The sequence below is a fragment of the Caballeronia sp. LP006 genome (assembly GCF_031450995.1).
Lineage (GTDB): Bacteria > Pseudomonadota > Gammaproteobacteria > Burkholderiales > Burkholderiaceae > Caballeronia.
In genome coordinates, this window is the sequence record NZ_JARTVW010000005.1 from 171,209 (window position 1) to 226,972 (window position 55,764).

Sequence of the window (55,764 nt, forward strand, 5' to 3'; positions counted from 1 at the left end):
CGCGGGCATCGCCGCAAAGTTGATGTCGTTGATGCCGATCAACACGATGATCGCCCGCACGCCCGGCTGACGCAGCGCGTCGCGCTCGAAACGGCTGACGAGCGCCTCTCCATAGCACGGCGAACTGCTGAGGAGCCGATTGCCGCTGATGCCCGCGTTCACTATCGCCGCCTGACCGCCACTTTTCTGCGCGACCTGTCTGGCGAGCACATCCGGCCAGCTTCGGTTGGCATTCAGCGTCGAGCGCATGCCGTCGGTGATTGAATCGCCGATTGCCACCACCGTCTGCGCGGACGGATGTTCGACCGACACATTCGTCAGCCACGCGTATTGGGTAAAGCGCGTGCGAAACGCATCGGCGGAAGCGTCGTTTGCGTGATTGCCGGGCGACGAAACGTAATTCACCTGACTCGAGACCCGATGCCACGCCACGAGTTTCTGATCCTTACCCATGAATGTGCTCACAGCGACTGGCTGAAACGCGGTGACATCGAACGCTATGGGATCGCTGGTCGCCTGGCCGCCTGGCGGAACGGTTACCGCGTTGTGTCCACCGAACGCCACTGGCTTTGCGCTACCCGCGCGGATGGCCGGACTGCTGCCGCTGACGGCACTTGAGACGCTCATCGATTCGATGACAAGCGGCTCCGTTCCATACAGATTGCTGACGCGCAGCCGGAGTCGTTTCCCGTCGAGTTGCGGATAGATCAACTGCCGAACCGTCCGCCCGCCCACTTCAGGTGCCCGGTACAGCGGCGGCAGATTGGCTAATTGGGGAATGGACTGCAAAACCGTGCCCCAGGCGCTGACCCAATGTTCGTTGGCCGCAGCGTCGGCGGATTCGGCGGCGAGCGTCTGCGGCGCGAAGGCGAATTGCGCGGCAAGCGCGGCCGCGCACAGCGAGGCAATGATTCTGAATTTCATTCGGCGATGGCGTTCCGACGAGCGCTCGATTGTGACAAAACGTGGATTGTGCCTGATCGACCGCGCCCGATTCGCCTTCAAAACTCGAAAGGTGCGACCGGCGCGAGTGAAATGGCATCAAAATGCTGCCAGTTCACTTTGCGGCCGGCAGCCGCTGGCCCGCACATCAAAAGACAACAATGCAATCTAAAAGCACGCCTCACGCCGACACTCCGCCAATCCTGCACTGGGAAGAGGACGGCGAAGAACGCTCCGCCCGCTGGCGCTCGGAAAGCAGCAACCCGGCGCCAAAGCGCATTGTCATTGGCGACGACCAGATGACGGCCGACAACGCGTATCGTCTTGCCTGCGAAGGAACCGGCATTCTTTGGCGCGGAGATTATCAAAACGCGCGGCAGTTGCTTCAGGCGATGGCGCGCCGTATCGACAACAAGCCGCGCAAGCCGAAAAAGGCGGCGGCGGAAAGGGAAAAAGCGGCGGCTGCTTCGCCGGTCGATACCTTCAATCTGCATCGTCTGGCGCAGTCGCAACGTGCGCGAACGCTGGCGATGCTGCTTCTGCCGCTAGACGAGCAGTATGCGATTCCGCTGCGCCGCGCGCCGAATGTACAGGAAGCGTGCGAAGAAGCGTACGGCGCGGCTCGTGACGCGTCGGTGGTTTCGTTGCGGGAAGTGCTCGGGCTGGTCGGCGCGCACGAGTGGCGCAAGAAAGGCGTGGATGTCGCGGCGGTGGGCGGGAAAATTCATCCCTATTACGGCGTTTTCTCGCCTGTGCGCGGCGAATACATCAACCTCGTTGCCAATCAGCCGCTTCCGTCGACTTCGCTGGCCTTCGATATCGGTACCGGTACGGGCGTTTTGGCGGCGGTGCTTGCACGGCGCGGCGTCGAACGAATCGTCGCGACGGACCTCGATCCGCGTGCGTTGGCTTGTGCACGCGAGAACATCGGGCAGCTCGGGCTGAATCGCCAAGTGAATGTGGTCGAAGCGAATCTCTTTCCTGAAGGACGCGCGCCGCTCGTCGTGTGCAATCCGCCGTGGCTGCCCGCGCGGCCGAGTTCGGCGATCGAGCACGCGATCTACGATCCCGAAAGCCGGATGCTGCGCGGCTTTCTCGATGGCCTCGCCGCGCATCTCACGCCCGGCGGCGAAGGCTGGCTGATTCTGTCCGATTTCGCCGAGCATCTCGGGCTGCGCACGCGCGCGCAGTTGCAGGAGTGGATCGACGCGGCGAAATTGAAAGTGGATGGCCGCATCGATATTCGGCCGCAGCATCCGCGTGCATTCGATAAAACCGATCCGCTGTATGCGGCGCGCTCGAAGGAAGTGACTTCGTTGTGGCGCTTGGTGGCGGCCTGAGCGCGCTTCAGCCGCGCGACGCCAGCCAAGCGAGCGCGCCTTCCCCAGCCACGAGCCCGCTCGCAAAACACGCCGTCAATAAATAACCGCCTGTCGGCGCTTCCCAGTCGAGCATTTCGCCCGCGCAGAAGACGCCGGGAAGCGCGGTAAGCATCGAGCGCTCGTCGAGCGCTTCGAACGCCACGCCGCCCGCGCTGCTGATCGCCTCGGCGATCGGACGCGGGCGTAAAACGCGCAACGGCAGCGCCTTGATGCGTGCGGCGAGCGTTTCGGGATCGCCGAATTCCGCCTTTGTCAGACATTCCCGCAGCAAGCCCGCTTTCACGCCGGTCAGATGAAGGCGGCTTTGCAAATGACTCGACAGCGAGCGCGCGCCACGAGGATGCAGCACCTCCGCACGCACCCGCTCGGCGGAAAGCTGCGGAACGAGATCGAGCAGAATGGTCGATGCTCCGCCGTCGTTTTCGGCGAGCCGATTGCGGATTGACGCCGACAGCGCGTAAATCAGACTTCCTTCGATACCGTGGTCCGTAATCAGCGCTTCGCCGGTGCGCCAGTCGAGCCGGCCGTCCGCGCGCGCCACACCGATCGCCACCGCCTTGAGCGGTTCGCCCGCGAAGCGGCTTTGGAAATGCGGCGACCAGTCGGTATCGAAACCGCAATTGGACGGCACGAAAGGCCGCACCGGCACACCGCGCGCGGCGAGATGCGCGATTGCGCCGCCATCCGAGCCGAGTTGGGGCCAGCTCGCGCCTCCCGCTGCGAGAATCAGCGCGTCGTGACGAATGCACCTTTCCCCGTCGGGCGTCGCGAAGCGCGAGATCGAGGCGCCGTCGTCGGTGAAACCGAGCCATCGATGCCGCATGTGCAGCGTCACGCCGGACGCGCGCAGCCGATGCAGCCAGGCCCGCAGCATCGGCGCGGCCTTCATGTCGCGCGGAAAGACGCGGCCGGAACTGCCGACGAACGTTTCCACGCCAAGGCCGTGCACCCATTGGCGAAGCGCGTCGGCATCGAAGCGCGCGAGGAGCGGCGCGATTTCGGCGCTGCGCGCGCCGTAGCGGCCTAGAAACGCGTCGGCAGCTTCGGAGTGCGTCAGATTCATGCCGCCCTTGCCCGCCATCAGGAATTTGCGGCCGACCGATGGCATCGCGTCGAAGACATCCACGCGCGCGCCGCCCGCCGCAAGGGCCTCGGCGGCCATGAGCCCGGCCGGTCCGCCACCGACGACCGCGACGTTCACCGTTTCGATGTTTTCTGCTGACGCCATGCTAAATGGAAAAAGAAAAAGAGCCGCGATTGTCGCATCCGCGCCGATGAAACTTGCAGCCTGAAAAGCCCGCCGGCGCGCGTAAGTCATTAAATAACAAAAAAGAATTTGGTCGCGGCAAGCCCTGCCAGTAGCATCGCGCGATTCGCTGCATCAACACTTTTTCACTTTCCGCCCGCTTATGTCCGTCTCACTCGCGTCCGAACGCGCTTCCGCTCCGGCCGCCGCCGATGCGCGCCCCGTCATCCGCAGCGCCGCCGATGTCTCCAGCCTCGTCAATCGTGGCGCCGCCATCGGCAGCGACGCGCGCGTGGTTGTCGCCATCGCGCTCGGCGGCATTTTCCTCGATGCCTACGATCTCGGCGCGCTCGCGTTCGGCATCAAGGACATCGCCCGTGAGTTCTCGCTGAGCCCGACGGGAACCGGTTTCGTCGCATCGGCGATCACGTTCGGCGCGGTCATCGGCGCATTTCTCGGCGGCTATCTCACCGACAAGATCGGCCGATACCGCGTCTTCATGGCCGATATGTTCTTCTTTGTGATCGCGGCCATTGCTTGCGCGTTCGCGCCCAACGCGTGGGTGCTCGGCGGCGCGCGCTTCGTGATGGGGCTGGGCGTCGGCATCGATCTTCCGGTGGCAATGGCCTTTCTCGCCGAATTTTCGCGTCTGCAAGGCCGTGGCAACAAGGCCGCGCGCGTCGCCATGTGGTGTCCAACGTGGTACGCCGCGATCAGCGTGTCCTATCTGCTGGTGCTCGGTTTGTACGCGGTGCTGCCGGCGCATCACGCAGGCTTGCTGTGGCGGCTGATTCTCGGCTTCGGCGCTGTGCCGGCCATTCTCATCATCGCAATTCGCAGCCGTTACATGAGCGAGTCGCCCGTGTGGGCCGCGAATCAGGGCGATCTCAAGGGCGCCGCCGAGATTCTCAAACGTTCGTATGGCGTCGAGGTTCGCGTCGAAGCGGCTGCATCGACCGTTCCGAAGGCGCGCAAGGCGACGTGGAGCAACTACGGCGCGCTTCTGCGCGGCGTGTATTTACGCAGGACCGTGCTCGCGACCGTCATTGCGATTGCATCGTCCTTCGCCTACAACGCGGTCGCGTTCGGCTTGCCGGTGATCATTTCGAGCTTCCTCGCGCAGTCGATGCTCACCACGATTCTCGCCTCGCTCGCGCTCAATCTGCTCTTCGCGTTCACGGGCGGCCTGTTCTCCGTGCGCACCGTGCCGAAGTACGGCGCGTGGAATCTGACCGTGATCGGCTACGCGTTTCAGTTGGTGGCGCTCGTCGGGCTCGCTGTCGTCGGCAAACCGGCAACCGGTGCGCAGGTGGCGATCGCGATCGCGCTGCTCGCCGCGTTCCTGCTCGGCCAGGGCGTCGGACCGGGCTCGCACAGCATGACATTTGCGTCGCTGAGTTATCCGACGTCATTGCGCGGCGTGGGCGTCGGCTTCAATCAGACGTTGATGCGCGCTAGTTCCACCGTGTCCCTGTTCCTGTTTCCGGTGCTGTCGGCGGCGCTGGGCACGAAGGTGTTCTGGATCATCGCGGTTGCGCCGCTTCTCGGCTTGATCGCGCTGTTCGCGGTGCACTGGGAACCGTCCGGCTACGACGTCGACGCCGAGGATTTCGCCGCCAGCGGCACGCGATAAGGCGTCTTTCGGCTAGAACGGCGTGGCCTCGCGGTCGCGCCGTTCGCGCTTCTGAAATGGTTTGCCGAAGCGCGCCAGCCCACAGCCGGTCGCAAATCGATTCGCGTAGACTGATTGCTGCTCGTCCGAGCGGCAAAACGCGAGTCCTTCTGGCAAATCCACAACAATGACCACGATCCACGTCACCAATGGCGACAGCGCGGCCCTGTCTCTCACCGAAGCGCTTCGACTAGCCGACCGTCCAGACCGTGTCATCCCTCTGCGCGACGATCTCGCGGTCGGCCCGCTCAGAGACGCCGACGACACTTCGCTCACGCGCGCAGCGTTTTGGCGTCAAGTGCTCAACAGCACGAATGATTTCGAGGACGAACTCGAAGCGCAGCAGGCGCTCTTGACACGCCTCGTGCGCGGCGACGCGCAGATTGTCGTGTGGCACGGACAGAGCGCGGCCGACCAGCTCACCTTGCGGCGCGTCGCCTACCATCTGCGCAACGTGCCGCAACGTCTTAATGAGGCGAAGCTCAACTACGACGACCTGTCGATCGAAGCATCCGACGCGCATTCAGATCCGCTCCGGCGTGCCGATCGCGCGACCGCTGTCGGCATGTTTTCACCTGGACAGTTGCTAAAGAAGTTGCCGAGCGCCGCGCCGATTTCGGTTCTGCGCATTAGCCGGCTGGCGCTCGAATGGCAGGAGGCGAAGCATGCAAGCGCGGAGACACGTCGGCTGCGCGACAACATGCTGGTTTCGGGAAGCTGGTTCGACGTCGACGAAGCCCTGCTCGACCTAGCCAGCCCCGAATGGCAGCCCGCGCGGCGGATCGCCGGTGGCGCAATGGCGCGCCGCTTCGATTTCCTTCTCAGCAATTCGATCGCTTTCTGGCGATGCCGCGAACTCGTCACGGCGGGCCGGCTTAAAATACGCGGCACGCCGTCGGATATCGTGCAGGCCGAATTGCGGCGCTAAAACCGACAAGAACGCATCTTCCGACCCATGGCCCGAACCAAAGCGCCCGATCACGAGACGCAACGCGAACAGATTCTGGAGCTTGCCGCCGCGAAATTCGCGCAGACGAGTTACCCCAGCACGTCGATGGCCGACTTGGCCGCCGCGAGCGGCACGTCGAAAGCGCGCCTCTATCATTATTACGAGAGCAAGGAAGCGATTCTTTTCGATCTGCTCGACCGTTACACCAAGCGGCTGATGCTGATCATCGCGGAAGTGGAAGCCGCGAGCCAGCGACGCGGACTGGGCGAGCGCGAGGCTTTCGCCGAACTGGTGCGGGCGTTCCTTGCCGAATACGAGACCTCTCATAGCCGGCACGTCGCGCTATTGAACGACGTCAAATATCTGGAAGACGTGCAGCGCGAGATCGTTCTGGATCGCCAGCGGGATATCGTCGCTGCGTTCGCGCGGCAACTGGCGCGCGCGTACCCGAAGCGCGTAACGAGAGAAAATCAAACCGCGTTGACCATGATGGTTTTCGGCATGATCAACTGGACTTTCACGTGGCTCAAACCGGGCGGCAGGCTCGGGTATCGTGAGTTCGGCGAGCAAGTCGTCGCGATGATCGAAAACGGCCTGAACACCGAAGCCTGAGCGATATTGCGTCGCAGCATGAAGCTGTTGCACGCTGAGACATTCTATAAGACATTGATTTCTATAGATTACAAACGTTTTCCGTAGCTATTTAGAACGTCTCCTCCAGCTTTGATTAAGGGTTTTCCCGTACCCGCTTTCCTCGATTGGGCTAAAATCGTTTTTGCTGTGCAACATGCCCGCATCACCGAGGAGAATCATCGTGGAATTGAACATCGACCGCACTGCCGCGCAGATAGTCGCTAGCGATCCGCTGCCTGCATCCGCGCGTCTGCCGGTTCTGGTCCGCGAGTTGTCGTCGGCTGATCGCGAACGGCTGCAGACACACTTCCTCGCGCTCGACGAAGACGACCGGCTGCTGCGTTTCGGGCAGATCGTGCCGGATCACGTCATCGAGAATTACGTTCGCAACATCAACTTTGCTAACGACGCCGTTTTTGGCGTATTCGACAACGCGCTGCAGTTGATCGGCGTCGGTCATCTGGCCTATCTCCCGGTCGATGGTGAAAAGCGCACCGCCGAGTTCGGCGTCTCGGTTCTCGAAAGCGCGCGTGGCCGGGGCATCGGCACCAAAATGTTCGAGCGCGCCGCCATGCGCAGCCGCAATTCGAAAGTCTCGCAGCTCTACGTGCATTGTTTGTCGCGCAACAAGACCATGATGCACATCGCCCGGAAATCGGGGATGAAGATCGAATACGCATATGGCGAAGCGGACGCGTATCTCTCGCTCGCGCCCGCCGATCAAGGCAGCATCATGGCCGAGATGCTTCAGGAACAGGCCGCCGTCTTCGATTACGCGATCAAACGGCAGGCCCATCGGGCGTCGAAGGTTTTTCAGGCGTTCATGCCTGCGGCAACCGTGGCCTGAATCGCAGTCCACGTATCTCACCAAAGAAAGGGCGGCTCTGACCGCCCTTTTTCATTTCAACGCAACGGCAGCGCCGTCGTGTCCTTGATTCGTTCGAGCGAGAAACTCGAACGCACGTCGATCACCGAAGGATGGTGCAGCAGCCGTTCCTGCATGAAGCGCGAAAAGTGCTCCATGTCGCGTACCTGAACGCGCAGCAGAAAGTCCATTTCGCCAGTCATCGCGTCGCACGCGACGACTTCGTCCCACGCGCGCACCGCGTCGCGAAACAGATCGGCATGCGTTGGCGGATTCTGCGACCCGGCCGCGATTGGAACGCCGCCGCGTTTTTCCAGTCGCACGTTGATGTAGGCGAGCAGCCCAAGCCCGAGCTTTTTCGCGTCGAGCAGCGCGACGTAGCCGCGAATCACGCCAAGTTCTTCCAGGCGCCGAATGCGCCGCAAGCACGGACTCGGTGACAAACTGACTCTATCCGCGATTTCCTGATTCGAAAGCCGGCCGTTTTCCTGAAGGATCGCGAGAATCTTCCTGTCGATGGTGTCGAGTTCTATTTCGGGCACGTTCTGGCTCTTTTGAGGCGTGATACGGCAGGTTGTTGCGCAATCTTAGAAACACGCGATTTGTTTCGCAAGCTTTTGCTGCTCCAGCTTGACTAGACTGTCTCGATATCGAAACGAACATCAGGAGACACGCGCATGACCGCATCGACTTGGGAAAATCCCGTGGGCACCGACGGCTTCGAATTCATCGAATACACCGCGCCCGATCCCGTCGCGCTCGGCAAACTGTTCGAGCAAATGGGTTTCACCGCCATTGCGCGGCACCGTCACAAGGACGTGACGCTTTATCGGCAAGGCGAAATCAATTTCATTGTCAACGCGGAGCCGGATTCGTTCGCGCAGCGCTTTGCGCGCCTGCACGGCCCGTCGATTTGCGCCATCGCATTCCGCGTCGCCGATGCCGCTCAAGCCTACAAACGCGCGCTGGACTTGGGCGCGTGGGGCTTCGACAACAAGAACGGCCCGATGGAATTGAACATTCCGGCGATCAAGGGAATCGGCGATTCGCTGATCTACTTCGTCGATCGCTGGCGCGGTAAGAACGGCGCGCAGCCGGGCAGCATCGGCGACATCAGCATTTACGACGTCGATTTCGAGCCGATTCCCGGCGCTTCGCCGAATCCGGTTGGCAACGGCCTCACGTATATCGATCACCTCACGCATAACGTGCATCGCGGCCGGATGGTCGAATGGGCCGAGTTTTACGAGCGGCTTTTCAATTTCCGCGAAGCGCGTTATTTCGACATCGAAGGAAAAGTGACGGCGGTCAAGTCCAAGGCGATGAGCTCGCCCTGCGGCAAGATCCGTATTCCGATCAACGAAGAAGGTTCGGAAAATGCCGGCCAGATTCAGGAATATCTGGACGCGTATCGCGGCGAAGGCATTCAGCACATCGCGCTCGGGACGGACGACATCTACAACACGGTCGACGGCCTTCGCGCGTCGAAAATCGCGCTTCTCGATACCATTGACACTTACTATGAACTCGTGGACCGGCGCGTGCCGGACCACGGCGAATCGGTCGCGGAACTAAAGAAGCGCAAGATTTTGATCGACGGTGTGCACGACGAAATCCTGCTGCAAATCTTCACCGAGAACCAGATCGGGCCGATTTTCTTCGAGATCATTCAGCGCAAGGGCAATCAGGGCTTCGGTGAAGGCAACTTCAAGGCGCTGTTCGAATCGATCGAACTGGATCAGATGCGCCGTGGCGTGCTGAAAGACACGACCGCCAACTAGAAAACGGCGCGAGCGCCAAAAGAAAAGGGACATGACCACTCAGGTTCATGCCCCTTCTTCTTTTCCGCGGTTCGTTCCGACAGCCCCGAACCGCGAAGAATAGAGCGATTGGCTTTATGCGGCCGTGTCGTCGCTGCGTTCGGAGTCACGGCGCATGCCGGCGCCGGTTTGTGCCGACGGCACGCGGACTTGCGAAACTCGCGAAACGGGCGATGCCGCATTTTGCGGCGCATTCGCACGCGCACCGCCAATCGGTGCGTTGATAGCGAAAAAGGCCGCCGAGACCATTAAAAAGCTCTGGATGTGACGTTGCTTCATTTTTTATTGACTCCTTCTGACTGCGATTTACGGCACTTGCAACGACCGCCGCATTCCTTCCGAAATGGCGCGCATTCCCCACAAGCGCTCATTTAGACATGCGTCCGCGCATGGGTTCCGCGATTCGGTCGAACTTACACGCCGTAACAAAACTGTCCTGAATTGCCCACTTGCGGCAACGTTTTAATGCAAAGCGCGAGTAAGTGCGTATTTTTCAACGGGTTAATACCACTGTCTGAAATCCGTGAGCATCGGCAAACTGGGAAGTCCCGGCCTGAGCGTTCACAAGACGCTGCGGCCCGGAACATGCTTTGGTGATCCCAAACTCGGGTGGAGGAGTACACAGAATGAACGCCCCGCTAGACGCAGAACAAAGAGCTTCGCTAGAAGCCGCACTCAAATCCGTCACGCTAGACGACAAATACACGCTGGAACGCGGCCGCGCCTATATGAGCGGCATCCAGGCGTTGGTGCGTCTGCCGATGCTGCAGCAAGAGCGCGACAAAGCCGCTGGCCTTAACACCGCCGGATTCATTTCCGGTTATCGCGGATCGCCGCTCGGCGGACTCGACCAGTCGCTCTGGAAGGCGAAAAAGCATCTCGCCGGACATCAGGTCGTGTTTCAGCCCGGCGTCAACGAAGACCTCGCGGCCACCGCCGTTTGGGGCTCGCAACAGGTCAACCTGTACCCGAGCGCCAAATACGACGGCGTCTTCTCGATGTGGTACGGCAAGGGTCCGGGCGTCGACCGCACCGGCGATGTCTTCAAACACGGCAATTCGGCTGGTTCGGCGACGCACGGCGGCGTGCTCGTGCTCGCTGGTGACGACCACGCCGCGAAGTCATCGACGCTCGCGCATCAATCCGAACACATTTTCAAGGCGTGCGGCCTGCCGGTTTTGTTTCCTTCGAACGTGCAGGAATATCTCGACTTCGGCCTGCACGGCTGGGCGATGAGCCGCTACTCCGGCCTCTGGGTCGCGATGAAATGCGTGACCGACGTGGTGGAATCGTCGGCGTCGGTGGATATCGATCCGCATCGCACGAAGATCGTGATTCCGACCGATTTCGCCATGCCCGACGGCGGCCTGAACATTCGCTGGCCCGATCCGCCGCTCGTGCAGGAAGCGCGTCTGCTCGACTACAAGTGGTACGCCGCGCTCGCCTACGTGCGCGCGAACAAGCTGGACCGCGTGGAAATCGATTCGCCCAACGCACGCTTCGGCATCATGACGGCGGGCAAGGCGTACCTCGACGTGCGTCAGGCGTTGACCGATCTCGGTCTCGACGACGCCACCTGCGCACAGATCGGCATTCGTCTCTATAAGGTCGGCTGCGTGTGGCCGCTCGAAGCGCAAGGCGCGCACGAATTCGCGCGTGGTCTCGACGAGATTCTGGTGGTCGAGGAAAAGCGCCAGATTCTCGAATACGCGATCAAGGAGGAGTTGTACAACTGGCCCGATGCGCAACGTCCGCGCGTCTTCGGCAAGTTCGACGAGAAAGACGGTGCAGGCGGCGAATGGTCCGTGCCGATGGGCAACTGGTTGCTGCCCGCGCACTACGAACTCTCGCCGGCGATCATCGCGAAGGCCATTGCGACGCGTCTCGACAAGTTCGATCTGCCCGCCGATGTACGCGCGGGCATCGCGGCGCGCATTGCCGTGATCGAGGCGAAAGAGAAAGCGCTCGCGCGTCCGCGTGTGGAAGTGGAGCGCAAGCCGTGGTTCTGCTCGGGCTGTCCGCACAACACGTCGACGAACGTGCCTGAAGGCTCGCGCGCGATGGCGGGAATCGGCTGCCACTACATGACGGTGTGGATGGACCGCAGCACGAGCACGTTCAGTCAGATGGGCGGCGAAGGCGTCGCGTGGGTCGGCCAGGCGCCATTCACGAACGACAAGCACGTCTTCGCCAATCTCGGCGACGGCACCTACTTCCACTCCGGCCTGCTCGCCATTCGCGCGGCGATCGCGGCGAAGGTGAACATCACCTACAAGATTCTTTATAACGACGCCGTCGCGATGACCGGCGGCCAACCCGTCGACGGCGTGCTGACCGTGCCGCAGATCACGCATCAGCTCGCGGCGGAAGGCGCGGCGCGCATCGTCATCGTCACGGATCAGCCCGAGAAGTACACGCCGAGCACGGGACTCGCGCCGGGCATCGACGTGCATCATCGCGATGAACTCGACGACATTCAGCGACAACTACGCGAGATTCCCGGCACGTCCATCCTGATCTACGACCAAACCTGCGCGACCGAAAAGCGCCGCCGCAGAAAGCGCGGCGCGTTTCCCGATCCGGCGAGGCGCGTGGTGATCAACGAAGCGGTCTGCGAAGGTTGCGGCGACTGTTCGGTGAAGTCAAACTGCCTTTCGGTCGAACCGCTCGATACCGAGTACGGCACGAAGCGGCAGATCAATCAGTCGAGTTGCAACAAGGACTATTCGTGTCTGAACGGCTTTTGCCCGAGTTTCGTCACGGTCGAAGGCGGTCAGTTAAAGAAGCCGAAGGCGACGACTGTCGAAGCCGGCGGCATGCCGGCCCTGCCCGCGCCTGACCTGCCGGATATCGGCCGGCCATATGGCGTGCTGGTGACGGGCGTCGGCGGCACGGGCGTCGTGACCATCGGCGCGCTGCTTGGCATGGCGGCGCATCTGGAGCAGAAAGGCGTGACCGTGCTCGACGTCACCGGCCTCGCGCAGAAAGGCGGCGCGGTGATGAGCCACGTGCAGATCGCCAACCGTCCGGGCGATATTCACGCAACGCGCATCGCTATGGGCGAGGCGGATCTCGTCATCGGTTGCGATGCGATCGTCACCGCCAGCGACGAATGCGGCTCGCGCATGCAGCCGGATCACACGCGCGTGGTCGTGAACAGCGCGCAGACGCCGACCGCTGCGTTCATCAAGGACCCGAACTGGCGCTTTCCCGGCGCGAGCGCTGAAGCCGACATCCGTGCGGCGGCGGGCGAACATGTCGCGCTCGTCGATGCCAACCGCTTCGCCGTCGCGCTGATGGGCGACGCCATCTACACGAATCCGTTCGTGCTCGGCTACGCATGGCAAAAAGGCTGGGTGCCGTTGCGGCATGAATCGCTCGTGCGCGCGATCGAATTGAACGCCGTACAGGTCGAAAAGAATCTGGCCGCGTTCGAATGGGGCCGTCGCGCCGCGCACGATCTCGACTCGCTACGCAAGCTGACCGAAGCGCAACGCGGCAGCGCACCGGAAGGTGCGGGCAAGATCATTGCGCTGCACACGCCGAAGGCGCTCGACGCGCTCATCGACAAGCGCCTCGACTATCTTGCGAAGTATCAGAACACCGCGTATGCAACGCGTTATGGCCGACTCGTCGCGTCGGTGCGTGCCGCCGAGGCGGAACTCGGCGTCGGCGATGGCCAGTATCAATTGACCGAAACCGTCGCGAAGAATCTGCACAAGCTGATGGCGTACAAGGACGAGTACGAAGTCGCGCGTCTCTATGCGGACCCCGCTTTCCTCGACAAGGTGAAGAACAGTTTCGAAGGCGACTGGAAGATCAAGTTCCATCTCGCGCCGCCGAGCATGTCGAAGAAAGATCAGCACGGCCATCTGGTGAAAAAGCAATATGGCCCGTGGATGATGTCCGCCATGCGCGGGCTCGCAAAGCTCAAGTTTCTGCGCGGCACGGCGCTCGATCCGTTCGGCAGAACCGAGGAGCGGAAGATGGAGCGCGCGCTGATCGTGGAATACGAGGCGCTGGTGAAGGAGCTGATCGGTGGATTGACGCCGCAGAAGCTGGCGCTTGCCATCGAACTGGCGAATCTGCCGGATTCGATGCGCGGTTACGGCCACGTGAAGGACAACAACGTGAAGGCGGCGCGGATCAAGTGGAATGCGCTGCTGACGCGGTGGAGAAACAACGAGGGCGGTCAGGCGCGACAGGTAGCGTAAGGCCTGGGTTACGCGCTGTTTGAAACGAAAGGGCGATCCGCGAGGACCGCCCTTTTGTCTTTCGTGCGTCCAAAGAGGAGCGGCGACCTCTTCGAGTAGCCGCCGTTTTGCCCCTTACTTGTTATTCGCCACCTTCGCGTTCGCCGAAGCCACCGCCGTCATATTGATGATCCGTCGCACGGTCGCGGCCGGCGTCAGGATGTGCACGGGCTTTGCCGCGCCCAGCAGGAACGGTCCGACCGTCACGCCCTCGCCGCTCACCATCTTGAGCAGGTTGTACGTGATGTTCGCAGCTTCCACGTTCGGCATGATGAGCAGGTTCGCTTCGCCGGTGAGCGTCGTGCCGGGGAACGAAGCCTTGCGCACCGCTTCGGACAACGCGGCGTCGCCGTGCATTTCGCCATCGACTTCGAGGTCCGGCGCGCGTTCGGCGATCAGCTTGCGTGCTTCGGCCATCCGCTTGCTCGACGCGCTCGGCACGCTGCCGAAGTTCGAGTTCGACACCAGCGCCACCTTCGGCGAAATGCCGAAGCGCTCGATCTCGCGCGCGGCGAGAATCGTCATGTCGGCAAGCTGCTCGGGCGTTGGCGTTTCGTTGACGTAGGTATCGCTGATGAAGAGATTGCGCCCTTGCAGCATCAGCAGATTCATCGCCGCGAAGTTGTTTGCGCCTTCGGACTTGCCCAACACCTGATCGATGAACTTGAGGTGATCCTGATACGTGTCGATGAGACCGCAGATCATGCCGTCGGCGTCGCCGGTATGAACCAGGATCGCGCCGATCAGCGTGTTGAACTTGCGCAGCGCGGCCTTCGCGCTTTCGGGCGTCACGCCTTCACGCGCGGCGATTTCGTGATACGCCTGCCAGCTCTTTTGATAACGCGGATCGTCTTCCGGATTCACGATCTCGAAATCGACGCCGGGCTTGAGCTTCGAGCCCATCTTCTGCAGACGCATTTCGACGACAGCCGGCCGGCCGATGATGATCGGCTTCGCGATCTTCTCCAGCAACACGAACTGCGCGGCGCGCAGCACGCGCTCGTCTTCACCTTCTGCAAACGCGATGCGCGCGGGCGCAGCCTTCGCCGCCACGAACACCGGCCGCATCACCATGCCGGTGCGATACACCGTCGCGCCGAGCGTCTCGCGATACGCGTCCATGTCCTGAATCGGACGCGTCGCCACGCCCGAATCCATCGCGGCCTGCGCCACGGCCGGCGCAATCTTGATGATGAGTCGCGGATCGAACGGTTTCGGGATCAGATATTCCGGGCCGAATTCGAGCGAATGGCCTTCGTAGGCTTTCGCGACTTCATCGCCCTGGTCGGTTTCTTCCGCGAGTTCGGCGATCGCGCGCACGCACGCGAGCTTCATCTCTTCGGTAATGGTCGTGGCGCCCACGTCCAGCGCGCCACGGAAGATGAACGGGAAGCACAGCACGTTGTTGACCTGATTCGGATAGTCCGAACGGCCAGTCGCGATGATGCAGTCCGGCCGCACCTTCTTCGCTTCCTCCGGACGAATTTCCGGCTCGGGATTGGCAAGCGCGAGAATCAGCGGCTTGTCGGCCATCACCTTGACCATCTCGGGCTTGAGCACGCCCGCGCTCGAACAACCGAGGAAAACGTCGGCCTGATCGATGGCATCGGCGAGCGTACGCGCGTCGGTGGTCGCCTGATAGCGCTCCTTCGACACATCGAGGTTGCCGCGCCCTTCGTAGATCACGCCCTTCGAATCGACGACGAGCGTGTTCGACTTCTTCAAGCCCAGATCGACGAGCAAGTCCAGACACGCGATAGCGGCTGCGCCCGCGCCCGAACAGACGAGCTTGATTTCGTCGAGCTTCTTGCCGACCACTTTCAGGCCGTTGAGAATTGCCGCCGACGCGATGATCGCCGTGCCGTGCTGATCGTCATGGAAAACGGGAATCTTCATGCGCTCGCGCAGCTTCTTCTCGATATAGAAGCATTCCGGCGCCTTGATGTCTTCGAGGTTGATGCCACCGAGCGTCGGTTCGAGCATGGCGATTGCATCGACGAGCTTGTCGGGATCGGTCTCGTCGAGCTCGATGTCGAACACGTCGATGCCCGCGAACTTCTTGAACAGACACCCTTTGCCTTCCATCACCGGCTTGGCCGCGAGCGGACCGATGTTGCCGAGGCCGAGCACCGCCGTGCCGTTCGTCACCACGCCGACGAGATTCGCGCGCGAGGTGTATTTCTGCGCGTCGAGCGGTTCGTCGAAGATCGCCATGCATGCGGCGGCTACACCCGGCGAATACGCAAGCGATAAATCCAGCTGATTGGAAAGCGGTTTGGTCGGCGTGACGGAGATCTTGCCCGGACGCGGGTATTGGTGATACGCGAGAGCGCTTTGCTTCAGTTGTTCGTCCATGATTAGCCTGAGACGTTAGAAATATTTTGAACAGGGTTCACACCGCCGACGACCGCTCAACATTGAGTGTGGAGTGTGATTCGATGGACCAATGTCTTCAGTCGCCCGGCGCATCGGATAGACGCGGCGTGCCGCCCGTAAGGATCAAACGGGACGGCCGGAGCTTTAATTTTTGGGACGACCAGTGTACACCTCGCCTTCCAGATGGCGCGCAGCAGCATTTTCCCTAGGCCGAACGGTCAATCAGTCGAGTTCGGCGCCGCGTTTTTCGGGAATAAGAAAGAGCGTGGCAAATATATCGAGTAAATAGATCGATGCCAGCAAGGCGAGCGCAGTCGCGAACGAATACTTCGCGGCAAGCGCGCCAACCACGACCGGACCCAGTCCGCCGACCGCGCGGCCGATATTGAACAGCACGTTTTGCGCGGTGGCGCGCGCCTCGGTCGGATAGATTTCGGAGATGAGCGCGCCGTAACCGCCGATCATTCCGTTGACGAACACGCCCATGACCGCGCCGCCTACCAGCAACGCGCCGGGGCTCGTCAAGTTCGAATAGACGAAGACCACTGCCACCGCGCCGATCTGATAGAAGAGAAACGCGGGCTTGCGGCCGAAGCGGTCGGCCGCGACGCCGAAGAGCCAGATGCCGAGCGCCATGCCGAGCACGGTGACGGCCGTCCAAAGACCCGACTTCGTGAGCGAATAGCCGAAGGTCTTGGATAGATAACTGGGCAGCCAGATCATCAGCCCGTAATAGCCGAAATTCTGCACCGAGCACAGCACGATCACGCCAAGGCTCGCACGCGTCGTGCGCGCGGTGTCGAAGAGACGTCCGAGCGGCAGCTTGCGCGGCGCGTGCTTCGCGCGACGTTCCGTGAAGAGCGCGGGTTCGGCGACCTTGCGCCGCACGAAGAACGACGCGACCGCCGGCAACAAGCCGACGGCGAACATGCCGCGCCAGCCGATCATCGGCAGCAAAAGCGGCGTGAGAAGCGCGGCGGCGAGCACGCCGAGTTGCCAGCCAAGCCCGACATACGAGGACACGCGCGCCCGCAGCCGAGCCGGCCATGCCTCGGCGACGAGCGCCATGCCAATGCCGAACTCCCCGCCCAACCCAATGCCCGCGATGGTGCGATAGCCCAGCAAGTCGCCGTATCCTCTCGCAAGCGCGCACAGGCCGGTGAAGACGGCGAACAGGAGAATGGTCCAGGTCAGCATGCGCACACGGCCGAAGTAATCGGAGAGCATGCCGAAAACCACGCCGCCCGCGACCGCGCCGGCCAGCGTCCACGTGACGAGCGACCCTGCCTGCGCGGGCGTGAGGTGCAGATCCACGGCGATCGCGGGCAGCATGAAGCCGAGGATCAGGAGATCGAAGCCGTCCATCGCATAGCCGAGAATGGAAGCGATGAGCGCGTGCAGCGCGTGGCGGTGATTCGGGGTATCGACGGAAGGGGAAGCGAGAGTCATGTCGGAGCACGGCGGGCGAAGTTGCGCGAGTTTAAGTGCGACGACCACGCGGCTACAAGACGCTCAAAAAATAGGCGCTGTCCCGAGCCGCCGCTCGCCCGAACGTCTCACCTCGGGTAAAATTTCGGCCTACGCGCGCAGGAACCGCACGAACGCCGTACAAAAGCGGCTCGTTCTGCCTGTTAATGCGCCAGGGCCCCACGCGGCCGCCTCCCGCTTCGACCAAGCGCCACCATCCAAGTCCAAGGATTCGCCCATGACAGGCTTCGATCGCCAGACGATCTCCGACACCACCGCCAAGATTTTGCTCGAAGTACAGGCGGTGCACTTCAACGCGGAAAAACCGTATATCTTCACGTCCGGCTGGGCGAGCCCGGTGTATATCGACTGCCGCAAGCTGATTTCCTATCCGCGCGTGCGTCGCGGTCTGATGGAAATGGCCGAGGCGACCATTCTGCGCGACGTCGGCTACGAACAAATCGACGCGGTTGCAGGCGGCGAGACGGCGGGTATTCCTTTCGCGGCGTGGCTGGCGGATCGCCTGATGGTGCCGATGCAATACGTTCGCAAGAAGCCCAAGGGTTTTGGTCGCAACGCGCAGATCGAAGGTCTTCTGACCGAAGGCCAGCGCGTGCTGCTGGTGGAAGACCTGACCACCGACAGCCGCAGCAAGATCAACTTCATCAATGCGCTGCGCACGGCTGGCGCAATGGTGAACGACTGCTTCGTGCTCTTTCACTACAACATTTTCAAAGAGAGCGTGTCGGTGCTGAAGGATATCGACGTGAATCTGCACGCGCTCGCGACGTGGTGGGACGTGCTGCGCGTCGCCAAGGAACAAGGCTATTTCGAATCGAAGACGCTGGATGAGGTCGAGAAATTCCTGCACGCGCCTGCCGAATGGTCGGCGGCACACGGCGGAGCGACGGCTGCGCCGCAATAAGTCTTTAAAGCAATCGCTGGTTGAGAATCGAAACGAAAAAGCCGCTGACATGACATCAGCGGCTTTTTTCAATTCGTCCAGCGGTTGAATGGTGCGAACCTAATTTGAATCTGGAATGGGCACGTCTTCCACGGAACCGTCGCCCGAATATGCCGAGAGATTCATCAAGCCATTACTTTGTGCATACTGAAACAATTCGGAATCTCGCTCGATACCCAGTTTGCGCATAGCGGTGTTCTTTTGCGTGCTGATGGTTTTAATACTGCGCCGCAATTGCCCCGCTATTTCAGTGATCGTCATGCCCGAGACGAAGAGCCGCACCACTTCGAGTTCACGCTTGGAAAGAATCACGCTGCGTTGCTGACCGCTTCCGCTCATTCCCATGCTGTCGAGCGCCGCCTTGACCGATGGCCCGAGATACTCCTGACCGCGCATGACGTGCTGAATTGCCCAGCCGATATGGTTCATGTCGTCGGCTTTGTTGATGATCGACATGACACCGACTTCGCGCAGACGTTTGAGCAAGGCCGGGTTTTCCAGCATGGTCAGGACAACGAGTTTTACCCGGGGAAATTGCCTGCCGATATAGCCGAGCAGCGGCATGCCATCGCCATAAGAGCCGCCCGGCATTGCAAGATCGGTTACAAGAACGTCGCAATGCGATTTTTGCAGCAATTGAATAAGCTCGGTGGATTGCTTGGCCTGACCAATGACGTCGACCTCCGGAAACTTGTTGAGCGCCTGAGTGGCGCCGAACAAGATGACCGGATGATCGTCTGCAATGGTGACTTTTATTCGCTGGCTCATTTACTGCCCCAGAATATTGGTTCGTCTGATGCCGCGCGAATCACTGTCGGGATATTCATTTTCTCTTTGATAGCTGCCGAAGTCGCCGCCGTCAAGGCGTCATCTCGTTTTTAATTTCAGACACATTTGAACTGCGCCATAGGTTTAGTCTCAAGGTGCAAGCTTTTAATGCTTTGTTGCAATGTTAAACTGCAACTTGGCATGAAGCGCATCACTGAGACAAAAAACATCGTTGCAGCCATCGAAACGCTGATATAAGGCGCAACGGCACTGACAGGAGTCAGCTACATGCGCCTCGCATGTCGAACCGAGAGTCCGGCCGGTCTTACGTTATTCGCACTCTCGACGTGGATATTGACGGTGATTTTCATGCCACAAGACGCCGTGGCTGAACCGGCATTCACCGTTTCAAGCGTCGATCTAGTTCCGGGAAAGCCGGTTTCGCGCGATCTTCTTTTCAATGAATCCGACTGCAAGGGCGGCAATCGCTCACCGCAGCTTTCATGGCGCGGCGCGCCCACCGATACGCGCAGTTTTGCGATCACCGTATTCGATCCCGACGCCCCCGGCCGCGGCTGGTGGCATTGGGCCGTCGCCGGCATTCCGGCGGGTGTGACGCATATACCGGCCAATGCGAGCGCCGCCGGCGCGCTGCGCAAAATGAGCGCGGTGGAAGCCCGCAACGACTGGGATACCGACGGTTACGGCGGTCCGTGCCCTCCGCCTGGCAAGGCGCACCGCTATATCGTGACGGTGTATGCGCTGCGCAGCGACGATCTGCGGCTGCGGCAGGGTACGCCCGCGCTGATGTTCGAACACGAAATCCGCACGGTAAGCATCGCTTCGGCGCAGTTGACGTTCACTTACGGCCGGTAATGAACGGGCGGCGAGCGTAACGCTCGCCGCATCCATGTCCGCAGAACGAAATTTGTCTTTGCTAGACTGGTTCCGCTCGCCCGCCGCCTTCGTCGAGTGATGGCTTCCATGCCGTCGTCGCGAAGAGCAAACCCACACGCGTGCAGTCGAGACGCACCGCGAATTCATCGCGGCTAAAGGAAACCATGTCGAACATCATCATCGTTTATCACAGCGGCTACGGCCACACGAAGAAAGCCGCCGAAGCCGTGCTGGCCGGCGCCACGGACGCAGGCGCCAACGCCAAACTGATCGCAGTCGGCGATCTCGACGACGCCGCCTGGGCCGAACTGGATGCCGCCGACGCCATCGTCTTCGGCTCGCCGACGTACATGGGCGGCCCGTCCGCCGACTTCAAGAAATTCGCCGACGCCAGCTCCAAACCCTGGTTCGCGCAAAAATGGAAAGACAAGATCGCGGCTGGCTTCACCAATTCCGCGACCATGAACGGCGACAAGTTCCTGACGATTTCCTACTTCGTCACGCTCGCCATGCAGCACGGCATGATCTGGGCGGGCACCGGCATGATGCCGTCGAACACGAAGGCCGCTACCCGCAACGACCTGAACTTCGTCGGCGGCTCGACCGGGTTGCTGACGCAATCGCCCGCGGATGCATCGCCGGACGAAGCGCCGCCGTCCGGCGATCTCGAAAGCGCCCGCGTATTTGGCGCGCGAATCGCTGCCGTGACTGCTCGCTGGACCGGCAAGTAAGGCGCGCGCGCCGCTTGGGCGGCGCGTTTGACAGCCTGCACGCGCTCGTTGCGGACAACGGACATCAACGCGTCTCGGAAACGCCTTAAAATGTCCGTTTTTGCGGCGAGCGCGTTGGCGTTGCAACCATTTGCGTCGTCGCGCCGAACCAGTGAGATCGAGATGACCACGAAAGTATTTGTCGACGGACAGGAAGGCACCACCGGCCTTAAGATTTTCGAATATCTGTCGGGACGCCGTGACATCGAGGTGCTGCGTATCGATGACACGAAGCGCAAGGACGTCGAGGAACGCCGCCGCCTCATCAACGCATCCGACGTGACCTTTCTATGCCTGCCGGATGTCGCCTCGCGCGAATCGGTTTCGCTCGTCGACAAGGACAACGCTCGCACCGTCATGATCGACGCCAGCACCGCGTTTCGCACGCAGGACGACTGGGCGTACGGTCTGCCCGAACTGTCGCGCGCGCAGCGGGAACGTCTGCGTACTGCGAAGCGCATCGCCGTACCGGGCTGCCATGCATCGGCGTTCGTACTGTCGGTGCAACCGCTCGTCGCGGGCGGTCTCGTATCCGCCGATTTCGACGCGCACGCCTATTCGATCACCGGCTACAGCGGTGGCGGCAAGAAGATGATCGCCGAATACGAAGCCGGCGGCGACGCGCGTCTGGCGAGTCCGCGTCCGTACGCACTCGGCCTCACGCACAAGCATCTGCCGGAAATGTCGGTGCGCACGGGTTTGAAGCGCGCGCCGATTTTTACGCCAATAGTCGGCCCGTTCCTGAAGGGTCTGGCGGTGACGACATATTTCTCGCCCGACCAGCTCGCGCGCAAGGCGAAACCGCAAGACGTGCGCGATATGCTCGCCGAGTACTACAACAACGAGCCGTTCGTGCGCGTGCTTCCGTTCGATGCCGAAAGCAATCTCGACAACGGTTTCTTCGACGTGCAAGCGTGCAACGACACGAACCGTGTCGAGATTTTCGTGTTCGGCAACGAAGAGCGTTTCGTGACCGTGGCGCGGCTCGACAATCTTGGCAAGGGCGCATCCGGCGCGGCGATTCAGTGCATGAATCTGGCCATCGGTGCCGACGAGGAAGCCGGGCTCACGCGCTGATCGTTATCCCTCGGAAAGCAGAAAAGCCGGTTCGCTTTGTCAGCGGATCGGCTTTTTTATTGGCTGCATCGTTTGCTGCGGACGAAAAAAAGCCCGCCTAGTTTGGCGGGCTGAATCCATATCAGTGGAGACATGGAGGAGACAAGAGTAACTATATCGTTAAATTTGATGCGATGCAACATCTCCGTTGCATGCGATCAACACGGAATATTTCACGGCTGCGTCATCGAGAGAATGAACTGCAGTTGATCCGATGAAATTGGCTTCACAAGATGTACGTCGAAGCCCGCATCCATCGTTAGTTCGCGGTGTTGCGGCTGACCCCAGCCCGTGAGCGCAACGAGCATCATCGCGTGACCTGTGGGCGTGCGGCGCAAATCACGCGCGGCGACGAGCCCATCCAAAAGCGGCGCGCCGATATCCAGAATCACGACATCCGGCGAAAACTGCGCGGCCACGTGCACGGCTTGCGCGCCATTGGCGGCGAGCGCCACTTCGTGCCCCATTCCATTCAGGAGATTGGCGAGACCGCTCAGGGCGTCGTCGTCGGCGTCGGCTATGAGGATGCGCTTCGTCACGATAGCCTCACCGGTTGCCGTAGATTTCGAGCTTCAGCTTGTTCTCGCCCGCCTGCGATGCCGTGATCTCCGTGCGCGCGCCGCGTGCGCCAAGATAAAAGTGCTGGCGCGCGGGCGAATTCTGGTCGTGGGTGGCGTCCGGCAGACAGGAAGCGATGTCCGCCGCGACGCTTTGCAGCGCATCGGCGCTTGCTCCGCCGTGCGGCGTCCAGGTGCATCGATAGTTGCTTTGCGACGCCGCGCAGCTCGCGCCGTCGCCGTATGCCAACGCGACGGGCCGTCCATCGATTGCGGAGAGTGACGAGAAATTCGGCGCCGCCGCCACGATGCGCTTCAGCGCATCGCACGGGCTCGGGGTGTCATCGGCGTGAGCGGGCGCGCTCGACAAGGCGCCCCAGCAAAGCGCGGCGAAGGCGATGCGGTTCGATGGCATGACGTCTCCCAGCTATTTTTAATTACGTTCGATGCATAGCCATCCCAGCAAATCACGAACCCGTTAGAACAGACGTTTCTTTTCAACGATCATCGTCCCGCGCGGCGCGCCGCCACTTGCCCGAGCACCGCGAAGTCCTTTTCGCCGTCGCCGTGGGCAAGCGCGTCGACGAGGTTGTCGCGCACCACGCTCGCGACTGGCAGCGGCACGTTGACCGCGTCGCCCGCGGCTATCGCGAGGCGCACGTCCTTCAGACCGAGCCGCGCCTTGAAGAGCGCGGGCTCGTAACGACGCTCCGCGATCATCTTGCCGTAGCCCTGATAAACCGGCCCCGGAAACAGCGAATTCGTGATGACGTCGAGCAACGTCTGCGCCTCGATACCGTGTCCGCTCACGAGCGCGGCCGCTTCGCCAAAACTTTCTATCGCCGACGCCAGCATGAAATTCGCCGCCAGCTTGAGCACGTTGGCGTGCTGCGGCTCGTGGCCCACGCGCCAGGTTTTTTGACCGAGCGCGTCGAAGACGGGTTGCACGCGCGCGATGTCGGCATCGGCGCCGGCCGCGAGAATGTTGAGCTTGCCCGCCGCCGCGACATCCGGCCGGCCAAGCACGGGCGCGGCCACGTAAGCGACGCCATGCTGCGCGTGCAATTGCGCGAGTTCGACGGCGAGCGCCGCCGAAATGGTCGCCATGTTCACGTGCACGAGGCCTTTCGGCGCGTGCTTGAGCAAGCCGCCATCGATCAGCACGGAGCGCAGCGCTTGATCGTCCGCGAGCATCGAAAAGGCGGCGTCGCCGGCAAATGCCTGCTCGGGGGTATCGACCACGGATGCGCCCTGGTCCGCGAGCGAACGCGTCTTGTCGCGCGAGCGGTTCCAGACGCGCACCGTGTGGCCCGCTTTCAGCGCGTTGACGGCCATGGCCGCGCCCATTTCACCCAGACCGATGAATCCGATATCCATGCTTACGCTCCATTCGTTGATTGCCGACCGAGCGCCAGTAGAGCACATCGACTGGCAGCACGCCGAATCCGCCGATGCGATACTGACTGCATGGTCACGGCGCGCTTTCACTTCCATCGCGAACTGAACGACTTTCTGGCGCGGCCCCAACGCGGGCAGGCATTCGCTTGCGCCTGTCCGCCGTCTTCGTCGGCCAAGCACATGATCGAAGCGCTGGGCGTGCCGCACACGGAAGTGGCGCTGATCGTGCGCAACGGGCATCCGGCCGGCTTCGACGCGCCGATCGAAGAGAACGATGTCATCGAGATCTATCCCGCGCGGCGCGTGCCGCCCGGCATGGCCGACGGCGCACGGCTTTTGCGGCCGGCGCTCGTCGCGGAAAATCTGCGCTTTATCGCCGATGCGCATCTCGGCGGCCTCGCGCAACTGTTGCGGCTCGCGGGTTTCGACACGCATTACGACAACAACTTCGCTGACGATGAAATCGAGCGCCTTGCGCACGATGAAGCACGCATCGTCCTTACGCGCGACCGCGAATTGCTCAAGCGAAAAAATGTGCTGCACGGCTGCTACGTGCGCGCACTGCATGCCGACGAGCAATGGCGTGAAGTGGCGGAACGTCTCGATCTCGCGCCGCATGTGCGCGCGTTTCGCCTCTGCCTCATGTGCAACGCGCCGCTGCGTCGCGCGGCAGCGAGCGAGATCGACGACCGCGTGCCCGAAGGCGTGCGCGAACGGCACACGCGTTTCGTGACTTGCGATGTCTGCCGCCGCGTCTTCTGGGAAGGCTCGCACTGGAAGCGCATGCGCGAGCGCATCGACGGTCTCGCGGATGCAAGCCGCGTGTGAACCTCCACGTACAATACGGCCCCTGCCTATCAAAACGCCGCAACGGAGCATCGCGTGAACAAATTTCAACTGGAACAAACCAAGGCGTTCAAGCTCGCCAACGACCTGAAGCAAGGCGGCAAGCCGCGCGTGGGCGCAGCGGAAGCCCCGAAGCTGGATCGCCGCGAGCAGCGCAAGCTGGATCAGGCCAAGGGCCTCGTGCCGTTTGCCTGCAAGCTGGACGAGAAGCTCGTGACGCAATTGAAGGAACGCGCCGCGAACCACGAAGGCGGTCTCTCCGAAGTCCTGGCGGAATTGCTCGTCGCAGCGGGTCTGGAGCGTTGAAGCGTCGCGCAGGCGCTCGACCGCCTAGCGGATGCCGTCACGCGCCTCGTCGACATCGACGTGACGCGTCGCCGGAATGCAGGCCACGGCGATGATCGAAAGCACGAGTCCCGCCATCACGTAGAAGGTCGGCGCGAGTTGCGAGCCCGTCGTCTTGATGAGCCACGTCACGATGAACTGCCCGAAGCCGCCGAACAGCATCACGGCGATGTTGTACGCGAGCGCAAGCCCGGTCGAGCGGATATGCGCGGGAAACAGCTCCGCGATCAGCGCGCCGAACGGCCCGTAGTAACCGGACAGCGTGATCGACAAGAGCGCCTGCACGACCACGAGCCGCGCCACGCTCGGTTCGGCGGCGAGCCACGCGAAGAGCGGATAGATGATCACGAGCGTGATGAGAAGCGACCACAAGGTCAGGCCCTTGCGTCCGATTCGATCCGACCACGCGCCCGCCACCGGCGAAAGCACGGTCAAGATGAGATTGCCGACGATCAGCGCCGTGAACGACTGCCCGAGCGGCAGCTTGAGTTGCTTGACCGCGAAGGTCGGCAGATAGGCGATCAGCACATAGACCGTCACCGTCAGCGCGATCACCGAACCGAGCCCGCACAGCACTTCGCGGCTGTGATTGCGGAAGACTTCACCAAGCGTCGCGCGGCGCGCGGTCTTCTTCGCGTGCAGGAACGCTTCGGTATCGGCCATGTTGCGCCGAATGTACAGGCCGATCGGCCCGATGATCAAACCGAGAACGAACGGCACGCGCCAGCCCCATGAATCGAGCGCTTCGGGCGACAGTCCACGCGTGATCGCCGCGCCGACGAGCGCGCCGAGCAAGAGCGCCGCCGCCTGACTCGCCATCTGGAAACTGCCGTAGAAACCGCGTCGGGAAAACGGCGCTGCTTCGATCAAGAGCGCAGTCGCCGTTCCGAACTCGCCGCCGGCGGAGAAGCCCTGCAACAGCCGCGCGAACACGATCACGAGCGGCGCGCCGATCCCGATTGCCGAGTATGGCGGCGCTATCGCGAGCAGCAGAATGCCGATGGTCATCATCGCGATGACCAACGTGAGCGCCGCCTTGCGCCCCGCGCGATCCGCATAAAGACCCAGCACGATGCCGCCGACCGGCCGCATCACGAACGCGACGCCGAAGGTCGCGGTGGTCAGCAAAATGGATGAGTAGTCGCTATAGCTCGGAAAGAACAAGCGGGCGATGACGACAGTCATGAAACCGAACACGGTGAAGTCGTACCACTCCAGCGCATTGCCGATGACCGCGGCCGCGACGGCGCGCGCATTCAATGGTCTGCCTGCCATGCGAATCCCTTTGGTTTGTCGATCATTGGGTTTCGTGCCATCGGACGGACCCCCGTTGGCCGCGTCGTGCGCGTATCGCCCGGCGCATCGAATGCATTTGCTCAGGCGAGGCGTAAGGCTGAATTTGCCTTGGCGAGTGTAAAGACCATGCGTTTGCTTATCAAGCGGCTACAACGCAAAACGCGCCGGGCAATGCCGCCAGGCGCGTTCGTCGTCCAACGAGGGAAGCTCAGGCCTTCTTTACATACGCGCCGCACCAGCCCTTCGAGGCGACCTGCTTGTTCGCGAACATCGGACACGGCGCGTAGGCATCGGCGGCCTTGCCTTGATAGAACTGGCAGTTGCCGCAGTCTTCGCCGGCGGCGTACTTGGCGAACTTGGCCTTATCGACCTTGGTCGCGTCTTCCTTGTAGCCGAGCGCCTTGGCGGTGGGATCGTTTTCGTCGACCTTCGGTGCGTCGGCGAAAGCGGCTTTCGAGCCGAGCGCGAACGTCGATGCAACGCCCACGCTGGTGATGAGAAACGTACGACGAGATGCCTTCATGGTGACTCGCTCCATGTTGTATTGGGGGAAAACGCCGTTCTGACGACGGCGATGCCCGAGCATAACAATCCGGAAGCGAATCGATGAAGCCAAATGTTATAGATAAGAACCCGGGGGAATCGCGGCTAACGCATCATGTCCGCCACGCGCTCGGCGATGGCGAGTGAAGCCGTCAGTCCGGGCGATTCGATACCGAACAGATTCACGAGCCCCGGCACGCCATGCGCGGACTTGCCTTGAATCATGAAGTCGGCGGCTGCCTGCCCCGGACCCGAGAGCTTCGGCCTGATGCCCGCGTAGGCTGGCTGCAGCGCGTCGTCAGGCAGACCCGGCCAATACGCACGAATCGCGGCGTAGAAGGAATCGGCGCGGCGCGGATCGACATCGTAATTGAGCGACTGCACCCATTCGACATCAGGACCGAACTTGGCTTGGCCGCCCATGTCGACGGTCAGATGCACGCCGAGTCCCGCTTCATTGGGCATCGGATAGATGAGCCGTTCGAACGGTGCGCGCCCGCTCACGCTGAAGTAGTTGCCCTTCGCGAAGTAGAGCGGCGGCACGTGACGATCGTCGAGACCGCGAATCTTGCTGGCGATCCTGTTCGCGTGAAGCCCCGCGCTGTTGATCAGAAACGACGCCCGAAAGCGCGCCGGGGCATCGCCGCCGGTCTCTACGATAAAGCAGCCCTCGCGCGCGTCGATGGCGGCCACCGGCGTATGAAACACGATGTTCGCGCCGTGATTCTCGGCATCTCCTTGTAGCGCCAGCATGTACTGGTGACTGTCGACAATTCCCGTACTCGGCGACCACACCGCCTCGACGCACGTCAGTTGCGGCTCCATCTCCGCCGCCTGTGCGCCGCTGATCCGCACGAGACCTTCCACGCGATTTTCCAGGCCCTTCTGTTCGATGCCCGCAAGCTGCGGAATCTGATTGCGCGCCGTGGCAACGAGCAGCTTGCCGCATTGCCGATGCGGCACGCCATGCTCGCGGCAGTATTCGTACAGCATTTCGCGCCCACGCACGCACAGCTCGGCTTTCTGCGATCCACGCGGATAGTAGATGCCCGCGTGAATCACTTCGCTGTTCCGCGAACTGGTGCCAATGCCGATCGCCTCGCCCGCTTCCAGCACGATCACTTCGCGCCCGCGCATCGCCAGTTGCCGCGCAATCGCAAGCCCAACCACGCCCGCGCCGATTACCATGCACTCGATCCGATCCATGTCCGTTCCGTCGCAAGATAGCTCGCAACCATTCTACGTTCTTGACTATTGCGAGTTGCACAACAAACGCATGGCAATTGAACCGAATTACGGAGCAATGCAGAAAAAGGCATGAAACTGGCCGTCCGATGACAAAAAAGCCATGTTTCCATGGCTTTTTTGGCAATTCCAAAAATTCGTGCGCTTTAAAAACCGATCGCTTTCTTGCGCGAATTACGGTCGAGCTGGATATCGCGCGCCTCGACGTGATGCCGTCCGTCGATACGCGCGTTGCCAAACGCGTTGAGCATCGCGCGCCGCATGCCGCGTGGCGAGGCTTGCGTGAGCGCATCGAGCGGGGCATCGCCGAGCGTTTCGGGAAAGCGCCGGCCCCACGCGTGCGTCGTGCGGATGTCGTCGTAAATCGCCTGCGCGATACGACGCGCGCCGTCGCGATCCGGCGCGGGAATCTCGTAGACGTTCATGCGGTTCATGATCGGCTCGGGAATGGCGCGCGCGTCGTTGGCCGTTGCAATCCACACGACGTTGCCCGCGTTGATCGGCACTTCCGCGAATTCGTCGATAAAAGTCTGCGCCGTGTCGTGTTCGAGCAACGCGTAAAGCGCGCCGAGCGGATCGTATTGCGCGTCGCCGGTGGCCTTGTCGATTTCATCGACGGTAATGACGGGGTTCGCAAAGCTGCCGTTCACAAGGGCGTCGAACACCTTGCCTGGCTTGGCGTTGCGCCATTGCGACGACGCGCCCGAGAGAATCCATCCGGCGGTGAGCGAACTCATCGCCACGTAATGCGACGTGGTCCCGAGCATTCGCGCAAGCTGCTTCGCAAAATGCGTCTTGCCGATGCCGGGTTCGCCGAGCAACAGCATTGGCATGAGTTCGAGGCGGTCCTCGGTTTCGAGGCACAGCGCGATCTGCTTGCGAATGTCGTCGAGCGGCTCCTCGAAGTTCGGCAGGGAAGCCGCAAGGTCGTCGATGCACGGCATGCGATTCGGCTTCACGCAGAAGCGCAGATTGCCGACCTTGAGCATCTTCTCGTAAGTAGCGCGCAGGGCGTCGCTTGCGCCTTCGGACAAGTCGTTGAGCGCGGTTTCCACGTCGTCGAGACTGTAGACCTTGCTGAACGATGCCACCGCCAGTTCCTGTTTCACCACGGCTGTCGTCATGTCACACCCCGTCATTGTTTTGGTCGACAAAGCCAGTGTAGCGACGACAAAACACCACGCAAGCGAGCAGTCTCGCGGGTCTGCTGCCAATTCCGCCGCGTAGCGCAGGCGCGAGTATCATCGTTCGTCCCACGTGTGAGCGTGCCGCGAGCGGGTTCGAAACGTGCTGTTTTTCTGCGGCGTTTTTCCAACCTGGCTGCGAAGTGTTTTGTGCGGCCTCATATGTCGGGTTTTGGTAAGGATTCTGGCTGAACCGTAGCCGTGCAGCCCGGTCAGAATCAAGTCGCCGAGGAAACGCCGATCCAGCGGCTTTTCGCCCAAGCAGATCACGCGCAAAAGCGAAACGCCGCCATCCGAACCGCCCGTGCGCCGGAGAAGCCTTCAATGCAAAGAACAACACGAACCGTCTTGCCGTTCCCCTTTCGATTTGCGCTTGCTGCGAGCGCGTGCCTCGTGGTGGTATCGGCGGGACCTGCCTGGGCGCAGTCCAGCACGCCGCAGCCTGTCGACTGGGAGTTGCAGGTCGTGCGCGACGGTCAGCAAATCGATTCGTTTTCCGCCACGACGAATGTCGGCCAGGCGCGCACCGATACGCATCACAACATCACGCAGAATCAGGTCGGCTGTGCGAATCAGCCAGCGGGCGACATCGATCTCACGCGCACCATCACCGTTTCGCCGACGCACGCGAGCGCCGACGACATCACGCTCGCCATCGACGCTCAGGAAACGCTTCAGGATGATTCCTCGCGGAGCACGGCGGCCGGCTGCAAATTGCCGCCGGTGCCGCGTCAGGTGAGCGGATCGCATCCGGGGCTCGTGCTGAAGCCCGGCGAATGGGGCGAATGGAAGATCGTCGACAGCAATCCGACGCTGCTGTATCGAGTGCGCGCGAGCATGGCTTCGGCACCAGCAACGCAATGACGGCCTTCGTGACATAAAGTAGAGAGGCCGCGTCACCACACAACGAACGCATGCGAAACCCAGAACATCTTCCGCCAGGTCCATCCACGCACAACGGCACGCCGGACTTCACCGCCGTAAGCTGGAATCTCCACAAGGGCCGCTCACCGCTCGGACTGCGCGCCTGGAACGCCATGCAGCGGTGGGTTCAGACCACCAACGCCGACGTCTATTTTCTCCAGGAAGCGATGGCGCGGCGCATGCCGCAGCCCGTGCTCGCAAGCGGCTTCGGCAACCCGCTTGCAGCGCCGCTCGACGATGTCTGGCATTGCCAGGCCACCGAAATCGCCACCGCGCTCGAATTGCAGATCGCCCTCGGGCCGAACGTGTTCAAGCCGTCGTGGCGGCACGGCAACGCCATCTTGTCGCCGCATCCGCTGGATCTGTCCGGGCGCTGGGACATCTCGGCGCATCGCTTCGAAAAGCGTGGCTTGCTGGTCGCGCGCGCCACTTTCGCCGGCAAGGCCATCACGCTCTTGTGCGCGCATCTGGCGCTCACGCGTTCCGCGCGTCTGCGTCAGATGAACTGGATCGCGCACTGGATTGCGAAGGAAGCGCCGGAAGGCCCGCTCGTGCTGGCAGGCGATTTCAACGACTGGCGCAACGATTCCGTGCCGCTCTTTCGCGAACTCGGCATGAGCGAGGTCGCGACGATGCTCGGCGAATCCGGCCGCACCTTTCCGGCGTTCTCGCCCGCGCTCGCGCTCGACAAGATGTTCGTGCGCGGTCTTAAGCCTGTCGAATGGCTCGTGCCGACGCAGGACACCGCATGGCTGTCCGATCACTTGCCGTATATGGCGAGACTGCGCGTCGAGGAATGAGGCGGCGTTAGCCGAGCAGCGCTTCCAGAGCGTCGATGGAAACTGGCTTGGTGAGGTGATGATCGAAGCCGGCATCGATCGAATTCTGGCGATCCGCGTCGCTGCCGTAACCGGTCAGCGCGAGCAGCAAGGCGTCGCGCGTGACGGGGCGCTTGCGCATCTCGCGCGCCACGTCGAAGCCGTTCATGCCCGGCAGACCGATATCGAGCAGCACCACGTCGGGTTTGAAATCGTCGATGGACTGCAACGCGCGCGGACCGTCGTGCTCCGTGCGCACTTCGTGGCCCAATGCTTCGAGCAGCATCGACATGGCAAGCGCGGCGTCCTCGCTGTCGTCGACAATCAGAATGCGCCGGCTCGACGCCGCGCCGCCGGTCGCTTCGGCGGTGGTGTTCATGCGTGTCCTCGTACATTTTCAAGATGGCGAGGCGACTGTAGCACAACGCCCGAGCCTGATGAAATGAGGGCGCAAGGCAGCATGCGACAGCTCTGCTATCGTGGACTTTTTCCGCGCACGCCGGCGTTCCCATGTTCGATCTCTTCGACGACATTCCCAAACCCGATATCGTGTGGCACCCGGACTGGATCGACTCCGACGCCGGTTCCGATCTCATGGGCGAGCTGATCGCGGAAGTAAGCTGGCAGCAGGACACGATGAACACGCCCCGCGGCCGTTTGCCGCTGCCGCGCCTGACCGCGTGGCAAGGCGAGCCGGATGCCGTCTATGTCTACTCGGGCATCCGCAACGTGCCGCAGCCGTGGACGCCCGCCGTCGCCCGGTTGCGCGATGCCGCTCAGGACGTGTGCGCCGCGCGTTTCAACAGCGTGCTCCTCAACCGTTATCGCACGGGGCTCGACAGCATGGGCTGGCACGCCGACAAGGAACGCGAGCTCGGGCCCGAGCCGGTGATCGCGTCGGTGAGTCTTGGCGCCACGCGTGCATTCGAATTCCGCCACGCGCGCACGCATGCCACGCACGCGCTCGCGCTGACGCACGGCAGCCTGCTCGTGATGCGCGGACGCACGCAGCTCGAATGGGTGCATCGCGTGCCGAAGGAGCCGGGCGCGCGCGGCGAACGCATCAACTTGACGTTTCGCTGGGTCGACGCATCGAAGCGGCGTTGAACTTCAGGGTCGCCGCGCGACGAAATCGATCTCGACGAGCGCATCGCGCGCAAGGCCCGTCACGCCGATGCACGTGCGCGCCGGCAGCGGCTTCGGCAGAAAGTAGGAGCGGTACACGGCGTTCATCGCGTCGTAGTCGCGCTTGAACTCGGTGAGGAAGATGCGCGCGCTCACCACGCTGTCGAGCGTGAGGCCGAGTCCCGTCAGCACCAGGATCAGGTTATCCATCACGCGGCGCGTCTGCGCGGCGACGCCCTCGGGCAGCGGGGCGTTGTCGTCGTTGGGGTCGGTCGGCATTTGGCCGGTGAGGAAAACCCAGCCGTCGGCTTCTGCCGCGTGGGAGAACGGGCCGACAGGCGTCGGCGCGGCATCGATCATCGAGAATTTGGGACGGTGGTTCACGTTGTCTCCTTGCAAGCAACCGGCACGTTAGCCCGCCAAAATATCCCGCGCGCGTCCGGACCTTTGATGCGAAGATGCAGCGTCCCTTCCAGTCCTGTTTCTTCGCGATGCTTCCTCAACCCATTCTCATCGATGCCGTCGTCCGCATGCTCGTCGCGGTGGCGATCGGCTGCATCATCGGCGTCGATCGCGATCTGCACGGCAAACCGACCGGCATGAAGACGCTCGGGCTCGTGTCGCTAGGTGCATGCATCGCGACCATGTGTGCGCTCGGATTTGCCACCGAGCCGCTCGCGCACAACACCGAAGTCTCGCGGGTGGTGCAAGGCATCGTGACGGGCATCGGCTTTCTGGGCGCGGGCGTGATCATTCAGAATCCGCGCGAGAACCGCATTCGCGGGCTGACCACGGCGGCTTCCATCTGGGTGACGGCGGCCGTGGGCATTCTGTGTGGGCTCGGCGTATGGAGTCTCGCGCTGATCGCCACGGTGATCCTCATCGTGCTGCTGACGGTTGGGCGGATCATCGAGAAAGGCTTGCTGAAGCGCTGGATGCGCAAGCCGCCGAGTCAACGTCCGGCGGGTATTGGCGAGGAAGAGTGACTGGCGGAGTTGCCTGTGCGCGTCGGCGCACTCTCGCATCATTGAAAAAGCAACGCGGCGCAACCTTGCGGCCCGCCGCGTTTCCAGGCGCAGAAAGTCGATGCGCTTACCAGCCGTGATGTTCGCGCCAGCGTTGTTCGCGATGCATCTCATGCCGCCAATGACGCTCGCGCTCGTGGCGTCGCCATTCATGTTCGCGCCAGCGTTCATCGCCGTAGCCGTATCCGTATGCGGGCTGCACGTAGACCGGCTGGGCCTGCGCATAAACCGGCACGCCGACGCCTACCGCGACATCGACATGCGCCGATGCAGCCGTCGATACCGCCAAACCCCCGAGTCCTGCCAACGCGATTGCCACAGTTGCAAGCTGCTTCTTCATGTCGCCTTCTCCTTGCCCCGATTGCGTGATGTCGAGTGCAGTCTAGAAGGCGATTCCTGACACAGGTGCAACAGACCCGCGAGAAAGGTAACGTCAGGTAACGGTCAAGTCAGAGCAAGCGTTTGCCTGCTTCGTCGATAACCACTTCGCCGTCTTCCTTTGCAAAAGGTCCTTTTTGCGGCTCCGGCAAAAGATCGATCACGAGTTCGGATGGACGGCACAGTCGCGCGCCTTTCGGGGTATCGACGAAGGGACGATTGATGAGGATTGGATGCGCGAGCATGGCGTCGATGAGTTGCTCGTCGGTGAGACTCGTGTCGCCCAAGCCGAGCTCGGCGTAGGGCGTGCCCTTTTCGCGCAGCGCTTCGCGCACGGAAAGCCCGGCGCGCGCGATGAGCGAAGTGAGCGTCGCGCGATCCGGCGGCGCGGTCAGATACTCGACGACTTTCGGCTCGATGCCCGCATTGCGGATCAGCGCGAGTGTGTTGCGCGAGGTGCCGCACTTCGGGTTGTGATAGATGATGACAGTCATGTCGGCGATGTCCTTGATGATCACATTCGGCATTCTAGGCCGACCTCACGATGACGCGCACGCCCGGCTTGCGTCAGGCCACCGACCGGATTGCCAGCGATGCAGCAAATACCCTGTTCAATCGCGGCTGCGCGGCCTATAACGAAGTGTGCAATGCGGCATGTCCTGGGTGGATCATCCGCCAGCGGTCTTACTGGCGTTCGTCCCTGTCTGCTTCGCAGTCGCCTTCGAATTGCATATCTACAAGTCCGGCAAGTGGTCGCATGGCAGAAGCCGACCGGAACCGGCCCTGACGCCTCTTCGCGCACTGCCATCGAGTAGAACGCACCGTGGCACGTCGTGTGCGAACGACGGTTCGCTACAACGAATAGCGCGACCCGGCCATTGTCGGTTCGTGCATCTCATTCAAGGAGTCGATATGAAAACACGTCTCGTCGCGACGGCGCTTGCCGCCTCGCTACTGGTGGCTGCTGGCAGCGCCTCGGCGCAGGAAACGTATTACCGCACGGCGCAGGTGCCGGGACAAACCACGGCGGATACCTCGTCGCAACCGGCGATGCAAGGCAGCACGCAAGGCCAAACGGGCGATATGTCGTATGGCGGCGCGCCCGCCTCTCGTGGCGCCACTGGCGCAATCGGCACGACCGGAACCAACGCGGGCATCTCCAAGCCGTGCGTGCGCGGGCCGCCCTGCGACATATTCTTCGGCAACTGAAGCAGCAAGCGCGGCCTGAAAGTTGCGCTAGCATCCGGTGCATGATCCCGTGCGCTCGCATTCTCGTATGCGGGCGCGCTTTCCTTTTCCCTTTGGAACGATCGCCATGCACCGAGACGAATTCCTCGCCCTTCTTCCCGAGGAGGGCTTTCAAGAAGTCGTGACCGTCACGCGCGAGCCGAACGGCGTAATGGATATTCACGCGCATCCCTTCGAAGCCAAGGCGCTAATTGTCGAAGGCGAGATCGCCATCCGCGTTGGCGATGACGAGCGGCTGTATCGCGTCGGCGAGATCTTCCAGCTGTCCGCGAATCTCGAGCATGAAGAACGCTACGGACCGCAAGGCGTGACCTATCTGGTTGGACGCAAGTAAGCCGCATCGGCGAACACACGACATCGAGGACGACATATGGCCACGCGAAAGACGGCGCGGATTCGCGTCGGTATTGGCGGATGGACGTTCGAGCCCTGGCGCGGCACGTTCTATCCGAAGGGACTCGCGCAGAAGCAGGAGCTCGAATACGCGAGCCGCGCGCTCACGACCATCGAGGTGAACGGCACGTTCTATGGCTCGCAAAAGCCCGAGACCTTCGCCAAATGGCGCGATGAAGCCCCGGACGACTTCGTGTTCTCACTGAAGGCGCCGCGTTACGCGACCAATCGCCGAGTACTCGCCGATGCGGGCGAAACCATCGAGCGTTTCTTCAAGAGCGGCTTGCTGGAACTACAGAACAAGCTCGGCCCGATCAACTGGCAATTTGCAGCGACCAAGAAGTTCGATGCCGATGACTTCGGCGCTTTCCTCAAGCTGCTGCCCGCGAAAGTGGAAGGCCGCGCAATTCGTCATGCCGTCGAAGTGCGACACGAGAGTTTCAGCGATCCGGCATTCGTGGCGCTGGCGCGAAAGCATCGCGTGGCGATTGTCGTCGCGGGAGACTCGAAGTATCCGCAAATCGCGGATACGACCGCACCATTCGTCTATGCACGCATCATGGGAACGACAGAGAAGCAGAAGCAAGGTTACTCGAAGGCGGCGCTCGATGGCTGGGCGAGCCGCGCGAAAGAATGGGCGGCGGGTGGCGTGCCTGAGGATATGGCGAGGGCATCGACAAGCGCGGGTGCGAAGGTCGGTTCGCGGGATGTGTTTCTTTACGTCATCAGTGGTTATAAGGAGCGCAATCCCGCTGCGGCAATTGCACTGACCGAACGAATCAATGGGACGACGTAATTTGACTGAGGCGAACGTTCCTCGGGTAGCGACCGGTGACGGTGTCTTTGCCGCTTCGTAGGTAAAGAGCCGTCACCGGATTTATGTCAGTTCCCTTTCACAGGCGGTAGCAGGGTGTTGTAACCAAATGCCGTTCGGCCGATAAGGATCAGTGCAATTCCCAATGTCGCAGCGACGGCGAAGATTACGCCGAAGATTCCAGACGCTTCTTCCCTCGCGACAAAAATGCCCCGCCCCCAAACGAAGCATTTTCGCCGCAGTCCCTTAGATCACTGCCCGCTCATCGCACCATGCAAGGCCTCTTGTTATCGAACTTCCAGTTCGGAATCAGACACTGCATGGCGACGCCATCATCGCGCGCGCCGAGTCCGTGTTGCAGATACAGCGCGTGCGCCTTCTCCACTTCATCCATATCGAGTTCTACGCCTAAACCCGGCTGCTCCGGCACCTTCACCTTTCCGCCCACGATTTGCAGCGGATCTCGCGTCAGACGCTGGCCGTCCTGCCAGATCCAGTGCGTATCGATTGCGGTGATCTTGCCCGGCGCGGCGGCGGCCACATGCGTGAACATCGCGAGCGATACATCGAAGTGGTTGTTCGAATGCGATCCCCACGTAAGACCCCAGTCGTTGCACATCTGCGCGACGCGCACCGAGCCTTGCATGGTCCAGAAGTGCGGATCGGCAAGCGGAATATCAACGGATTGCAACTGGATTGCGTGACCCATCTGCCGCCAGTCGGTCGCGATCATGTTGGTGGCCGTCGGCAGGCCAGTCGCGCGGCGGAATTCGGCCATCACTTCGCGGCCCGAGTAACCGTTTTCCGCGCCGCACGGATCTTCGGCGTAGGCCAGAACGTCGTGCTTGTCGCGACACAGGCGGATGGCTTCGGCAAGCGACCACGCGCCGTTCGGATCGAGCGTCACGCGCGCTTCCGGGAAGCGTTCCGCGAGCGCGGTCGTCGCCTGCATCTCTTCGTCGCCGGATAGCACGCCGCCCTTCAACTTGAAATCGTTGAAGCCGTAGCGCGCCTTCGCGGCCTCGGCCAGACGGACGACCGCTTCCGGTGTCATCGCTTCTTCGGTGCGCAGGCGTTCCCAGTCGTCGCGGCCATCCGCGCCGCTCGCGTACGGCAGGTCCGTCTTGTTGCGATCGCCGACATAGAACAGATAGCCGAGCATCTCCACTTCGTCGCGCTGCTGCCCTTCGCCGAGCAACGCCGCGACCGGCACGCCCAGATGCTGACCGAGCAAATCGAGCAGCGCCGCTTCGAGCGCGGTGACGGCGTGGATGGTCGTACGCAAGTCGAACGTCTGCAGGCCGCGGCCGCCCGCGTCGCGATCCGCGAATTGCGTGCGCACGCGGTTCAGCACCGCCTGCATGTTGCCGATAGATTGCCCGACGACGAGCGCGCGCGCATCGTCGATCGTCTTGCGGATGCTCTCGCCGCCCGGGACTTCGCCGACGCCCTGATTGCCCGCGCTATCGGTGAGGATCACGATGTTGCGCGTGAAGAACGGCCCGTGCGCGCCACTCAGGTTCATGAGCATGCTGTCACGGCCCGCGACCGGTACGACGCGCAGGTCGGTGACTTTGGGTGTGGCGTTCGCTTGAGGTGCTTGAGTGGACATGGTCGGAGCTTCGTTGGGTTGGTTTGCGCTGCGCTTGCTTTCGCGCGAGAGCACATTGAGTCGCGGCACCGATGGCACGCGGAGAACCAAGACGATGTCTCGCGCGTCGCAACGCCGGTATTCATGAAAGTGATGTAGCGCGTCTTCGTCGTCTTTCCGCGCAATATACGATCAGCGGTTCGCGCGCGTTATGTGACATGCAGAAGCACGCCGTCATCGTTATACGTTGTCAGATGACATGGTATCGCGAGTCGGCTTGAACACCAATTCGGCGTTTACCCTGTCACGCTTGAGTCCTTTCTACAAGCCCTTTAGAGCCCCTCGATCCTTCCAGCGGTCCAAATCGGCAAAGGTTAATTAAGACGTCCGACAACTAATAGCGAGTGCGCCCGCGTCGAGCCTCACGGCAAGGGCCAAGCTCCAACGAGCCAGCCAAAAACAAAAGCCGGCGAACGCCGGCTTGTCGACGACAGTTGAACCAGCGTCTTACTTCTTTTCCTGCCCAATCTCATGATTCGCCATGATCTCCAGCGCGCGAACCATTCCCGAGTGATCCCACGCCTTGCCGCCATGCGCGCTGCACGAGTTGAACAACTGCTGACACGTCGCCGTGTTCGGCAGCGACACGCCAAGCGACTGCGCGGTCGCCAGTGCCAGATTCAAGTCCTTCTGATGCAATTCGATCCGGAAGCCCGGATTGAACGTGCGCTTGGTCATGCGCTCGCCGTGCACTTCGAGAATGCGTGACGACGCGAAGCCGCCCATTAGCGCGGTGCGAACCTTCTCGGCATCGACGCCGGCCTTCGACGCCAGCAGCAGCGCTTCGCCGACTGCTTCGATGGTTGCCGCGACGATCACCTGATTCGCCACCTTGCAGACCTGCCCGGCGCCCACTTCGCCGATCAGCGAGATGTTCTTGCCCATCATGTCGAAGTACGGCTTGACCTTGTCGAAGGTCGCCTGCGCGCCGCCGACCATGATGGTGAGCGATGCCGCCTTCGCGCCGACTTCACCGCCGGAAACGGGCGCATCGAGGTAATCCGCGCCGCGCTCGCGCACCTTCGCCGCGAACTCGCGCGTGGCGATGGGTGAGATCGAGCTCATATCGACGACGATCTGACCCGCGCGCAAGTTCTGCGCGACGCCGTTCTCGCCGAACAGCACGCGCTCTACGTCGGGCGTGTCCGGCACCATCAGGAAAATGATGTCGGCCTGGGCGGCGACATCCGCCGGGCTATCGCACGCCTTGGCGCCCGCGCCGGTCAGATCGGCGGGCACGCCGCTGCGCGTGAATGCTGCGAGTTCGACGCCGTTCTTGAGGAGATTGGCGGCCATGGGATTGCCCATGATGCCCAGTCCGATAAAGCCTGCCTTTTGCATTGTGTCGCTCCTTGGTCGGTTTTCAGATTCGATTCTCGAAGTCAGCCGCGGGTCTTGCCACCCGCGCAGCTTACTCCTGGATGAAGTGCCTCTTCACGCCCTGCGCGGCGTTCCTGAGTAGCCCCAGGTCGGCGCAGACCGCGACCATCGTGCAGTCCAGCGCGAGATAGCGCTCGGCTTCCTGCTGCACGGGCGCGAGAATGCCGCTCGACTTGCCAGCCGCGTGCACGCGTTCGAAGACATGTTTGATGGCGGCTTGTACGTCCGGATGATTCGCATTGCCGAGATGTCCGTACGATGCCGCGAGATCCGAAGGCCCGACGAAGAGCGCATCGACGCCGTCGACGGCCGCGATTTCGTCGATGGCTTCGACGGCCGCGCGGCTTTCGATCTGCACCGCGACGGCGATGTTGTCGTTGGCCAGGTCGAAGTAATTGGGCACCGTGCCATACCGGTTGCCCCGATGCCCGACCGACACGCCGCGAATGCCCTGCGGCGGATAGCGTGTGGATGCCACGGCGCGGCGAGCGTCGTCGGCGCTATCGACGAACGGAACGAGAAAGTTGACGAAGCCCGCGTCGAGCAAGCGCTTGATGGCGACGGCGTCGTTGGCCGGTGGCCGCACCACGGGCGCACTGACGCTGTCTTTTAGCGCCATATGCTGCGGAATCAGCGTGATGGAATCGTTGGGCGCGTGCTCGGCGTCAAGCAGAATCCAGTCGAAGCCGACAACGCCGAGCAATTCCGCGACGATAGGACTGGCAAGCGACGTCCAGCATCCAATCACTTTCTTGCGTGCGAGAAGCGCCGCCCGGAAGGTATTGGGCAAAGCTTGATAAGGTGCCGTTGATGACATGGTGTCTCCTTGAGCGACTGTCTTTCGATGAGAAGCCGGTGTCTGAGATTGCAAATGTCATCAGACGTCTTAACACAGGGTACTGTGTTTTCATCCAGATTAGACAGCGGAGTTAACCCTTAATCCTTTTTGCGGCGACGTTTAAAGCGGTATCGTTAAGCGCGACAAGTTATATGACATCCTATTTGTTAAGCGCTGCGAGCGCTGGAATCGCCGAGTTGACGAACGAACGGCGTGACGACAAGATGCGTTGTCTGACATCCAAGTTACAGGCGCTGCCCACGGCGCAGACAAGATGTCCGACCACACCATTCTTCCCAACATCAAAAGAACATGGCGAGTCTGACCGATAAAGTTGTCACCACGTTGTTCGAGGAAATCGAGCGTGGCGTTCTGCGACCTGGCGACCGGATTCCGACCGAAGCCGCGTTGATGAAGCAACTGTCGGTGAGCCGGTCGGTGGTGCGCGAAGCGGTGTCGCGGTTGCAGGCTGCGAATGTCGTCGAGACGCGGCATGGCGTCGGCACTTTCATTCTGGCGCCGTCCGGGCGCGAGACCGTTCGCTTACCGGGCGTCGAGTTGTCGAACCTGCTGGACATCATGGCGATCATCGAGTTTCGCATCGACCTGGAAGGCGCTGCCGCGGCGCTCGCCGCGGGACGCCGTACGGAGCAGCATCTGAAACAGATTGCCGCGACGCTCAGAAACTTCGAGGATCAACTGACGAGCGGCAGCACAGATGTTCTCGAACACGACGTCGAGTTTCATCTGCAAATTGCGCGGGCAAGCGGCAACCGATATTTCTACGACGTCCTGAGCCAGATGGGCCGAGGCGTGAGTCCGCGCACGCGGCTTGGCCGGGCGGAGTTGGCAGAGCTGGATCAGATCGAACGCCTGCGCAATGTTCTGAGTGAACACAAGGCGATTTATCGGGCGATCGTGCGTCAGGACAGCGACGATGCACGCGCAGCAATGCGCCTGCATCTGAGCAACAGCCGTGAGCGGTTGAAAGACGTGCATGCGTCGGCTGCGGTCTGACATCGCACGGGTTTTGGGCAGCGCGCCTCGTCTGTCTAAGTTAACAAAAGGATTCGTATGTATACGTAGTAATAGTTAACAAGCACGAGACGTTTCAGTGGATAAGTACCGTCGTGCTTTTCCGATCAACGAGTTGGCGATTTAACAAGTCCGGTATGGCGAGCGCGTTTGCGGATGGAAGCTGGGACAACTTTCGGTGTTTGCGGGTTAACGCGAAGTTATCCAGAAACCGCCAACAGACGAACAGTCGAGCTGTTGACAGGGTTGTCCACAGGCGTCAGGCCACGCGCACCTGGTTGGTCGAGATCGTCTTAGTCATGGCGTCGAGGGTTTCGACGGTTATCGGCAGGTTGTCGGCGTAGCGTTTGAAGTCCGATGCGATGGCCGCGATTCGATCGATGGAGCGCGCAGCGACACGTGGCGCGATGCCGGTCTTGCTGGCGAGCTTCATGAGATGCTCGCGCGTCACGGCCTCGCCTCTCCGCAGACATTCATTTGATGCTCGCCGCCCGGACCTGAATTAAACGTGAGGTCGTACGCGGGTGAAACTGCCAGCGGCCATGCGCGTGCATCACGAAGGAAAAGTTCTTGGCGTAATCGTCGCGAATGTCGAAGACGACGTTGAACACGCATCGCTCGAAGGCCTGAAGTACTTCGCGTACATCGCGCGTCATGAACTGCATGAGTCGCAAGAGCGTGACGTAGTGCATCTGAGGGACGCGAAAGTCGGCGTGCGCCACGCCGGCTGCCGTACGCATGGGGACCCGCATGCAGCTCGCGATCGAATCGTTCGATACCAAAGGCGGCCATGGAATCGCCGAGATCGAAATAAGCCGTGACGGGCATTCGTAGTTCGCACGCAGTTGCAATGGCGCCGTACATGGCCTCGACCGCGCAGACTTCCTTGTGATCGGAGCGCGGCTTGAGTTCGAAAGGGAGATCCAGATTGTCGGCAAGGCCCAATATGCCATTGCGACGCGGATAAAAGAATCGAGCGACCCTTGTCCGCCGCGTTCGATATCGCGCAGTGCGCGCGTTGTTATGCCGGCGCGGCTTGCCACGTCTTTACTGTTGGAGATTTTGCGCAAGGCGGTGAGCGCGCAGGCGCTGGCCTGATTCCTCCGAAATCTCAGCTGAGCTTGCTAAGTAAAAGCGCATTTTTTGCCGGTTAAATGCAAAAAATGACGCTTACCGGCGTTGTTTTACCGCTTAGAGAAGGGTGCCACTTGTTTCAGGATATGCCCATCCAACAAAAACGCCCCCGAAGGGGCGCTTTACAAAACTCGCGACGGCATCAACCCCAACTTCACTCCACCGTCACCGACTTCGCCAAGTTCCGCGGCTTATCCACATCCGTCCCACGCGCACAAGCGGTGTGATACGAAAGCAACTGCAGCGGCACCACATGCAAAATCGGCGAGAGCGCGCCGTAATGCTCGGGCATGCGGATGACGTGAATGCCCGCCTCACTGACGATGCGTGTATCCGCATCCGCGAACACATAAAGCTCACCGCCGCGTGCCCGCACTTCCTGCATGTTCGACTTGAGCTTTTCAAGCAGCGTATCGTTCGGCGCGACGGTCACGACCGGCATCGCCTCGGTTACCAGCGCGAGCGGCCCGTGCTTCAGTTCGCCCGCCGGATAAGCCTCCGCGTGGATATACGAAATCTCCTTGAGCTTCAACGCGCCTTCCAGCGCGATCGGATAATGCAGCCCGCGCCCGAGGAAAAGCGCATTCTCCTTGCGCGCGAATTCCTCCGACCACGCGATGATCTGCGGCTCCAGCGCCAGCACGCTATTCAACGCCGCCGGCAAGTGACGCAACTGACCGAGATAAGCCGCTTCCTGCTTTGCATCGACGAAACCGCGCAGCTTACCGAGCGTCACCGCCAGCACGAACAAGCCGACGAGCTGCGTCGTGAACGCCTTCGTCGACGCCACGCCAATCTCCGTGCCCGCATGCGTCAGGAACGCGAACTCGGTCTGTCGCACCATCGCGCTCGTCGCGACGTTGCAGACCGCGAGCGTGTGCTTGTGGCCGAGCGATTGCGCGTGCTTGAGCGCGGCGAGCGTGTCGGCGGTTTCGCCCGATTGGGATACCACCACGACCAACGCTTTCGGATTCGGCACCGACTCCCGATACCGATACTCGCTCGCAATCTCGACCTGCGTCGGAATCTTCGCGATCGATTCGAGCCAGTACTTCGCCGTCAAACCCGCGTACGAACTCGTGCCGCACGCCAGAATGAGCACGCTGTCGATTTCCGCGAACACCTCGCCGGCCGTCGCGCCAAATAGCTCCGGGTCGAAGTGATCGGCTTGCGGAATCGTGTCGGTGATAGCGCGCGGCTGCTCGAAGATTTCCTTCTGCATGAAATGGCGATACGGCCCAAGCTCCACGGCGCCGCCGTACGCCGTCACCACGCGCACTTCGCGCTTCGCGGGCAGACCCGCCCGATCGAAAATCTTCACGCCATCGAGCGAAAGTTCGACGACATCGCCTTCTTCGAGGAACGAGAAACGGTCCGTGCTGCCCGCAATGGCGAGCGCATCGGACGCGAGGAAGTTCTCGCCATCGCCCAGACCGACGACGAGCGGCGAACCCTGCCGCGCGCCCACCACCGTATGCGGCTGATCCTTATGAATGACCGCGATGGCATACGCGCCATGCAATTGCGCGACGGCTTCGCGCACGGTCTGGAACAGATCACCGCGATACATGCTGTGAATCAGATGCGCGATGACTTCGGTATCCGTCTGCGATACGAACTCGTAGCCCTTGCCGCGCAGCATCTCGCGCAACGCCTCGTAGTTCTCGATGATGCCGTTATGCACGAGCGCCACGGTATCGCGCGAAAAGATGGGATGTGCGTTGTCGGTGACGGGCGCGCCATGCGTGGCCCAGCGCGTGTGCGCAATGGCCGTCATGCCGGCGAGTCCCGATTGCTTCACCTGTTCGTCGAGATCGGCCACGCGGGCGACGCTGCGCGCGCGGCGCGGCTCGCCGTTGCTCAATACGGCGACGCCACACGAGTCGTAGCCGCGATATTCGAGGCGTCGCAGGCCTTCGACGAGCACCGGGACGATATTACGTTGCGCAACCGCGCCGACAATTCCACACATGGCGTTGATCCTTTCAGACTTAGTTTCGTGCGCGCGCCGCAATGCAGTCCGCGCGCGTTGTTCAGACCTTCTTCGCCTTGACCGGGCGAACGTAGCCCGGCTTGCTGACCTGCACTTTCTCGTTCAGCACGAGTTCGCCTTCGCCGACATCCTTCCACACGGTCGTGCCCGCCGCGATGGTCACGCCGCGACCTACGCGCACGGGCGCGACGAGCTGCGTATCCGAGCCGACGAACACGTCGTCTTCGATGATCGTGCGATGCTTGTTCGCGCCGTCGTAGTTACAGGTGATGGTTCCGGCGCCGACATTTACCCGCGCGCCGATGTCCGCGTCGCCGATATAGGTCAGGTGGTTCGCCTTGGAACCGTGGCCTAGCACCGCGTTCTTCACTTCGACGAAGTTGCCGACATGCGCTTCGTCGCCAAGCACCGCGCCCGGACGCAGCCGCGCATACGGCCCGAGCACGACATTCGCGCCGGTCTTGCCGCCTTCGATATGCGTGTACGCGTCCACGCGCGCGCCTGTGCCGATGGTGGCATTGCGAAGCACGCAGTTCGGACCGATGGTCACGTCATCCGCCAGCGTCACGCGGCCTTCGAAGACGCAATTCACGTCGATGAAAACGTCCGCGCCGCATTCGAGCGTGCCGCGTACGTCGATGCGGGCCGGGTCCGCGAGCGTCACGCCCGCTTCGAGCAGCGCGTAAGCCACGTTGCGCTGATGCACGCGCTCCAGTTCCGCCAGCTGAATCTTGCTGTTCACGCCGAGCGTTTCCCATTCGGCATCGGGCTGCGCCGTCACCACTTCGACGCCCGCTTCGATGGCGCGCTCGACTACATCGGTGAGATAAAACTCGCCCTGCGCGTTGTTGTTCTTAAGCGACGCGAGCCACGCTTCGAGCGTGCGCGTGGGCGAAACGACAATGCCCGTGTTGATCTCCGCGATCCGCCGCTCTTCCTCGCTCGCATCTTTTTGTTCGACGATTTTCTGCACGGAACCGCTGGCATCGCGCACGATCCGGCCGTAGCCGGTCGGATCAGCCACCGTTACCGTCAGCACGCCGTAGCGTTCGCCGCCGGCAGCATCGAGCAGGCGTTGCAACGTGCTTGCGCGCGTGAGCGGCACGTCGCCGTAGAGCACGAGCGTCGGCACGGAGGGATCGAGCAGCGGCAGCGCCTGTTGCACCGCGTGGCCCGTGCCGAGTTGCTTGTCCTGGACGGCGAACTGCACGTCGGGCGCGCCGACGGCTTCGCGCACTTTCTCCGCGCCGTGACCGATCACCACGACGAGCCGCGTTGGCGAAAGCGTGCGCGCCGTGTCGATGACATGCGCGAGAAGCGGCTTGCCCGCCAGCGGATGAAGGACCTTCGGCAGAGCGGAGCGCATGCGCTTGCCCATGCCGGCAGCCAGAATCACGATGTTCATTGACGGATTTCTTGCGAAGAATGGTTGCGGCCAATATAGCACGCAGGCCTTTTGACGCAGTGCGGTAAATGCCACGCTGCGCCTTGTCGGGAAAGGCTCAAAGGTCGTCGAACTGCACGATTGAAATCGCGTTTGCCGGCCCGGACGGTTCGCTCGCGCACGGTTCTTCGTCGAAGGCAATATCGCCGTTTGCGTCCGCCTCGCCCGTCGCGCGCAATCCGGCGAACGGAAAGAGCTTGTGATCCATCAAATGCGACGGCACGACATTGGTCAGCGCGTTGAACATGTTGGTTACTCGACCGGGAAAACGCTTGTCCCAATCGCGCACCAGCGCCTTCATTTCCGCGCGCTTCAAGTTGGGCTGACTGCCGCACAGATTGCACGGGATGATCGGAAACTCGCGCAACTCGGCGTATTTTTCCAGATCGGTTTCCTTCACGTAGGCAAGCGGGCGAATCACGATGTTCTTGCCATCGTCCGATTGCAGCTTGGGCGGCATGCCCTTCAGCTTGCCGCCATAAAACATGTTGAGCAACAGCGTTTGCAGAATGTCGTCGCGATGATGCCCGAGCGCGATCTTGGTCGCGCCCAGTTCGCCCGCCACGCGGTACAGAATGCCGCGCCGCAGCCGCGAGCACAGCGAACACGTCGTCTTGCCTTCCGGCACCAGCCGCTTGACGATGCTGTACGTATCCTGGTTCTCGATATGAAACGGAATGTCGAGCTTGCTCAGATATTCGGGCAGCACATGCTCCGGAAATCCCGGCTGCTTCTGATCCAGATTGACGGCCACGAGTTCGAAGTTGATCGGCGCGCGCTCGCGCAGGCGCATGAGAATTTCGAGCATCGCGTAACTGTCCTTGCCGCCGGACAGACACACCATGACCTTGTCGCCTTCCTCGATCATGTTGAAGTCGCCGATCGCCTCGCCGACTTGCCGCGCGAGCCGCTTGAAGAGCTTGTTGTTCTCGTAGGCTTCCTTCTGCTGACGGCGCGTCAGCGCTTCGCGCGCGGGCTTTTGCTCGTCGGGCGCTTGCAGTGTCTCGGGCGCGTTCATGCTCGTTCCTCTTTGATACGGAAGACTTCGACGCCCACCGCGTCGCAGTCGGGATACACGTCGGGTTTTTCTGTCGATACCACCACGGCCCGCACATTCGGATGCGCGAGCAGCGCGGCGGCGACATCGTCGCAGAGTGTTTCCTGCAGATGGATGTGGCCGCGCTTCACGCGCTCGGCGATGGTCGAGCGCATGAAGTCGTAGTCGACGACTTCGGCGAGCTTGTCCGCGACGGGCGTGGACAGCGCGAGCGGCACGAACAGTTCGACGTTGATCACGACGCGTTGCTCGCCGCGCTTCTCGAAGTCATGCACACCGATATTGATGCGCACTTCGTAGTTGCGCAGAAAAAGCCGCCGGCAGTCGGCCAGCCGGGGATGCGAAAGTGCGGCAAGCATGGGTTCGTTCCAAAAGTTGATACGCGGCGCGCGGGGCTACAGCTTCGGCGCGCCGAACAGGTACATCACGTCGCGCGGGCTCGGTACGAGATGCTGGCCGCCATCGACCACGAGCGTCGTGCCGGTCATGCCGTGCGCGTTCGCCAGAAAGCACGCGGCCTCCGCGACGTCGCGCACCGTGGACGCCCGCTTGAGCGGCGTCACGCGATGCGCCGCCGCGAACGATTCCGGCGTCTGCCCGGCGGAAATCAGCGTCAGTCCCGGCGCGAGGCCGACGACGCGCAGCTTCGGCCCCAGCGCCTGCGCGAGCGCGACGGTGGCGTTTTCCAGCGCGGCCTTCGTGAGCGTGTACGACAGGTAATCCGGGTTCATGTTGTACAGCTTCTGATCGAGCACGTTGATGACAACGCCGCGTCGCGTGTCGTCATCGGCGGCGGATTCAGGCGTGATTTCGTGCAACAGACGCGCAAGCGTGAGCGGCGCGGCGACGTTGATCGCGGTCATCTCGAGCAGCTTCGCGTAGCCGAAGTCGGTGGCCGTGTCTTCGTCGAAACGCGATGCGCAGTTCACCACGCAATTCAGCGCGCCGAATGCCTCGACACACGCCGGCACGAGCCGCGCCACTTCCGCTTCGATGCCGAGATCCGCGTGCAATGCGGCCGCGCGCCGGCCAAGCGCTTCGATTTCGGCGACGGTTTCGAGCGCTTCACGCGCAGAGCCGCCGTAGTGCACGGCGACGTCCCAGCCCTGGCGAGCGAATTCCAGCGCGACGCCGCGCCCGATGCGCCTGGCGCCGCCGGTCACGAGTACGACGCGGGACCGCGCAGCCGAAGCGGGCGAAAGCGGCGAATTTGCGGAAGAAAACGGCGTGGAGGCGCTCATTTACAATACTGGGATGAATCCGAAAGCTCGACAATCCGACAGTTTACCTGCTCCCGGCGCGGATGCACTCGCCCAGTCCGACGCACTTTCCGCGCTGATTTGCGAGCGTATCGCCGAGGCGGGCGGCTGGCTGCCGTTCGACCGCTACATGGACCTCGCGCTGTATGCGCCCGGACTCGGCTATTACAGCGGCGGCGCGACAAAGTTCGGCCGGCGCGCGGAAGACGGCAGCGACTTCGTCACCGCGCCGGAATTGTCGCCCTTGTTCGCGACGACGCTCGCGCGGCCCGTGGCGCAGGCGCTCGAACAGAGCGGCACGCGCCGGCTGATGGAGTTCGGCGCGGGCACGGGCAAGCTCGCGGCGGGTTTGCTCAACGCGCTCGCCGAACTGGACGTGGCCTTCGATAGTTACGCAATCGTCGATCTTTCCGGCGAATTGCGCGCGCGCCAGCGCGAGACAATCGAAGCGCAGGCGCCCGCGCTCGCCGCCAAGGTCATCTGGCTCGATGCATTGCCGGATTCGTTCGAAGGCGTGGTGATCGGCAACGAAGTGTTGGACGCCATGCCGGTGCGACTCGTGGTGCGCAAGCTCGGCGCGTGGCACGAGCGCGGCGTGGTCGTGCTGAACGACCGTTTTGCTTTCGATGACCATCCCGTGGAAATCGACGAGCAAATCGAATTGATCGATGCCGCCATCGACGAAGCCAACGACGAGCCATTCACCGAATACGTGACCGAAACGCACGAGGCGGCGCTCGGCTTCACGAAGACCGTTTGCACCATGCTCACGCGCGGCGCGGCGTTTTTCATCGACTATGGATTTCCGCGCCGCGAGTTCTATCACGCGCAGCGCGCGACCGGAACGTTGATGTGTCATTACCGGCATCGCGCGCACACGGACCCGTTTCTCTATCCGGGCTTGCAGGACATCACGGCGCACGTCGAATTCACGGGGATCGCGGAAGCAGGCACGGAAGCCGGCGCCGATCTGCTGGGCTTCACGTCGCAGGCGCGCTTTCTGATGAACGCCGGTATCACCGACGTACTCAACGAACTCGATCCCGCCGACGTGCGGCGCTTTTTGCCCGCCGCCAACGCCGTGCAGAAATTGCTTTCGGAAGCAGAGATGGGCGAACTCTTCAAGGTGATCGCGTTTTCGCGCGGCATTCCCGGCACGCTCGACGCCTTCTCGGCCGGCGACCGTTCCCATACGCTCTGAGCCATTGCCATGATTCGCTGGCTTCTGACTACGTTTGTCGCGCTGATGGTGCTGTCGGCTTGCTGGCCGTGGCTCCGCAAGCTCGGCGTCGGGCGCTTGCCGGGCGATTTCACGCTGCGCATCTTTGGACGCGAATACTCGTTTCCGTTCATGTCGACGCTGCTGCTGTCGATGTTGCTGTCGCTGATCGCGCGCGCGCTCTAGCCGTTACAGAACCGCCTTCACCGCTTCGACCCGCGCATCGTGCACGGCGTCTTTTATGCGTGCGGGCTGATTGGCGAAGCGTTGCGCGACCGCGCCGGCATCGACGGAACGGGCCGCGACTAGCGCCTCGCGCAGCCGTTCGGCCTGTGGATAAGGCTGCTGTTCCAGACCGAGCCGACCGCGCGCATCGGCGAGACATGCCTGCAAGGCTTCCGCGAAACGCGCGGGTTTGCGCAACGCGTCGGCGCGTTCGAAGAGGCGCACCAGCGCGGCCGCGCCCGCGTCCATGACGCGATGAATGTTGCCGTGCTCGCGCGCGACGAGTACCGCCAGATCGCGGCACTCGTTCGGCACGCGCAAGCGGTCGCAAAGCGGCTTCAGGAGATCGACGCTGCGCCCTTCGTGACCAAGATGGCGCGGCAGGATATCGTCCGGCGTGGTCGCCTTGCCGAGATCGTGAGTGAGCGCGGCGAAGCGCACCGGCAACGCAAACCCCTGCGACGCCGCGTAGTCCACCACCATCATCACGTGGACGCCGGTGTCTACTTCAGGGTGATAGTCGGCGCGTTGCGGCACGCCCCAAAGCGCGTTGACTTCGGGGAGAATGCGCGCCAGCGCGCCGCAACCGCGCAGGACCTCGAACATGCGGGAAGGCTTCTTTTCCATCAGACCGCGCGAGACTTCCTGCCATACACGCTCGGGCACGAGGGCATCGACTTCGCCCGCCTCGACCATTTTCTTCATCAGCGCTTCGGTTTCCGGCGCGACTGAAAAATCGGCGAAGCGCGCCGCGAAACGAGCGAGACGAAGAATACGCACCGGGTCTTCGATGAACGCATCGCCCACATGCCGGAAGAGTTTCTGCGCGAGATCGGCGCGGCCGTTGAACGGATCGATCACCGGGCCGGTCAGTTCGCCATCGGGATTCACTTCGCGCGCCATTGCATTGATGGTCAGATCGCGCCGCGTCAAATCCTCTTCGAGCGTCACGTCCGGCGAGTAGTAGAACTGGAAGCCGTGATACCCCGCCGCCGTCTTGCGCTCGGTGCGCGCGAGCGCGTATTCCTCGTGCGTCCGCGGATGCAAAAACACGGGGAAATCCTTGCCCACCGGCTTATAGCCTTGCGCCACCATTTGCTCGGGCGTGGCTCCAACCACGACATAATCGCGATCCACCACCGGCACGCCGAGCAATTCGTCGCGGATCGCGCCGCCAACCGCGTAAATGTTCATTGCGCGATTTCCTGCTTTGCATCCTCAATCCACGCCGCGACCGCGGGCAATGCGGTCACGCGCTGCGCATAGGCACGCGATTCATCGTCAAGCGACGGCTCGTAGGAATTGAAGCGCATGACGACCGGCGCGAACATGGCATCCGCAATACCGAACTCGCCGAACAGAAACGGCCCGCCCGACTTCGCCAGGCAATCGGCCCACAACGCTTCGATGCGCGCGATATTCGCCAATGCGCCTTCGCTTGCGCCTTTGCCTGGCGCGTGCGTGTGAATTTCCATGGGCATCGACTGACGCAAGTCAGCGAAACTCGCGTGCATCTCGGCGCTGATGCTGCGCGCACGTGCCCGCGCAGCGGCATCGCGCGGCCACATCGCGTTGTCGGGAAAGCGCTCGGCGACCGTCTCCATGATCGCAAGCGACTCCCACACGGAGGCGCCGTCGTCGGTGACGAGACACGGCACCTTGCCCGATGGCGACACTTCGAGAATGCGCGCCTTGGTATCGGGCTGACCGAGACGAATCAGCGTTTCCTCGAAGGGAATGCCGAAGTGCTTCATCAGCACCCAAGGGCGCATGGACCAGGAAGACGTGTTCTTGTCACCAATGACGAGTTTCATGCGATCGATGTTCAGCGATGCGCCGTGGCGCGAAAAGAATTGAAGCGCGAGCGATTCGACGCGCCCGTCAGATACAACGGCGCAATCGCCTCGATGCTCGCCGGTTCGCCGATGCCCAGTTCGGGCGCAAGCGGGCCGCTCGCAATATTCGGCGTTTTCATCGAATCGAGATTGTCGCGCGAAATCAGCGGTTCACCGGGCGCGAGTTCGAGCGTCATCGCCTGAAGGCGGCCAAGGCTCTCGGGCAGCTTGATGATGCGCGAATGCTTGCCGATGGTCGCGCCCGCAAAGCGCACCAGCTCCGCGAGCGTGAAGACGCCCGGCCCCGCGAGTTCGTAGACCATGCGGTTGGCCGCGTCGAGGTCGAGCACGTTGACCATGGCCTTGGCCACGTCGCCGACGAAAATAGGCTGGAACTGCGCGTCGGCGCAAGCCAGCGGAATCACCGGGAACATGCGTTCGAGGAAGGCGAACTGATTCAGCAGATTGTCCTCGGGACCGAAAACGACGGAGCTTCGGAAAATGGTCCAGTCGAGGCCCGAGTCGCGCACCGCCTTTTCGCCATCGCCCTTCGAGCGCAAATACATGCTCGGACCTTCCGAATCCGCGCCGATCGCGCTCATGTGCAGCAGCCGGCGCACGCCTTTCGCCGCGCACGCCGCCGCGATCTTGCGCGGCAACTCGACGTGCGCTTTCTCGAACTCAGGCCCATAAGGCTCGCCGCGCCGCCCTTGCAGCACGCCGACGAGGTTGATCACCGCGTCGGCCTCCGCGACGAAAGCCGCGAGTTGCGCGGGATCGTGAATATCGGTTTCGATGACATCGACGGGAAGAAGCGTCAGATGCGCCGCGTTGGAACGGCGCCGCGTGGCAATTCGCACGTTCTTGCCGAGATCGACCAGCGCGTTGACGAGATGACTTCCGATGAAACCCGAACCGCCGATGAGCGCTACCTTTTGATGTCGCATATTCGCCTCTTTAGTCGCGGCTTTGTGAGTGCGCTTTGACGAATGCGAACGGCGAAGGGGCAGCCGCGCGCCCGTTCCGTTTATTCGTGCAACGAAACCGCGACGCGCGGTGCAAAAGAACTACGGCGCGATATATCCCAGCCGCGTCTTCAGCGATTGCGGACGGCCTTCGAACAATGCCGCGTAATAGACGGTGTTCGACAGCACGTTCTTGACGTAATCGCGCGTCTCGGTGAACGGAATGGTTTCAGCAAAAATCGCGCCCTCGACAGGCGCGCGCAAATCCTGCCGCCATTGCTTCGGCCGGCCGGGACCTGCGTTGTAACCGGCAGTGGCGAGCACGGGCGAGTTATCGAATTGATTGTAGATCATCGACAGGTAATTTGTGCCGAGCAGAATGTTGGTGTTGATGTCGTTCATTTGCGCGCGCGACACCGGACCCATGCCGATTTTCTTGGCGACGAGTTGCGCCGTGCCAGGCATCAGTTGCATCAAGCCGCCCGCACCTACTTCCGAACGCGCGTTGATGATGAAGCGCGATTCCTGGCGAATTAGCCCGTATGCCCATTCGATATCGAGCCCGGTGGTTTGCGCATCGCGCTCGACGATATCGCGGAACGGCGACAGATAACGCAGCGTGAAGTCGTGCTCGGTCTTCGTCTTGTCGGCGGTGTTCACCGTGCGGTCGAACAGTTCGATGCGCTTTGCATACTGCGCGGCGGCGATGAGTTGCCGGTCCGTCATGCTGCGCAACGGCCAGTTCCATTCGCGGTTGCCTTCGAGCCGCATGTTCAGCGAGTAGAAACGTTGCGACAGCGCGAAGCCCGGCACCGACTGCATTTGCGCGATTTCGGCATCGCTCACGGTGGTGCGCGGCGGGACGCTGATCTTCTGGCCGGTTTCTTCCAGCGCGAGCTGGCCGTAGAAGTTGTATTGGTCCGCGATCGACTGGAATTCCTGATTGGCCGTTGCGGCGTCGCCCGCTTGCTTGACCGCGCGGCCGTGCCAGTAAGTCCACGCAGGCTGGCTGCGCAAGGTGGGCGGCATCTGGTCGATAGACCAGCGCACCATGTTCCAGTCGCCCGCGAGCAACGCGCTGCGCGTGCGCCATTCATATGCGGGGTTCGACAACTGCGCGTTCGCCGATAGCCGATACCAGTCCGACGCGGCCGGCATGCGCTTGATCGCCGCCTGATAGCCGATGGTGCCCCAGCCGATCGCGCGTTCCTGCGCGGTGAGACTCGGCGCGACCGAACTGAACGTGGCCGCGGCCATTGCCGGATCGTTGCGAGCCATGCGCGTGATGGCGAGCAAGGTCAGTTGATGCGCCGGCGTGTTCGGCATGACGCCGCGCGCGAGGTAAAGCGGCGGCTTGTTGACCGCGTCGTCGAGAAGCGAGCCTTTCGGCTTTTCCTGCCCGAGCGCTTCGACGATATTTAATCCGGTCGACGTGTAGTTCTGTTCGTAAGCGATGCGAATCTGCTGCCAGATGTCGTCGCTCGTGAACTGGCCTGACTCCGCAAGTGCGCCGATGAGATCGACGCAGCCGTCGCCGTACCATTTGGGATCGACGAGCAGCGCGCGCGCCGCTTCCGCGACGTTCTCGCCCTTCGAGAGACGCGCTTCGAGTGCATAGCACTTGACCTGCGTGTCGTCGTTGAGCACGAAGCGGGCATATTGCTGCTCGAAGTTCTTCCAGTCGTGACGGCTGCCGAGCACGACGAGATAATCGTTGCGCATGCGGTCGGCAATGGCCTGGCCGTCGTTGCGCTGCAGGAACGAGAGCACCGGCGCATCGGGCGCGTCGATGCGCGCGTGGCCTTGCGAATCGAAGAGTTGCGGCTTGATCGTGAAGTACTCGACGTAACTCGGCGCCGGATAGTTCGGGATTTGCGCGGCAAGAACGGCGGCTTTGGCCGGATCGTTCGCGCGCGCGGCATCGCGCAACTGCATGAAGATGCGGTCGTCGGACGACGGCGAGAAGTCTTCGTCGGGGCGAACCGCGGAAGCTGTTCCACAAGCGACGAGCGTCACTGCGGCAAGTGCGGTACCAGCCGCAAGATATACTCGGTCGAGGCGTTTTGACATCGTTATTACTGGAGCGCGAGGTGGTCCAAAGATCGGTTGAAAGCATAGCACGCAACGTTTGCGCGGAACCTAAAAGCGCATTGCGTTCCACGCTTCTCGCAAGCCGCGAAGCACAGCGTGACGATCCCGCGCAAGCCGAAAGAAATAAGGCGCTCGCGACACGCATCGAGGCGTTGCTCGCGGAGCATGCGGTCAAGTGCATCGGCTTTTATTGGCCCGTTGCGGGCGAATTCGATGCGCGCGCTTTGCTCACGCGCTGGCTCGCGGCAGACGCGACGCGCGCCGCCGCGTTGCCCGTGGTGGTCGAGCCCAAGGCGCCGATGGCCTTCCACGCATGGCATGCGCAGATGCCGATGAAGGAAGGCCGCTATCGCATTCCCGTGCCTACGCAGGAAACCCGCGTGACGCCGGATCTGTTGCTGATTCCATGCGTCGGTTTCGATCTCCAGCGCTTGAGACTGGGTTACGGCGGCGGCTACTACGATCGCACGCTCGCCGCCTGGCCGAATGGCGAGCGCCCCGTGACTATCGGGATTGCCTACGAATCGGGCAAATGCGATGCGCTCCCGCGCGAGACTCACGACTTGCCGCTTGGAGCCATCGTTACCGAGGCTGCCGTCTACTGACTCAAAGCGATGTCGCCGCGCGCGCGGCGGTATCGTAAAGACCGGATGCGTTGCGCATGAGTTGCGCGGCGTCGCCAATCTGCTCGTTTGTCAGCCCGCTCTCGCGCAGCGTCGACATGAGACAGCTCTCCCGCACTTCACGATACTTCCCGCACAACTCGCGCCCTGCCGCCGTTGCGGAAAAGAACACTTCCTTGCCCGTCTTCTCGCTTTTCACGTAACCGCGCGCCACCAGTTTCTTGAGTGCATACGTGGCAACGTGGGTATCCTCGATATTGAGGACGAAGCAGATATCGGCGAGCTTTTTCTTGCGATCGCGATGGCTCACGTGATGCAGCAGCGATACTTCCACGGCGGTCATGTCCTTCGCGCCCGCCGCCGACATGCAACGCACCATCCAGCGATTGAACGCGTTGCTCACCATGATGAGCGCGTATTCGAACTCCGATAACTCGGCGCTGACTTCTGACACGAGATGCTCGGACGAGACGATCTTGGTAGGGTGACGCGACATGGCGAGGACCGTTGAAAAGTGCGTGGAGTGTATCCGAACGATATCGCGCAGCCGCGACCTTGCGTCACGAACCACACTCCGAACAAACGCTTATTGATAAATTGTCGATAATTTATTGACAATGTAGCATTCTGACGCGTTGCTGGCCGCATGGACGGCGCGCGCAAGGGACCAGAGAGGCATGACGAAACCACGTATTCATCCGCTTGGCGACAACGCGCTCGTGTGCGAATCCGCGCCACCGGCGACGCTCGATTGTC

General features: G+C 61.9%; 57 protein-coding genes (2 of these 57 only partly in view). 25 read left to right on the plus strand and 32 right to left on the minus strand.

The window, feature by feature from the left end; genetic code table 11:
* On the minus strand, positions 1-924 hold the 5' portion of the coding sequence (locus P9250_RS17450) for an SGNH/GDSL hydrolase family protein (protein ID WP_310394325.1). 372 nt of this gene lie to the left of the window's left edge; the window shows 924 of its 1,296 coding nt (coding positions 1-924); the start codon lies at positions 922-924; the stop codon falls past the left edge of the window.
* Positions 925-1,103: 179 nt separating this feature from the next.
* Between P9250_RS17450 and P9250_RS17455 the strand changes: the two genes are divergently transcribed.
* The gene (locus tag P9250_RS17455; RefSeq protein WP_250465890.1) at positions 1,104-2,282 is read left to right on the plus strand and encodes a class I SAM-dependent methyltransferase; all 1,179 of its coding nucleotides are present in this window, start codon (positions 1,104-1,106) and stop codon (positions 2,280-2,282) included.
* A gap of 7 nt (positions 2,283-2,289) precedes the next feature.
* Here P9250_RS17455 and P9250_RS17460 read toward each other — a convergent pair whose 3' ends face one another.
* Positions 2,290-3,552: a TIGR03862 family flavoprotein gene (locus P9250_RS17460; RefSeq protein ID WP_310394327.1), complete on the minus strand. Its 1,263-nt coding sequence runs from the start codon at positions 3,550-3,552 to the stop codon at positions 2,290-2,292.
* A gap of 181 nt (positions 3,553-3,733) precedes the next feature.
* On the opposite strand from P9250_RS17460, the gene P9250_RS17465 reads away from it, so the two are divergent.
* From P9250_RS17465 to P9250_RS17480, 4 genes are all read left to right on the plus strand, one after another.
* Positions 3,734-5,203, plus strand: a complete 1,470-nt coding sequence (locus P9250_RS17465; protein ID WP_310394331.1) for an MFS transporter — start codon at positions 3,734-3,736, stop codon at positions 5,201-5,203.
* Positions 5,204-5,369: 166 nt separating this feature from the next.
* Positions 5,370-6,170: a DUF1835 domain-containing protein gene (locus P9250_RS17470; RefSeq protein WP_310394333.1), complete on the plus strand. Its 801-nt coding sequence runs from the start codon at positions 5,370-5,372 to the stop codon at positions 6,168-6,170.
* Positions 6,171-6,197: 27 nt separating this feature from the next.
* Positions 6,198-6,803: a TetR/AcrR family transcriptional regulator gene (locus tag P9250_RS17475; RefSeq protein WP_250465897.1), complete on the plus strand. Its 606-nt coding sequence runs from the start codon at positions 6,198-6,200 to the stop codon at positions 6,801-6,803.
* Between the two features lie 175 nt (positions 6,804-6,978).
* The gene (locus tag P9250_RS17480) at positions 6,979-7,671 is read left to right on the plus strand and encodes a GNAT family N-acetyltransferase (RefSeq protein WP_409014909.1); all 693 of its coding nucleotides are present in this window, start codon (positions 6,979-6,981) and stop codon (positions 7,669-7,671) included.
* 56 nt (positions 7,672-7,727) lie between these two features.
* Here P9250_RS17480 and P9250_RS17485 read toward each other — a convergent pair whose 3' ends face one another.
* Positions 7,728-8,231, minus strand: coding sequence for an Lrp/AsnC family transcriptional regulator (locus P9250_RS17485; RefSeq protein ID WP_250526342.1), 504 nt, complete (start codon positions 8,229-8,231; stop codon positions 7,728-7,730).
* Between the two features lie 135 nt (positions 8,232-8,366).
* Between P9250_RS17485 and hppD the strand changes: the two genes are divergently transcribed.
* Together hppD and P9250_RS17495 are read left to right on the plus strand one after the other, a co-directional pair.
* Positions 8,367-9,470 carry a 4-hydroxyphenylpyruvate dioxygenase gene (gene hppD, locus P9250_RS17490; RefSeq protein ID WP_244826454.1) on the plus strand — a complete coding sequence of 368 codons (1,104 nt, stop codon included), beginning with the start codon at positions 8,367-8,369 and terminating at the stop codon, positions 9,468-9,470.
* Between the two features lie 665 nt (positions 9,471-10,135).
* Positions 10,136-13,723 (plus strand): indolepyruvate ferredoxin oxidoreductase family protein, encoded by a 3,588-nt coding sequence (locus P9250_RS17495; protein ID WP_310394338.1) that lies wholly within the window; start codon positions 10,136-10,138, stop codon positions 13,721-13,723.
* 114 nt (positions 13,724-13,837) lie between these two features.
* Here P9250_RS17495 and P9250_RS17500 read toward each other — a convergent pair whose 3' ends face one another.
* Both P9250_RS17500 and P9250_RS17505 read right to left on the minus strand, forming a co-directional pair.
* Complete coding sequence (locus P9250_RS17500; RefSeq protein ID WP_244826457.1) at positions 13,838-16,117, minus strand: NADP-dependent malic enzyme; 2,280 nt, start codon at positions 16,115-16,117, stop codon at positions 13,838-13,840.
* Between the two features lie 243 nt (positions 16,118-16,360).
* Positions 16,361-17,587 (minus strand): MFS transporter, encoded by a 1,227-nt coding sequence (locus P9250_RS17505; protein ID WP_310394340.1) that lies wholly within the window; start codon positions 17,585-17,587, stop codon positions 16,361-16,363.
* A 256-nt stretch (positions 17,588-17,843) separates the two neighbouring features.
* On the opposite strand from P9250_RS17505, the gene P9250_RS17510 reads away from it, so the two are divergent.
* Positions 17,844-18,530: an orotate phosphoribosyltransferase gene (locus tag P9250_RS17510; protein ID WP_310394342.1), complete on the plus strand. Its 687-nt coding sequence runs from the start codon at positions 17,844-17,846 to the stop codon at positions 18,528-18,530.
* A gap of 99 nt (positions 18,531-18,629) precedes the next feature.
* On the opposite strand, the gene P9250_RS17515 is transcribed toward P9250_RS17510, so the two are convergent.
* Positions 18,630-19,337 carry a response regulator gene (locus tag P9250_RS17515; protein ID WP_310394344.1) on the minus strand — a complete coding sequence of 236 codons (708 nt, stop codon included), beginning with the start codon at positions 19,335-19,337 and terminating at the stop codon, positions 18,630-18,632.
* A 369-nt stretch (positions 19,338-19,706) separates the two neighbouring features.
* Here P9250_RS17515 and P9250_RS17520 point away from each other — a divergent pair, with 369 nt between their 5' ends.
* From P9250_RS17520 to argC, 3 genes are all read left to right on the plus strand, one after another.
* A complete protein-coding gene (locus P9250_RS17520; RefSeq protein ID WP_250465911.1) occupies positions 19,707-20,213 on the plus strand; it encodes a YbhB/YbcL family Raf kinase inhibitor-like protein in 507 nt (168 codons plus the stop codon).
* A gap of 185 nt (positions 20,214-20,398) precedes the next feature.
* Entirely contained in the window at positions 20,399-20,965 is a 567-nt protein-coding gene (locus tag P9250_RS17525) for a flavodoxin family protein (RefSeq protein WP_310394345.1), read from the plus strand.
* A 162-nt stretch (positions 20,966-21,127) separates the two neighbouring features.
* Positions 21,128-22,081, plus strand: a complete 954-nt coding sequence (gene argC, locus P9250_RS17530; RefSeq protein ID WP_244826463.1) for an N-acetyl-gamma-glutamyl-phosphate reductase — start codon at positions 21,128-21,130, stop codon at positions 22,079-22,081.
* Between the two features lie 212 nt (positions 22,082-22,293).
* Here the strand turns inward: argC and P9250_RS17535 are convergent, their stop codons facing one another.
* The 3 genes from P9250_RS17535 to P9250_RS17545 all read right to left on the minus strand — a co-directional run bounded on the left by P9250_RS17535 (position 22,294) and on the right by P9250_RS17545 (position 24,054).
* On the minus strand, positions 22,294-22,659 hold the full coding sequence (locus tag P9250_RS17535) for a response regulator (RefSeq protein ID WP_309844700.1): 366 nt from the start codon (positions 22,657-22,659) through the stop codon (positions 22,294-22,296).
* A gap of 7 nt (positions 22,660-22,666) precedes the next feature.
* Positions 22,667-23,092, minus strand: coding sequence for a hypothetical protein (locus tag P9250_RS17540; RefSeq protein ID WP_310394346.1), 426 nt, complete (start codon positions 23,090-23,092; stop codon positions 22,667-22,669).
* Positions 23,093-23,181: 89 nt separating this feature from the next.
* The gene (locus P9250_RS17545; RefSeq protein WP_250509607.1) at positions 23,182-24,054 is read right to left on the minus strand and encodes an NAD(P)-dependent oxidoreductase; all 873 of its coding nucleotides are present in this window, start codon (positions 24,052-24,054) and stop codon (positions 23,182-23,184) included.
* 90 nt (positions 24,055-24,144) lie between these two features.
* Between P9250_RS17545 and P9250_RS17550 the strand changes: the two genes are divergently transcribed.
* Both P9250_RS17550 and P9250_RS17555 read left to right on the plus strand, forming a co-directional pair.
* The gene (locus P9250_RS17550; protein ID WP_310394347.1) at positions 24,145-24,903 is read left to right on the plus strand and encodes a Mut7-C RNAse domain-containing protein; all 759 of its coding nucleotides are present in this window, start codon (positions 24,145-24,147) and stop codon (positions 24,901-24,903) included.
* A 54-nt stretch (positions 24,904-24,957) separates the two neighbouring features.
* Positions 24,958-25,227, plus strand: a complete 270-nt coding sequence (locus P9250_RS17555) for a hypothetical protein (protein WP_244826468.1) — start codon at positions 24,958-24,960, stop codon at positions 25,225-25,227.
* 24 nt (positions 25,228-25,251) lie between these two features.
* On the opposite strand, the gene P9250_RS17560 is transcribed toward P9250_RS17555, so the two are convergent.
* From P9250_RS17560 to P9250_RS17575, 4 genes are all read right to left on the minus strand, one after another.
* A complete protein-coding gene (locus P9250_RS17560) occupies positions 25,252-26,541 on the minus strand; it encodes an MFS transporter (protein WP_244826469.1) in 1,290 nt (429 codons plus the stop codon).
* Between the two features lie 229 nt (positions 26,542-26,770).
* Positions 26,771-27,085 (minus strand): high-potential iron-sulfur protein, encoded by a 315-nt coding sequence (locus P9250_RS17565; RefSeq protein WP_244826470.1) that lies wholly within the window; start codon positions 27,083-27,085, stop codon positions 26,771-26,773.
* A gap of 125 nt (positions 27,086-27,210) precedes the next feature.
* Entirely contained in the window at positions 27,211-28,311 is a 1,101-nt protein-coding gene (locus P9250_RS17570) for an NAD(P)/FAD-dependent oxidoreductase (protein WP_310394349.1), read from the minus strand.
* A 185-nt stretch (positions 28,312-28,496) separates the two neighbouring features.
* Positions 28,497-29,474, minus strand: coding sequence for an AAA family ATPase (locus P9250_RS17575; protein WP_310394351.1), 978 nt, complete (start codon positions 29,472-29,474; stop codon positions 28,497-28,499).
* 384 nt (positions 29,475-29,858) lie between these two features.
* Here P9250_RS17575 and P9250_RS17580 point away from each other — a divergent pair, with 384 nt between their 5' ends.
* Positions 29,859-30,398 carry a hypothetical protein gene (locus P9250_RS17580; RefSeq protein WP_310394352.1) on the plus strand — a complete coding sequence of 180 codons (540 nt, stop codon included), beginning with the start codon at positions 29,859-29,861 and terminating at the stop codon, positions 30,396-30,398.
* 50 nt (positions 30,399-30,448) lie between these two features.
* Entirely contained in the window at positions 30,449-31,258 is an 810-nt protein-coding gene (locus tag P9250_RS17585; protein ID WP_250465929.1) for an endonuclease/exonuclease/phosphatase family protein, read from the plus strand.
* A 7-nt stretch (positions 31,259-31,265) separates the two neighbouring features.
* Here P9250_RS17585 and P9250_RS17590 read toward each other — a convergent pair whose 3' ends face one another.
* A complete protein-coding gene (locus tag P9250_RS17590) occupies positions 31,266-31,655 on the minus strand; it encodes a response regulator (RefSeq protein ID WP_244826475.1) in 390 nt (129 codons plus the stop codon).
* 131 nt (positions 31,656-31,786) lie between these two features.
* Between P9250_RS17590 and P9250_RS17595 the strand changes: the two genes are divergently transcribed.
* On the plus strand, positions 31,787-32,383 hold the full coding sequence (locus P9250_RS17595; RefSeq protein ID WP_244826476.1) for an alpha-ketoglutarate-dependent dioxygenase AlkB: 597 nt from the start codon (positions 31,787-31,789) through the stop codon (positions 32,381-32,383).
* A gap of 3 nt (positions 32,384-32,386) precedes the next feature.
* Here P9250_RS17595 and P9250_RS17600 read toward each other — a convergent pair whose 3' ends face one another.
* Positions 32,387-32,761: a RidA family protein gene (locus P9250_RS17600; RefSeq protein ID WP_284503230.1), complete on the minus strand. Its 375-nt coding sequence runs from the start codon at positions 32,759-32,761 to the stop codon at positions 32,387-32,389.
* Positions 32,762-32,892: 131 nt separating this feature from the next.
* Here P9250_RS17600 and P9250_RS17605 point away from each other — a divergent pair, with 131 nt between their 5' ends.
* Positions 32,893-33,387, plus strand: coding sequence for an MgtC/SapB family protein (locus P9250_RS17605; protein ID WP_250466292.1), 495 nt, complete (start codon positions 32,893-32,895; stop codon positions 33,385-33,387).
* 106 nt (positions 33,388-33,493) lie between these two features.
* Here P9250_RS17605 and P9250_RS17610 read toward each other — a convergent pair whose 3' ends face one another.
* Both P9250_RS17610 and arsC read right to left on the minus strand, forming a co-directional pair.
* Positions 33,494-33,766, minus strand: a complete 273-nt coding sequence (locus P9250_RS17610; protein WP_250465932.1) for a hypothetical protein — start codon at positions 33,764-33,766, stop codon at positions 33,494-33,496.
* Positions 33,767-33,875: 109 nt separating this feature from the next.
* A complete protein-coding gene (gene arsC / locus P9250_RS17615; RefSeq protein WP_244828133.1) occupies positions 33,876-34,298 on the minus strand; it encodes an arsenate reductase (glutaredoxin) in 423 nt (140 codons plus the stop codon).
* 418 nt (positions 34,299-34,716) lie between these two features.
* Between arsC and P9250_RS17620 the strand changes: the two genes are divergently transcribed.
* The 3 genes from P9250_RS17620 (at position 34,717) to P9250_RS17630 (ending at position 36,241) form a co-directional block, all read left to right on the plus strand.
* Positions 34,717-35,013, plus strand: coding sequence for a hypothetical protein (locus P9250_RS17620; protein ID WP_250465934.1), 297 nt, complete (start codon positions 34,717-34,719; stop codon positions 35,011-35,013).
* A 106-nt stretch (positions 35,014-35,119) separates the two neighbouring features.
* The gene (locus P9250_RS17625; RefSeq protein ID WP_310394355.1) at positions 35,120-35,386 is read left to right on the plus strand and encodes a cupin; all 267 of its coding nucleotides are present in this window, start codon (positions 35,120-35,122) and stop codon (positions 35,384-35,386) included.
* Positions 35,387-35,422: 36 nt separating this feature from the next.
* Positions 35,423-36,241: a DUF72 domain-containing protein gene (locus P9250_RS17630; RefSeq protein WP_310394357.1), complete on the plus strand. Its 819-nt coding sequence runs from the start codon at positions 35,423-35,425 to the stop codon at positions 36,239-36,241.
* Positions 36,242-36,521: 280 nt separating this feature from the next.
* On the opposite strand, the gene gudD is transcribed toward P9250_RS17630, so the two are convergent.
* From gudD to garL, 3 genes are all read right to left on the minus strand, one after another.
* A complete protein-coding gene (gene gudD, locus P9250_RS17635) occupies positions 36,522-37,871 on the minus strand; it encodes a glucarate dehydratase (RefSeq protein WP_310394360.1) in 1,350 nt (449 codons plus the stop codon).
* A 486-nt stretch (positions 37,872-38,357) separates the two neighbouring features.
* On the minus strand, positions 38,358-39,251 hold the full coding sequence (locus P9250_RS17640; RefSeq protein ID WP_250465961.1) for a 2-hydroxy-3-oxopropionate reductase: 894 nt from the start codon (positions 39,249-39,251) through the stop codon (positions 38,358-38,360).
* A gap of 70 nt (positions 39,252-39,321) precedes the next feature.
* A complete protein-coding gene (garL, locus tag P9250_RS17645) occupies positions 39,322-40,107 on the minus strand; it encodes a 2-dehydro-3-deoxyglucarate aldolase (RefSeq protein WP_250509614.1) in 786 nt (261 codons plus the stop codon).
* A 333-nt stretch (positions 40,108-40,440) separates the two neighbouring features.
* Here garL and P9250_RS17650 point away from each other — a divergent pair, with 333 nt between their 5' ends.
* Positions 40,441-41,145, plus strand: coding sequence for a FadR/GntR family transcriptional regulator (locus P9250_RS17650; RefSeq protein ID WP_250509615.1), 705 nt, complete (start codon positions 40,441-40,443; stop codon positions 41,143-41,145).
* A gap of 277 nt (positions 41,146-41,422) precedes the next feature.
* Here the strand turns inward: P9250_RS17650 and P9250_RS17655 are convergent, their stop codons facing one another.
* The 7 genes from P9250_RS17655 to P9250_RS17685 all read right to left on the minus strand — a co-directional run bounded on the left by P9250_RS17655 (position 41,423) and on the right by P9250_RS17685 (position 48,032).
* Entirely contained in the window at positions 41,423-41,596 is a 174-nt protein-coding gene (locus P9250_RS17655; protein WP_310394362.1) for a hypothetical protein, read from the minus strand.
* Positions 41,597-41,636: 40 nt separating this feature from the next.
* Positions 41,637-41,903, minus strand: a complete 267-nt coding sequence (locus P9250_RS17660; protein ID WP_310394364.1) for a HipA domain-containing protein — start codon at positions 41,901-41,903, stop codon at positions 41,637-41,639.
* A 548-nt stretch (positions 41,904-42,451) separates the two neighbouring features.
* Positions 42,452-44,269 (minus strand): glutamine--fructose-6-phosphate transaminase (isomerizing), encoded by a 1,818-nt coding sequence (gene glmS, locus P9250_RS17665; RefSeq protein WP_244826497.1) that lies wholly within the window; start codon positions 44,267-44,269, stop codon positions 42,452-42,454.
* Between the two features lie 61 nt (positions 44,270-44,330).
* Positions 44,331-45,695: a bifunctional UDP-N-acetylglucosamine diphosphorylase/glucosamine-1-phosphate N-acetyltransferase GlmU gene (gene glmU, locus P9250_RS17670; RefSeq protein WP_310394366.1), complete on the minus strand. Its 1,365-nt coding sequence runs from the start codon at positions 45,693-45,695 to the stop codon at positions 44,331-44,333.
* 97 nt (positions 45,696-45,792) lie between these two features.
* On the minus strand, positions 45,793-46,752 hold the full coding sequence (gene ttcA / locus P9250_RS17675; RefSeq protein WP_310394368.1) for a tRNA 2-thiocytidine(32) synthetase TtcA: 960 nt from the start codon (positions 46,750-46,752) through the stop codon (positions 45,793-45,795).
* The gene (locus P9250_RS17680; RefSeq protein ID WP_244826500.1) at positions 46,749-47,150 is read right to left on the minus strand and encodes a dihydroneopterin aldolase; all 402 of its coding nucleotides are present in this window, start codon (positions 47,148-47,150) and stop codon (positions 46,749-46,751) included. The genes ttcA and P9250_RS17680 overlap by 4 nt, the downstream gene beginning before the upstream one ends.
* Before the next feature lie 36 nt (positions 47,151-47,186).
* A complete protein-coding gene (locus P9250_RS17685) occupies positions 47,187-48,032 on the minus strand; it encodes an SDR family oxidoreductase (protein WP_310394371.1) in 846 nt (281 codons plus the stop codon).
* 13 nt (positions 48,033-48,045) lie between these two features.
* Here P9250_RS17685 and P9250_RS17690 point away from each other — a divergent pair, with 13 nt between their 5' ends.
* A complete protein-coding gene (locus tag P9250_RS17690; RefSeq protein ID WP_250509620.1) occupies positions 48,046-49,251 on the plus strand; it encodes a class I SAM-dependent methyltransferase in 1,206 nt (401 codons plus the stop codon).
* A 9-nt stretch (positions 49,252-49,260) separates the two neighbouring features.
* A complete protein-coding gene (locus tag P9250_RS17695) occupies positions 49,261-49,455 on the plus strand; it encodes a DUF2905 domain-containing protein (RefSeq protein WP_244826503.1) in 195 nt (64 codons plus the stop codon).
* A gap of 3 nt (positions 49,456-49,458) precedes the next feature.
* On the opposite strand, the gene P9250_RS17700 is transcribed toward P9250_RS17695, so the two are convergent.
* The 4 genes from P9250_RS17700 to P9250_RS17715 form a co-directional block, all read right to left on the minus strand.
* A complete protein-coding gene (locus P9250_RS17700; RefSeq protein WP_244826504.1) occupies positions 49,459-50,688 on the minus strand; it encodes a multifunctional CCA addition/repair protein in 1,230 nt (409 codons plus the stop codon).
* Positions 50,685-51,308, minus strand: coding sequence for a glutathione S-transferase family protein (locus P9250_RS17705; RefSeq protein WP_310394373.1), 624 nt, complete (start codon positions 51,306-51,308; stop codon positions 50,685-50,687). Before P9250_RS17705 ends, P9250_RS17700 begins: the two co-directional genes overlap by 4 nt.
* Before the next feature lie 11 nt (positions 51,309-51,319).
* Positions 51,320-52,276 carry a complex I NDUFA9 subunit family protein gene (locus tag P9250_RS17710; protein WP_244826506.1) on the minus strand — a complete coding sequence of 319 codons (957 nt, stop codon included), beginning with the start codon at positions 52,274-52,276 and terminating at the stop codon, positions 51,320-51,322.
* A 120-nt stretch (positions 52,277-52,396) separates the two neighbouring features.
* Positions 52,397-54,364: a lytic transglycosylase domain-containing protein gene (locus tag P9250_RS17715; protein ID WP_250509623.1), complete on the minus strand. Its 1,968-nt coding sequence runs from the start codon at positions 54,362-54,364 to the stop codon at positions 52,397-52,399.
* Between the two features lie 8 nt (positions 54,365-54,372).
* Between P9250_RS17715 and P9250_RS17720 the strand changes: the two genes are divergently transcribed.
* Positions 54,373-54,990, plus strand: a complete 618-nt coding sequence (locus P9250_RS17720) for a 5-formyltetrahydrofolate cyclo-ligase (protein ID WP_409014966.1) — start codon at positions 54,373-54,375, stop codon at positions 54,988-54,990.
* 1 nt (position 54,991) lies between these two features.
* On the opposite strand, the gene P9250_RS17725 is transcribed toward P9250_RS17720, so the two are convergent.
* Positions 54,992-55,504 carry a winged helix DNA-binding protein gene (locus P9250_RS17725; RefSeq protein ID WP_244826509.1) on the minus strand — a complete coding sequence of 171 codons (513 nt, stop codon included), beginning with the start codon at positions 55,502-55,504 and terminating at the stop codon, positions 54,992-54,994.
* A gap of 181 nt (positions 55,505-55,685) precedes the next feature.
* On the opposite strand from P9250_RS17725, the gene pxpB reads away from it, so the two are divergent.
* Positions 55,686-55,764, plus strand: the beginning of a protein-coding gene (pxpB, locus tag P9250_RS17730; RefSeq protein WP_250466008.1) for a 5-oxoprolinase subunit PxpB. It continues 575 nt past the right edge of the window; the window shows 79 of its 654 coding nt (coding positions 1-79); its start codon is at positions 55,686-55,688; its stop codon lies off the right edge, out of view.

Bases quoted from the DNA above. Each gene is read 5' to 3' on its own strand.
- glmU (WP_310394366.1), bottom strand. From the start codon at position 45,695: ATGAACATCGTGATTCTGGCTGCCGGCATGGGCAAGCGCATGCGCTCC.
- arsC (WP_244828133.1), bottom strand. From the start codon at position 34,298: ATGACTGTCATCATCTATCACAACCCGAAGTGCGGCACCTCGCGCAAC.
- P9250_RS17715 (WP_250509623.1), bottom strand. From the start codon at position 54,364: ATGTCAAAACGCCTCGACCGAGTATATCTTGCGGCTGGTACCGCACTT.
- P9250_RS17625 (WP_310394355.1), top strand. From the start codon at position 35,120: ATGCACCGAGACGAATTCCTCGCCCTTCTTCCCGAGGAGGGCTTTCAA.
- P9250_RS17620 (WP_250465934.1), top strand. From the start codon at position 34,717: ATGAAAACACGTCTCGTCGCGACGGCGCTTGCCGCCTCGCTACTGGTG.
- P9250_RS17570 (WP_310394349.1), bottom strand. From the start codon at position 28,311: ATGGATCGGATCGAGTGCATGGTAATCGGCGCGGGCGTGGTTGGGCTT.
- P9250_RS17680 (WP_244826500.1), bottom strand. From the start codon at position 47,150: ATGCTTGCCGCACTTTCGCATCCCCGGCTGGCCGACTGCCGGCGGCTT.
- P9250_RS17710 (WP_244826506.1), bottom strand. From the start codon at position 52,276: ATGCGACATCAAAAGGTAGCGCTCATCGGCGGTTCGGGTTTCATCGGA.
- P9250_RS17595 (WP_244826476.1), top strand. From the start codon at position 31,787: ATGTTCGATCTCTTCGACGACATTCCCAAACCCGATATCGTGTGGCAC.
- P9250_RS17565 (WP_244826470.1), bottom strand. From the start codon at position 27,085: ATGAAGGCATCTCGTCGTACGTTTCTCATCACCAGCGTGGGCGTTGCA.
- P9250_RS17650 (WP_250509615.1), top strand. From the start codon at position 40,441: ATGGCGAGTCTGACCGATAAAGTTGTCACCACGTTGTTCGAGGAAATC.
- P9250_RS17580 (WP_310394352.1), top strand. From the start codon at position 29,859: ATGCAAAGAACAACACGAACCGTCTTGCCGTTCCCCTTTCGATTTGCG.
- P9250_RS17605 (WP_250466292.1), top strand. From the start codon at position 32,893: ATGCTTCCTCAACCCATTCTCATCGATGCCGTCGTCCGCATGCTCGTC.
- P9250_RS17725 (WP_244826509.1), bottom strand. From the start codon at position 55,504: ATGTCGCGTCACCCTACCAAGATCGTCTCGTCCGAGCATCTCGTGTCA.
- P9250_RS17695 (WP_244826503.1), top strand. From the start codon at position 49,261: ATGATTCGCTGGCTTCTGACTACGTTTGTCGCGCTGATGGTGCTGTCG.
- P9250_RS17515 (WP_310394344.1), bottom strand. From the start codon at position 19,337: ATGAGCCAGCGAATAAAAGTCACCATTGCAGACGATCATCCGGTCATC.
- P9250_RS17610 (WP_250465932.1), bottom strand. From the start codon at position 33,766: ATGAAGAAGCAGCTTGCAACTGTGGCAATCGCGTTGGCAGGACTCGGG.
- P9250_RS17560 (WP_244826469.1), bottom strand. From the start codon at position 26,541: ATGGCAGGCAGACCATTGAATGCGCGCGCCGTCGCGGCCGCGGTCATC.
- P9250_RS17685 (WP_310394371.1), bottom strand. From the start codon at position 48,032: ATGAGCGCCTCCACGCCGTTTTCTTCCGCAAATTCGCCGCTTTCGCCC.
- P9250_RS17585 (WP_250465929.1), top strand. From the start codon at position 30,449: ATGCGAAACCCAGAACATCTTCCGCCAGGTCCATCCACGCACAACGGC.
- P9250_RS17545 (WP_250509607.1), bottom strand. From the start codon at position 24,054: ATGGATATCGGATTCATCGGTCTGGGTGAAATGGGCGCGGCCATGGCC.
- P9250_RS17590 (WP_244826475.1), bottom strand. From the start codon at position 31,655: ATGAACACCACCGCCGAAGCGACCGGCGGCGCGGCGTCGAGCCGGCGC.
- P9250_RS17465 (WP_310394331.1), top strand. From the start codon at position 3,734: ATGTCCGTCTCACTCGCGTCCGAACGCGCTTCCGCTCCGGCCGCCGCC.
- P9250_RS17480 (WP_409014909.1), top strand. From the start codon at position 6,979: ATGCCCGCATCACCGAGGAGAATCATCGTGGAATTGAACATCGACCGC.
- P9250_RS17520 (WP_250465911.1), top strand. From the start codon at position 19,707: ATGCCACAAGACGCCGTGGCTGAACCGGCATTCACCGTTTCAAGCGTC.
- P9250_RS17705 (WP_310394373.1), bottom strand. From the start codon at position 51,308: ATGAAACTCGTCATTGGTGACAAGAACACGTCTTCCTGGTCCATGCGC.
- hppD (WP_244826454.1), top strand. From the start codon at position 8,367: ATGACCGCATCGACTTGGGAAAATCCCGTGGGCACCGACGGCTTCGAA.
- P9250_RS17505 (WP_310394340.1), bottom strand. From the start codon at position 17,587: ATGACTCTCGCTTCCCCTTCCGTCGATACCCCGAATCACCGCCACGCG.
- P9250_RS17540 (WP_310394346.1), bottom strand. From the start codon at position 23,092: ATGCCATCGAACCGCATCGCCTTCGCCGCGCTTTGCTGGGGCGCCTTG.
- P9250_RS17455 (WP_250465890.1), top strand. From the start codon at position 1,104: ATGCAATCTAAAAGCACGCCTCACGCCGACACTCCGCCAATCCTGCAC.
- P9250_RS17470 (WP_310394333.1), top strand. From the start codon at position 5,370: ATGACCACGATCCACGTCACCAATGGCGACAGCGCGGCCCTGTCTCTC.
- P9250_RS17640 (WP_250465961.1), bottom strand. From the start codon at position 39,251: ATGCAAAAGGCAGGCTTTATCGGACTGGGCATCATGGGCAATCCCATG.
- P9250_RS17700 (WP_244826504.1), bottom strand. From the start codon at position 50,688: ATGAACATTTACGCGGTTGGCGGCGCGATCCGCGACGAATTGCTCGGC.
- P9250_RS17660 (WP_310394364.1), bottom strand. From the start codon at position 41,903: ATGCGTACGGCAGCCGGCGTGGCGCACGCCGACTTTCGCGTCCCTCAG.
- argC (WP_244826463.1), top strand. From the start codon at position 21,128: ATGACCACGAAAGTATTTGTCGACGGACAGGAAGGCACCACCGGCCTT.
- P9250_RS17690 (WP_250509620.1), top strand. From the start codon at position 48,046: ATGAATCCGAAAGCTCGACAATCCGACAGTTTACCTGCTCCCGGCGCG.
- P9250_RS17475 (WP_250465897.1), top strand. From the start codon at position 6,198: ATGGCCCGAACCAAAGCGCCCGATCACGAGACGCAACGCGAACAGATT.
- gudD (WP_310394360.1), bottom strand. From the start codon at position 37,871: ATGTCCACTCAAGCACCTCAAGCGAACGCCACACCCAAAGTCACCGAC.
- garL (WP_250509614.1), bottom strand. From the start codon at position 40,107: ATGTCATCAACGGCACCTTATCAAGCTTTGCCCAATACCTTCCGGGCG.
- P9250_RS17525 (WP_310394345.1), top strand. From the start codon at position 20,399: ATGTCGAACATCATCATCGTTTATCACAGCGGCTACGGCCACACGAAG.
- P9250_RS17495 (WP_310394338.1), top strand. From the start codon at position 10,136: ATGAACGCCCCGCTAGACGCAGAACAAAGAGCTTCGCTAGAAGCCGCA.
- P9250_RS17550 (WP_310394347.1), top strand. From the start codon at position 24,145: ATGGTCACGGCGCGCTTTCACTTCCATCGCGAACTGAACGACTTTCTG.
- P9250_RS17460 (WP_310394327.1), bottom strand. From the start codon at position 3,552: ATGGCGTCAGCAGAAAACATCGAAACGGTGAACGTCGCGGTCGTCGGT.
- P9250_RS17510 (WP_310394342.1), top strand. From the start codon at position 17,844: ATGACAGGCTTCGATCGCCAGACGATCTCCGACACCACCGCCAAGATT.
- P9250_RS17500 (WP_244826457.1), bottom strand. From the start codon at position 16,117: ATGGACGAACAACTGAAGCAAAGCGCTCTCGCGTATCACCAATACCCG.
- P9250_RS17600 (WP_284503230.1), bottom strand. From the start codon at position 32,761: ATGATCGATGCCGCGCCGACGCCTGTCGGCCCGTTCTCCCACGCGGCA.
- ttcA (WP_310394368.1), bottom strand. From the start codon at position 46,752: ATGAACGCGCCCGAGACACTGCAAGCGCCCGACGAGCAAAAGCCCGCG.
- P9250_RS17575 (WP_310394351.1), bottom strand. From the start codon at position 29,474: ATGACGACAGCCGTGGTGAAACAGGAACTGGCGGTGGCATCGTTCAGC.
- P9250_RS17630 (WP_310394357.1), top strand. From the start codon at position 35,423: ATGGCCACGCGAAAGACGGCGCGGATTCGCGTCGGTATTGGCGGATGG.
- glmS (WP_244826497.1), bottom strand. From the start codon at position 44,269: ATGTGTGGAATTGTCGGCGCGGTTGCGCAACGTAATATCGTCCCGGTG.
- P9250_RS17655 (WP_310394362.1), bottom strand. From the start codon at position 41,596: ATGAAGCTCGCCAGCAAGACCGGCATCGCGCCACGTGTCGCTGCGCGC.